General features: G+C 41.2%; 65 protein-coding genes and 10 pseudogenes. 66 read left to right on the forward strand and 9 right to left on the reverse strand.

What is annotated here, in order from left to right; genetic code table 11:
- On the reverse strand, positions 1-191 hold a 191-nt coding region (locus ASG85_RS22590), incomplete at its 3' end, for a nitroreductase family protein (RefSeq protein WP_200961698.1).
- A 281-nt stretch (positions 192-472) separates the two neighbouring features.
- Between ASG85_RS22590 and ASG85_RS22595 the strand changes: the two genes are divergently transcribed.
- The 7 genes and pseudogenes from ASG85_RS22595 (at position 473) to ASG85_RS22620 (ending at position 6,147) form a co-directional block, all read left to right on the forward strand.
- The gene (locus ASG85_RS22595) at positions 473-844 is read left to right on the forward strand and encodes an EamA family transporter (RefSeq protein WP_057304539.1); all 372 of its coding nucleotides are present in this window, start codon (positions 473-475) and stop codon (positions 842-844) included.
- Between the two features lie 151 nt (positions 845-995).
- Positions 996-1,643, forward strand: coding sequence for a peroxiredoxin-like family protein (locus ASG85_RS22600; protein ID WP_057304538.1), 648 nt, complete (start codon positions 996-998; stop codon positions 1,641-1,643).
- A 195-nt stretch (positions 1,644-1,838) separates the two neighbouring features.
- Positions 1,839-2,059: nitroreductase family protein (locus ASG85_RS39305; protein ID WP_235550202.1), on the forward strand; the 221-nt coding region annotated here is incomplete at its 3' end.
- A 1-nt stretch (position 2,060) separates the two neighbouring features.
- A pseudogene (locus ASG85_RS39310) lies at positions 2,061-2,466 on the forward strand (nitroreductase family protein); the annotation flags it as partial.
- A 656-nt stretch (positions 2,467-3,122) separates the two neighbouring features.
- On the forward strand, positions 3,123-3,842 hold the full coding sequence (locus tag ASG85_RS22610) for a DUF421 domain-containing protein (protein ID WP_060647788.1): 720 nt from the start codon (positions 3,123-3,125) through the stop codon (positions 3,840-3,842).
- An 804-nt stretch (positions 3,843-4,646) separates the two neighbouring features.
- On the forward strand, positions 4,647-5,891 hold the full coding sequence (locus tag ASG85_RS22615) for an MFS transporter (RefSeq protein ID WP_063860349.1): 1,245 nt from the start codon (positions 4,647-4,649) through the stop codon (positions 5,889-5,891).
- Between the two features lie 85 nt (positions 5,892-5,976).
- Positions 5,977-6,147, forward strand: a complete 171-nt coding sequence (locus ASG85_RS22620; protein WP_156390071.1) for a hypothetical protein — start codon at positions 5,977-5,979, stop codon at positions 6,145-6,147.
- A gap of 257 nt (positions 6,148-6,404) precedes the next feature.
- Here ASG85_RS22620 and ASG85_RS39320 read toward each other — a convergent pair.
- Positions 6,405-6,584, reverse strand: a pseudogene (locus ASG85_RS39320) (IS110 family transposase); the annotation flags it as partial.
- A 217-nt stretch (positions 6,585-6,801) separates the two neighbouring features.
- Between ASG85_RS39320 and ASG85_RS22625 the strand changes: the two are divergent.
- The 5 genes and pseudogenes from ASG85_RS22625 to ASG85_RS22635 all read left to right on the forward strand — a co-directional run bounded on the left by ASG85_RS22625 (position 6,802) and on the right by ASG85_RS22635 (position 9,667).
- The gene (locus ASG85_RS22625; protein ID WP_057304535.1) at positions 6,802-7,452 is read left to right on the forward strand and encodes a peroxiredoxin-like family protein; all 651 of its coding nucleotides are present in this window, start codon (positions 6,802-6,804) and stop codon (positions 7,450-7,452) included.
- A 310-nt stretch (positions 7,453-7,762) separates the two neighbouring features.
- On the forward strand, positions 7,763-7,983 hold a 221-nt coding region (locus tag ASG85_RS38060), incomplete at its 3' end, for a nitroreductase family protein (protein WP_235550197.1).
- Positions 7,984-8,009: 26 nt separating this feature from the next.
- Positions 8,010-8,262, forward strand: a pseudogene (locus tag ASG85_RS39325) (nitroreductase family protein); the annotation flags it as partial.
- 137 nt (positions 8,263-8,399) lie between these two features.
- Positions 8,400-8,735, forward strand: coding sequence for a nitroreductase family protein (locus tag ASG85_RS39330; protein WP_235550203.1), 336 nt, complete (start codon positions 8,400-8,402; stop codon positions 8,733-8,735).
- A gap of 293 nt (positions 8,736-9,028) precedes the next feature.
- Positions 9,029-9,667 (forward strand): FMN-dependent NADH-azoreductase, encoded by a 639-nt coding sequence (locus ASG85_RS22635; protein WP_060647791.1) that lies wholly within the window; start codon positions 9,029-9,031, stop codon positions 9,665-9,667.
- Positions 9,668-9,877: 210 nt separating this feature from the next.
- Here the strand turns inward: ASG85_RS22635 and ASG85_RS22640 are convergent, their stop codons facing one another.
- Complete coding sequence (locus ASG85_RS22640; RefSeq protein WP_235550198.1) at positions 9,878-10,357, reverse strand: GNAT family N-acetyltransferase; 480 nt, start codon at positions 10,355-10,357, stop codon at positions 9,878-9,880.
- 244 nt (positions 10,358-10,601) lie between these two features.
- Between ASG85_RS22640 and ASG85_RS22645 the strand changes: the two genes are divergently transcribed.
- The 13 genes from ASG85_RS22645 to ASG85_RS22700 all read left to right on the forward strand — a co-directional run bounded on the left by ASG85_RS22645 (position 10,602) and on the right by ASG85_RS22700 (position 21,004).
- Positions 10,602-10,955: a DsrE family protein gene (locus ASG85_RS22645; RefSeq protein WP_057304531.1), complete on the forward strand. Its 354-nt coding sequence runs from the start codon at positions 10,602-10,604 to the stop codon at positions 10,953-10,955.
- Positions 10,956-11,140: 185 nt separating this feature from the next.
- On the forward strand, positions 11,141-11,395 hold the full coding sequence (locus tag ASG85_RS22650) for a hypothetical protein (RefSeq protein WP_060647792.1): 255 nt from the start codon (positions 11,141-11,143) through the stop codon (positions 11,393-11,395).
- Positions 11,396-11,442: 47 nt separating this feature from the next.
- Positions 11,443-11,685, forward strand: coding sequence for a glutaredoxin family protein (locus ASG85_RS22655; RefSeq protein ID WP_060647793.1), 243 nt, complete (start codon positions 11,443-11,445; stop codon positions 11,683-11,685).
- A complete protein-coding gene (locus ASG85_RS22660; RefSeq protein WP_060647794.1) occupies positions 11,678-12,376 on the forward strand; it encodes a Crp/Fnr family transcriptional regulator in 699 nt (232 codons plus the stop codon). The genes ASG85_RS22655 and ASG85_RS22660 overlap by 8 nt, the downstream gene beginning before the upstream one ends.
- A gap of 1,229 nt (positions 12,377-13,605) precedes the next feature.
- The gene (trxB, locus tag ASG85_RS22665) at positions 13,606-14,535 is read left to right on the forward strand and encodes a thioredoxin-disulfide reductase (protein ID WP_060647795.1); all 930 of its coding nucleotides are present in this window, start codon (positions 13,606-13,608) and stop codon (positions 14,533-14,535) included.
- A gap of 50 nt (positions 14,536-14,585) precedes the next feature.
- Positions 14,586-14,897, forward strand: a complete 312-nt coding sequence (gene trxA / locus ASG85_RS22670) for a thioredoxin (protein WP_057304526.1) — start codon at positions 14,586-14,588, stop codon at positions 14,895-14,897.
- Between the two features lie 31 nt (positions 14,898-14,928).
- Positions 14,929-15,345, forward strand: a complete 417-nt coding sequence (locus tag ASG85_RS22675; protein ID WP_060647796.1) for a redoxin domain-containing protein — start codon at positions 14,929-14,931, stop codon at positions 15,343-15,345.
- Positions 15,346-15,536: 191 nt separating this feature from the next.
- Complete coding sequence (gene msrB / locus ASG85_RS22680; protein WP_060647797.1) at positions 15,537-16,526, forward strand: peptide-methionine (R)-S-oxide reductase MsrB; 990 nt, start codon at positions 15,537-15,539, stop codon at positions 16,524-16,526.
- A gap of 59 nt (positions 16,527-16,585) precedes the next feature.
- The coding region (locus ASG85_RS22685) for a thioredoxin family protein (RefSeq protein WP_235550199.1) at positions 16,586-17,056 on the forward strand (471 nt) is incomplete at its 3' end.
- Between the two features lie 1,259 nt (positions 17,057-18,315).
- Positions 18,316-18,552, forward strand: a complete 237-nt coding sequence (locus ASG85_RS39620) for a peptide-methionine (S)-S-oxide reductase (RefSeq protein ID WP_268796131.1) — start codon at positions 18,316-18,318, stop codon at positions 18,550-18,552.
- Positions 18,452-18,949 carry a peptide-methionine (S)-S-oxide reductase gene (locus tag ASG85_RS22690; RefSeq protein ID WP_268796132.1) on the forward strand — a complete coding sequence of 166 codons (498 nt, stop codon included), beginning with the start codon at positions 18,452-18,454 and terminating at the stop codon, positions 18,947-18,949. Before ASG85_RS39620 ends, ASG85_RS22690 begins: the two co-directional genes overlap by 101 nt.
- An 844-nt stretch (positions 18,950-19,793) precedes the next feature.
- On the forward strand, positions 19,794-20,360 hold the full coding sequence (locus ASG85_RS22695) for a CBO0543 family protein (RefSeq protein ID WP_057304523.1): 567 nt from the start codon (positions 19,794-19,796) through the stop codon (positions 20,358-20,360).
- 251 nt (positions 20,361-20,611) lie between these two features.
- Positions 20,612-21,004, forward strand: coding sequence for a hypothetical protein (locus ASG85_RS22700; RefSeq protein WP_057304522.1), 393 nt, complete (start codon positions 20,612-20,614; stop codon positions 21,002-21,004).
- A gap of 392 nt (positions 21,005-21,396) precedes the next feature.
- On the opposite strand, the gene ASG85_RS37120 is transcribed toward ASG85_RS22700, so the two are convergent.
- From ASG85_RS37120 to ASG85_RS37130, 4 genes and pseudogenes are all read right to left on the reverse strand, one after another.
- Positions 21,397-21,828, reverse strand: a complete 432-nt coding sequence (locus tag ASG85_RS37120) for a DMT family transporter (protein WP_162257283.1) — start codon at positions 21,826-21,828, stop codon at positions 21,397-21,399.
- Between the two features lie 89 nt (positions 21,829-21,917).
- Entirely contained in the window at positions 21,918-22,241 is a 324-nt protein-coding gene (locus ASG85_RS37125; RefSeq protein WP_057304520.1) for a DMT family transporter, read from the reverse strand.
- A 502-nt stretch (positions 22,242-22,743) separates the two neighbouring features.
- On the reverse strand, positions 22,744-23,251 hold a 508-nt coding region (locus ASG85_RS22715; RefSeq protein WP_156396752.1), incomplete at its 5' end, for a nitroreductase family protein.
- A gap of 1 nt (position 23,252) precedes the next feature.
- Positions 23,253-23,434 (reverse strand): annotated as a pseudogene (locus ASG85_RS37130) (nitroreductase family protein); the annotation flags it as partial.
- 243 nt (positions 23,435-23,677) lie between these two features.
- Between ASG85_RS37130 and ASG85_RS36675 the strand changes: the two are divergent.
- The 14 genes and pseudogenes from ASG85_RS36675 (at position 23,678) to ASG85_RS22785 (ending at position 35,440) form a co-directional block, all read left to right on the forward strand.
- Positions 23,678-23,983 carry an ArsR/SmtB family transcription factor gene (locus ASG85_RS36675; RefSeq protein WP_268795922.1) on the forward strand — a complete coding sequence of 102 codons (306 nt, stop codon included), beginning with the start codon at positions 23,678-23,680 and terminating at the stop codon, positions 23,981-23,983.
- Positions 23,984-24,197: 214 nt separating this feature from the next.
- On the forward strand, positions 24,198-24,728 hold the full coding sequence (locus ASG85_RS22725; RefSeq protein WP_235549342.1) for a hypothetical protein: 531 nt from the start codon (positions 24,198-24,200) through the stop codon (positions 24,726-24,728).
- Positions 24,729-26,060: 1,332 nt separating this feature from the next.
- Complete coding sequence (locus ASG85_RS22730; RefSeq protein WP_057305213.1) at positions 26,061-26,945, forward strand: DUF4846 domain-containing protein; 885 nt, start codon at positions 26,061-26,063, stop codon at positions 26,943-26,945.
- 380 nt (positions 26,946-27,325) lie between these two features.
- Positions 27,326-27,577 (forward strand): annotated as a pseudogene (locus ASG85_RS22735) (IS110 family transposase); the annotation flags it as partial.
- Positions 27,578-27,911: 334 nt separating this feature from the next.
- Positions 27,912-29,411, forward strand: coding sequence for a spore germination protein (locus tag ASG85_RS22740; protein ID WP_057305215.1), 1,500 nt, complete (start codon positions 27,912-27,914; stop codon positions 29,409-29,411).
- Between the two features lies 1 nt (position 29,412).
- Entirely contained in the window at positions 29,413-30,579 is a 1,167-nt protein-coding gene (locus ASG85_RS22745) for a Ger(x)C family spore germination protein (protein WP_057305216.1), read from the forward strand.
- Positions 30,576-30,821 carry a hypothetical protein gene (locus ASG85_RS22750; protein WP_057305217.1) on the forward strand — a complete coding sequence of 82 codons (246 nt, stop codon included), beginning with the start codon at positions 30,576-30,578 and terminating at the stop codon, positions 30,819-30,821. The genes ASG85_RS22745 and ASG85_RS22750 overlap by 4 nt, the downstream gene beginning before the upstream one ends.
- Positions 30,822-31,916 (forward strand): GerAB/ArcD/ProY family transporter, encoded by a 1,095-nt coding sequence (locus tag ASG85_RS22755; RefSeq protein WP_057305218.1) that lies wholly within the window; start codon positions 30,822-30,824, stop codon positions 31,914-31,916.
- A gap of 184 nt (positions 31,917-32,100) precedes the next feature.
- Positions 32,101-32,847, forward strand: coding sequence for an SDR family NAD(P)-dependent oxidoreductase (locus tag ASG85_RS22760; RefSeq protein WP_057305219.1), 747 nt, complete (start codon positions 32,101-32,103; stop codon positions 32,845-32,847).
- 53 nt (positions 32,848-32,900) lie between these two features.
- The gene (locus ASG85_RS22765) at positions 32,901-33,242 is read left to right on the forward strand and encodes a putative quinol monooxygenase (protein WP_057305220.1); all 342 of its coding nucleotides are present in this window, start codon (positions 32,901-32,903) and stop codon (positions 33,240-33,242) included.
- 132 nt (positions 33,243-33,374) lie between these two features.
- Positions 33,375-34,016, forward strand: coding sequence for a nitroreductase family protein (locus ASG85_RS22770; RefSeq protein ID WP_057305221.1), 642 nt, complete (start codon positions 33,375-33,377; stop codon positions 34,014-34,016).
- A 25-nt stretch (positions 34,017-34,041) separates the two neighbouring features.
- The gene (locus ASG85_RS22775; protein ID WP_057305222.1) at positions 34,042-34,641 is read left to right on the forward strand and encodes an NADPH-dependent F420 reductase; all 600 of its coding nucleotides are present in this window, start codon (positions 34,042-34,044) and stop codon (positions 34,639-34,641) included.
- Positions 34,642-34,675: 34 nt separating this feature from the next.
- Positions 34,676-35,020, forward strand: a complete 345-nt coding sequence (locus ASG85_RS22780) for a putative quinol monooxygenase (protein WP_057305223.1) — start codon at positions 34,676-34,678, stop codon at positions 35,018-35,020.
- A gap of 51 nt (positions 35,021-35,071) precedes the next feature.
- Positions 35,072-35,440, forward strand: a complete 369-nt coding sequence (locus tag ASG85_RS22785) for a nuclear transport factor 2 family protein (protein ID WP_057305224.1) — start codon at positions 35,072-35,074, stop codon at positions 35,438-35,440.
- A 67-nt stretch (positions 35,441-35,507) separates the two neighbouring features.
- Here the strand turns inward: ASG85_RS22785 and ASG85_RS22790 are convergent, their stop codons facing one another.
- Positions 35,508-36,206, reverse strand: coding sequence for a pirin family protein (locus ASG85_RS22790; RefSeq protein ID WP_057305225.1), 699 nt, complete (start codon positions 36,204-36,206; stop codon positions 35,508-35,510).
- Positions 36,207-36,357: 151 nt separating this feature from the next.
- Here ASG85_RS22790 and ASG85_RS22795 point away from each other — a divergent pair, with 151 nt between their 5' ends.
- The 14 genes and pseudogenes from ASG85_RS22795 (at position 36,358) to ASG85_RS22855 (ending at position 45,945) form a co-directional block, all read left to right on the forward strand.
- The gene (locus ASG85_RS22795; protein ID WP_056832361.1) at positions 36,358-36,705 is read left to right on the forward strand and encodes a winged helix-turn-helix transcriptional regulator; all 348 of its coding nucleotides are present in this window, start codon (positions 36,358-36,360) and stop codon (positions 36,703-36,705) included.
- A gap of 185 nt (positions 36,706-36,890) precedes the next feature.
- Positions 36,891-37,025, forward strand: a pseudogene (locus ASG85_RS37135) (winged helix-turn-helix transcriptional regulator); the annotation flags it as partial.
- A gap of 395 nt (positions 37,026-37,420) precedes the next feature.
- Positions 37,421-37,756 carry a putative quinol monooxygenase gene (locus ASG85_RS22800; RefSeq protein WP_057305226.1) on the forward strand — a complete coding sequence of 112 codons (336 nt, stop codon included), beginning with the start codon at positions 37,421-37,423 and terminating at the stop codon, positions 37,754-37,756.
- Between the two features lie 28 nt (positions 37,757-37,784).
- Positions 37,785-37,924: pseudogene (locus tag ASG85_RS39335) on the forward strand (hypothetical protein); the annotation flags it as partial.
- Positions 37,925-38,028: 104 nt separating this feature from the next.
- Positions 38,029-38,934: a pyridoxamine 5'-phosphate oxidase family protein gene (locus ASG85_RS22810; protein WP_063860352.1), complete on the forward strand. Its 906-nt coding sequence runs from the start codon at positions 38,029-38,031 to the stop codon at positions 38,932-38,934.
- 135 nt (positions 38,935-39,069) lie between these two features.
- On the forward strand, positions 39,070-39,333 hold the full coding sequence (locus ASG85_RS22815) for a hypothetical protein (protein WP_235550200.1): 264 nt from the start codon (positions 39,070-39,072) through the stop codon (positions 39,331-39,333).
- A 698-nt stretch (positions 39,334-40,031) separates the two neighbouring features.
- Positions 40,032-40,364, forward strand: coding sequence for a YolD-like family protein (locus ASG85_RS37140; protein ID WP_082562359.1), 333 nt, complete (start codon positions 40,032-40,034; stop codon positions 40,362-40,364).
- Between the two features lie 360 nt (positions 40,365-40,724).
- Positions 40,725-40,967, forward strand: a complete 243-nt coding sequence (locus tag ASG85_RS22825) for a hypothetical protein (RefSeq protein ID WP_057305230.1) — start codon at positions 40,725-40,727, stop codon at positions 40,965-40,967.
- Positions 40,968-41,135: 168 nt separating this feature from the next.
- On the forward strand, positions 41,136-41,669 hold the full coding sequence (locus ASG85_RS22830; RefSeq protein ID WP_057305231.1) for a 2'-5' RNA ligase family protein: 534 nt from the start codon (positions 41,136-41,138) through the stop codon (positions 41,667-41,669).
- A gap of 232 nt (positions 41,670-41,901) precedes the next feature.
- The gene (locus ASG85_RS22835; protein WP_060647800.1) at positions 41,902-42,261 is read left to right on the forward strand and encodes an NUDIX hydrolase; all 360 of its coding nucleotides are present in this window, start codon (positions 41,902-41,904) and stop codon (positions 42,259-42,261) included.
- Positions 42,262-42,413: 152 nt separating this feature from the next.
- Positions 42,414-42,826, forward strand: a pseudogene (locus ASG85_RS22840) (HIT family protein).
- A 246-nt stretch (positions 42,827-43,072) separates the two neighbouring features.
- Positions 43,073-43,555 (forward strand): NUDIX domain-containing protein, encoded by a 483-nt coding sequence (locus tag ASG85_RS22845; RefSeq protein WP_060647801.1) that lies wholly within the window; start codon positions 43,073-43,075, stop codon positions 43,553-43,555.
- A 173-nt stretch (positions 43,556-43,728) separates the two neighbouring features.
- The gene (locus tag ASG85_RS22850; protein WP_060647802.1) at positions 43,729-44,718 is read left to right on the forward strand and encodes a hypothetical protein; all 990 of its coding nucleotides are present in this window, start codon (positions 43,729-43,731) and stop codon (positions 44,716-44,718) included.
- A gap of 846 nt (positions 44,719-45,564) precedes the next feature.
- A complete protein-coding gene (locus tag ASG85_RS22855) occupies positions 45,565-45,945 on the forward strand; it encodes an HIT family protein (RefSeq protein ID WP_060647803.1) in 381 nt (126 codons plus the stop codon).
- 316 nt (positions 45,946-46,261) lie between these two features.
- On the opposite strand, the gene ASG85_RS22860 is transcribed toward ASG85_RS22855, so the two are convergent.
- A complete protein-coding gene (locus ASG85_RS22860; protein WP_060647804.1) occupies positions 46,262-47,326 on the reverse strand; it encodes an LLM class flavin-dependent oxidoreductase in 1,065 nt (354 codons plus the stop codon).
- Positions 47,327-47,630: 304 nt separating this feature from the next.
- Here ASG85_RS22860 and ASG85_RS22865 point away from each other — a divergent pair, with 304 nt between their 5' ends.
- From ASG85_RS22865 to ASG85_RS22930, 13 genes and pseudogenes are all read left to right on the forward strand, one after another.
- A complete protein-coding gene (locus ASG85_RS22865; protein ID WP_060647805.1) occupies positions 47,631-48,230 on the forward strand; it encodes a hypothetical protein in 600 nt (199 codons plus the stop codon).
- 142 nt (positions 48,231-48,372) lie between these two features.
- Positions 48,373-48,789, forward strand: coding sequence for an HIT family protein (locus ASG85_RS22870; RefSeq protein WP_060647806.1), 417 nt, complete (start codon positions 48,373-48,375; stop codon positions 48,787-48,789).
- Between the two features lie 159 nt (positions 48,790-48,948).
- The gene (locus ASG85_RS22875) at positions 48,949-49,425 is read left to right on the forward strand and encodes a GNAT family N-acetyltransferase (RefSeq protein ID WP_060647807.1); all 477 of its coding nucleotides are present in this window, start codon (positions 48,949-48,951) and stop codon (positions 49,423-49,425) included.
- Positions 49,426-50,113: 688 nt separating this feature from the next.
- A complete protein-coding gene (locus ASG85_RS22880; RefSeq protein ID WP_060647808.1) occupies positions 50,114-50,428 on the forward strand; it encodes a hypothetical protein in 315 nt (104 codons plus the stop codon).
- 78 nt (positions 50,429-50,506) lie between these two features.
- A pseudogene (locus tag ASG85_RS22885) lies at positions 50,507-51,705 on the forward strand (DHH family phosphoesterase).
- Between the two features lie 553 nt (positions 51,706-52,258).
- A pseudogene (locus ASG85_RS22890) lies at positions 52,259-52,785 on the forward strand (GrpB family protein).
- 187 nt (positions 52,786-52,972) lie between these two features.
- The gene (locus ASG85_RS22895; protein ID WP_060647809.1) at positions 52,973-53,434 is read left to right on the forward strand and encodes a hypothetical protein; all 462 of its coding nucleotides are present in this window, start codon (positions 52,973-52,975) and stop codon (positions 53,432-53,434) included.
- A 345-nt stretch (positions 53,435-53,779) separates the two neighbouring features.
- The gene (locus ASG85_RS22900) at positions 53,780-54,025 is read left to right on the forward strand and encodes a hypothetical protein (RefSeq protein ID WP_060647810.1); all 246 of its coding nucleotides are present in this window, start codon (positions 53,780-53,782) and stop codon (positions 54,023-54,025) included.
- 1,028 nt (positions 54,026-55,053) lie between these two features.
- Positions 55,054-55,533, forward strand: coding sequence for a GNAT family N-acetyltransferase (locus ASG85_RS22910; protein ID WP_082588190.1), 480 nt, complete (start codon positions 55,054-55,056; stop codon positions 55,531-55,533).
- Between the two features lie 86 nt (positions 55,534-55,619).
- Positions 55,620-56,105 carry a DinB family protein gene (locus tag ASG85_RS22915; protein WP_060647812.1) on the forward strand — a complete coding sequence of 162 codons (486 nt, stop codon included), beginning with the start codon at positions 55,620-55,622 and terminating at the stop codon, positions 56,103-56,105.
- Between the two features lie 182 nt (positions 56,106-56,287).
- Complete coding sequence (locus tag ASG85_RS22920; RefSeq protein WP_060647813.1) at positions 56,288-56,536, forward strand: hypothetical protein; 249 nt, start codon at positions 56,288-56,290, stop codon at positions 56,534-56,536.
- 89 nt (positions 56,537-56,625) lie between these two features.
- Positions 56,626-57,051 carry a MarR family winged helix-turn-helix transcriptional regulator gene (locus ASG85_RS22925; RefSeq protein WP_060647814.1) on the forward strand — a complete coding sequence of 142 codons (426 nt, stop codon included), beginning with the start codon at positions 56,626-56,628 and terminating at the stop codon, positions 57,049-57,051.
- Positions 57,052-57,209: 158 nt separating this feature from the next.
- A complete protein-coding gene (locus ASG85_RS22930) occupies positions 57,210-57,551 on the forward strand; it encodes a DoxX family protein (RefSeq protein ID WP_060647815.1) in 342 nt (113 codons plus the stop codon).
- Positions 57,552-57,671: the final 120 nt, after the last annotated feature.

A 57,671-nucleotide genomic window follows, 5' to 3' on the forward strand; every position in this document is an offset into this window, starting at 1 on the left:
TTGTCATGTTGTTCACCCAAGAGCAGAACAACGCGGGTAGTTTGATTGTTAAACGCCGATGGTGTATGTTTAACGGTTTCCTCGATTATTTCTTGGATAGTTTGATCCGAAATTGGTGATTCTTTGCTAATTCCATAAATGGAGCGCCGTTCGCGTAGTGCAGTGAATAAATCTTTCTCCAAGTTTTCCATGATACCTCTCCTTATCATATTTTTCGATTTTCAATCTTCCAAATTCCTGTGTCCACGGGAGACAAATTTATTATAACCATTACAAAAAAAAAGTTATGTGAAGTAAATTACATACTTGAATCGATCTTAGTGTGTAAGGGAAATTTAGTTTAATTTAATCAGGGAACAGGAGCGATTTAAGACAATACGTCACATGGTTTTTCGCCGTCAAGGGCTACACGACTGCGCCGGATCATCGAGCTAAGCATCTCAAGGTGCTGCTCGAGGCGAACGTCGTCACGATGGAGAAGCAGGCGAAGCATCGCATCTATCGACTGAATCCGGTGGCGATTTCCAAAGTGGAAGAGTGGACCAGAAAGTATCGATTGATGTGGAGCCGCAAGTTTGAAAAGTTGGACATTTTGCCCCAGGAGCGCATGAAGAAGCTGAACCGCAAACCAAATGAAGTGAACGAAGAACGCGCGAGCAAGGCCGGCATAACGATGAATCTGATTCCTGTCTTTACAGCAATTACTTCGGTTATCTTGGGGCATGCTTTGGAGATGTCACAGATGCTCGGGGGACTCATGACGATTGCCGGTATGTTATTGATTGCAATAAAACGGAAACAGGTATCACAGATTAACGCTCCGTCACTCAACAATAAGACCTAAAGGTATGCCGAAATAATCAGATAAAACACTACAGTCTTCTGTAAAGTAAATTACATACGGGATTCGATCCATATGTTAATTTATAAGAGGAGAATCACCTGATATAGGCATGAAAATGAAATTGTTAAAATGATAAGGGAGCGATGGAATTATGTCACAATATCAAAGCTTAAAAGATGAACTTGAATCATTACAAAATCAGGTCAATGGAAATAACCCTAATGCTGCGGTGGCATTTGAGAAATATATTCAGTATCTTCGAGATCAAGGTGTCGGGAATGGATTGAAAACCGGAGATAAAGCTCCCGATTTTAGACTAGAAGATGCTTCGGGAAAGTTAATTACTCTATCTGAAGAATTGGTCAAAAGCGCTGTCATTCTTATATTCTACCGGGGCGAATGGTGTCCATTTTGCAATTTGCAATTAAAGGCATATGAGCGCATCATGAAAGATATTAAAGCTGCCGGTGCTCAATTGATTGCCATTAGCCCACAAACACCGGATCATTCGCTCTCGACGAAAGAAAAAAATGAACTGAGTTTCTTCGTTCTTAGCGATACGAATAACGAAACAGCGGAGAAATACAACCTTAAATTCAAGATGCCTGATTTTATGCATGCCAATCTCACTATGCTCGCCCAATATAATGGTGACCATTCCTTTGAACTTCCGATTCCAGCCACCTATGTCATCGATAAAGAGGGATTCATTATCGGATCATCCTCGGATATAAATCACAGAACGCGAATGGAACCGTCCGAAGTATTAGAACTAGTTCGATTCTTGAATCAAGGTTGACTATATCGTAAATCCTTATTTATGCAAAGTAACGACTTGTGGAAGTTGTGTAGTCAAATCATTTTCTCGTATAAGTCGTAAAGTCATTAGGAGGATTGATAATTCTGATGAACAAGCTATGGTATTTATCGCAAATAAGCATTTTTGAAGAAATGACACATCAAATTGAGTAAATAGAAGGAAGGTTGATTTAACATGATAGGAACGGAGAGTAAAAAACAAGAAATTTTAAAAGCTTACCAGTTGAGACGTGCTTGCAAGGCATTTGATACCAACAAAAAGATTTCGGATGAAGATTTTCACTTTATTTTGGAGACTGGAAGATTGTCTCCAAGTTCATTTGGCTTCGAGCCGTGGAAGTTTGTCGTGATCCAGAATGCAGCTCTTCGCGAAAAATTAAAACCTGTATCTGGCGGNGGCCAGAAGAGAAGAAGGCTTACGGCCTGACTCGGTTCACGTGAACAAAATGTGGAAAGACATTCATCATATGCCTGAAGAAGTTGTGCAAGATTGGTACGATTTCTACAAATTTTTCGTCGAAACAGAACTCGAAGATAATGACCGTCTCATTTTTGAATGGTCAATCAGACAAACCTATATAGCATTGGGAAACATGATGACAGCCGCGGCTCAAATCGGTATTGATTCCTGTCCGATAGAAGGTTTTGATAAAAAGCAGGTGACCGTTATTTTACAAAATGAGGGTATCATTAACGGCGACGATTTCGGTGTAGCCTGTATGGTCGCTTTCGGATATCGCCAAAAGGATCCTAAACGTCCACAAACAAGACAACATCTCGATGAGATTGTTGAGTGGCGATAAACTTAAGATGATATTTCTCAGCATCAGGGGACATGTTTCACTAACAGGTACTTGAGTTTAAGAATGGGGGTTGCTGCGGGTGCGGCAACTCCCTTTTTATGGTGCTAACTATGATGAAAAAACATTTTAGTACAAGAATGAAACGGAGGCGGAAATGTAGAACTTCTTAGGGTTTCATTTGAACAGAAAATAATAAGGAAGAGCGTGATAATGATGTTAATGAACATGTTCTTTCCGATTATAAATATTTAGTCCACTACTGGACAGTAGAAGGGCGACATCCCTTCTTTGTTATGGTATCCGGGAAGCTGGCTGGGTTTGTTTTAGTGAGGGAAATCAAAGTTGATCCTGAAATATTCATAGCCACGGAGGACCGAGTTAATGCCCGATAAGGGCTCAGACGCGACGAAATCATGCGAATTAGTGGTATATGTCAGATAGACCGTTAAAACCGAGGGACGGGCAGTAGAACGTAACTGAACACTGTTTTCTGTTACATACATTTCTATCCAAGTGGGTAAATTACAAAAGGGGTGAAAGCTCCAATTGCCCCGAAAAACACGATGAGGTTAAGAAGCTGATCGCTGACCTACACGAATAATCTGGAACATTCAGATTACAATAATTGCTGGACATAACAAGCAAATATCAAAGAGGTGAGGAACATCGAATGGTGGTGGACGGCCGTATCGGCGGTTGGGGCTTATCTTTATCTGCATCTGATTTGCCGAATCCTTGGTCGCAAGGTATTATCGCAGTTCAATTTCTTTGATTTCGCTTCGGCCATTACCATTGGCGCACTGACTACCCTAGTAGCGATTCCAACGAATGAGTGGAAAAAGGCTGCCGTCGCACTCGGCATTTTCACCGTTCTTACCTTAACGCTGGATTACTTCATCCAGAAGTCCCCTGGTTTCCGTAGTTTCGTAAATTCCAAGCCCAAAATGGTCATATACAAGGGGCAAATCGATTCCCAACAGCTACGCAAAGCAAGGTTGACCCTTGATGAGCTGCTAACAATTCTTCGCCAAAAAAATGTATTTCATCCAGGCGATGTCTACTGTGCCATACTTGAGACCGATGGACAGCTATCCGTCCTGCCTAAATCCGACAAGATGCCACTCACTCTGGGCGATCTGAATCGTAAGCCTCCGGAGAAGGGGATGATGAATGATGTGATCAAGGACGGTAACATCATTACTGAAAACCTCTGCCATGCCGGATATGACGATAAGTGGCTTCAAAAGAAGCTCCGTGAGCAAGGAATTCAGAGCATCGAGGAAGTGTTCTATGCAGGAGTCGACGGCCAAGGAGCATTGTACGTTTCGATTCGAGATAGGGCCGGCATTGAGAGTGGTAATATTTATATTCAATAAAAGTCGGCCTTACGATAAAAACGTAGGGCCACACCCACACCCTCCAAGTTGTTAGACACATTCTAACAACTTGGAGGGTGAAGTTTTTTTAGGATAGGGGCCCGAAAGGATATAAGTTCTTGTCTTTTATCGATATATGTTCTTGTCCTCCGACAATCAGCAATTTAAAAATTAGATGTTACTGCCAGCGTAAATAATACATACGTACATAATGGCAATTTACAACATATGTCCTTAAAGTAAAAGCAAAGACCACCGGAAATCCGGTGGTCTTTGCATATCAATGTGTAGAGTTTCGAGGAATGCTCGAGGTTAAAATATATCGCTTAACGCGGTCGCCAAACGCTTCCACGGCGATTTTGGCGTCTTGGGGATTAAAGCAGATTTGATCGTAGCGATATCATAATGACAGTTGGAAATTAGACGAGTCAACGGGTCGAAATATTGTCAGTAATCTACTTTATCTACCGTTTTACACAACTTCTAAAAATATAAAATGGAGAATTGTAAACTACATTACATAACTCCAATTTTTTTATAATTATAATCAAGCTATCATTCGATATTGGAGGTTTCAGAACGATGAGCAACTAAAATTTAACCGAACAGCTGGAAGCGGCCACACAGCAGTTTTTGAGGCAGACGCAGGCGGTTATCGACAGCGTAATGGCCGTGATTTACTCCGGAGAGATTGCCCCTTATTGGGCAAAGTAAGGATAGAGGACCGGTACGGCGAATGCCATCCGGTCCTCAGTAAAAAGAGAGCAATAAAATCATCATCCAATAAAAGGGAGGTCGTTCTCTATGAAAAAAATGTTATGGGTCATCCTCATGATGTCCACCGGAACTTCCTTTACGTCGCCTTTATTTCCGCTATTTCAGGAGCAGTACCGATTAAGCAGTCTGCAAATCACCATTTTATTCGCTGTGTATGCGGTCTTCCTATTGCCCTCTTTGCTCATTGTCGGCTCCAGAGGAAGCGGTTGGGGGCTGAAGCGGGTTCTTCGCATCAGCATCCTGTTGTCGATCCTGGCCACCCTTCTCTTTATGGCAAGCCAGCAGGCCTGGCTCGTTTACGGGGCGAGAATACTGGAAGGAATCGCTTATGGAAGCTTTACGGCCACCGCAGTTGGGTTTTTGCTGAAGCAAACGTCCGAAGAGAAAGCGGGCAAAACGATTCTGTTATCGGGTATGGCCGTTTCATTTGGTTTCGGTCTAGGACCTGCCTTTGCCGGTTTGATCATCCAGTATCTGCATCTGATGCCGCTGCGCGCGCCGTTTTGGCTTTTGACCGTTCTGTTGCTGAGCGCTTGGGTCGGCCTGGAAACGTTGCAGGACGAGGATTTTCAAGCCCGGAAGGAACACCGTCGAGCGGCGTCAGCATCGATCTCGCTCGGGGTGTCTACTGACATTAAGCCTCATTTCTGGTCGTTCAGTGCGCTGCCCGTTTTCACGCTTTTTACCTTGAACGGAACCGTTCTCTCCTTGATTCCTTCGTTCGTGAAAAACGTGATTCACACTTCCAACCTTGCCGTTTCCGGTCTCCTGATTCTGCTGCTTATGGGAGGCGGCACGATGATGCAAATGCTGCCTTGGTTCAAACAGCCGGTCGTACGCCTTCGGATCGGTATCGCTTTATTGGCTTGCGGAGCCTGGCTTGTCGTTCTCTCTGGGACGTCGGAAAGCATAAGCCTAATGTGGATCGGGGTGCTCGTTCAGGCGCTAGGCAGCGGTTGGACGTTCCAGATCAGCCTGCGACTGGCCGGCGAGCTTCCGAATGCATCGGAGCGGCCGAAGGTGATCACGACTTTCTACTTTGCGGGTTACATCGGATTTATTGTTCCCATCGTGGGAGTCGGTCTCCTAAGCTACTTATTTGACTTGTACGTGTCTCTGATCGTCCTGAATGTTCTCGCTTCCCTGGTGGTTCTCTACATGTTGTGTTATTCCGTAAGGTTTGCCCGGTACTATGCCGCCAGAAACGGAACGCAAGAAGCTCAGGCGGAAAGTCTTTCATCCAAGGCGGGTTCGCAGGCCTTGCAATCCTGACGGATGAGGGGGCGGTTTAATTGCCATGCCGATGGGAGAAGGCCATTCGAACGGCCGGATCAACACCTTGAATGGGAGATCGGACATGAAACAAGTTATTCAACATTTGCTGAGTTTCACACCGACGAGGATCGTGCTGGCGCTTGCTCTTTTTGTCCCGTTCCTGTTTACCGTGATCTGGATGACCGGTTACCATAACGCGACACAGCGCCTCGGCGTGCTGCAGATCGCCGTCGTCAATAAGGGGAGGGGTTGACGGAGAATCCTCCCCATAGAGTACAGCCGGCTATACGCCTCGGCCGCTCCGGTAGAGCAACAGATACAATTTGGATTCAGCCGATCTTCCCGGTTTGCGCAGCCAATTGTAATCTGGTTTACAGATAATAAAAGAATTGGGTCGTAAAATAAAATAGGAATGAACGAAATTTGTATTAAGGGAGATGCTCGAAAATGAGTTATTTAGCCTTATCTGGAAAAACAGCACCGGTCACTGGAGGATTTTCCCTATAAACGTTCTGAAAGCCACCTTGAAACATTGAGCCAGTAGTGTCCGGTCGGTTCCATTCCCACAATTGCTGCGGTTAAGTTATGGGTGCTCTGTAACCGCTGGATCCATTGCTGAAGGTTGTGAAAGCCATCTTCATCGTTTGAAAAGGATAAGGGATTACCGATCACAATACCGCGAAAGTTGACTTTCAGGCACCAAACAACGGCTCAACCAAAATTTAACCAAACAGCTGAAAGCGGCCACACGCCAGTTTAAGCCCAATTCACCGATTAAATCGCAGATCTAGATCGGTCAAATGTTCGTATTTGAAAATATATGGAGAACTGTAATCTACTTCACAGAACTCCGCTTTAATTTAGAATTATAATCAAGCTATCAATCGACATTGGAGGTTTCAGAACGATGAGCAACCAAAATTTAACCGAACAGCTGGAAGTGGCCACACAGCAGTTTAAGGCAAATGCGCCGATTGAAGCGCAGATCAAGATCGGTCAAATGATTGAGGAACTTCAGAAATCGGGGATCGCTTCCGGGAAGCAACCAGGCGAAAAGGCGGTGGACTTTAAATTAACAAACGCGCTAGGCCGGGATGTAATTTTATTTGAAGAGCTCGCGAAAGGACCGGTTGTGCTGGTCTTCTATCGCGGCGGATGGTGTCCTTTTTGCAATATGCAATTAAAGGCTTACCAGCAGATATTGCCGGAAATCCAGGCGGTAGGAGCGCAGCTTATAGCGATTAGCCCGCAAAAGCCGGATCATTCGTTGTCCCTTCAGGAAAAGGAAAAATTGGAATTTCAAGTCCTTAGCGATCCGAACGGCTTGGTAACGGCCAAGTACAATCTGCTCTTCGAAGTTCCGCCGGGAGTAAGGGAAGTCACGGAAGGTATCGGACTTGATCTTGCGGAGTACAACAATACCTCGAAATGGATTTTGCCGGTTCCTGCTACTTTCATGATCGATGAGAGCGCCATTATCCGCTCCGCTTATGTCAATCCGAATTTTATGCAGCGTCAAAGCCCGGAGGAAATTTTGCGAGAGCTAAAAAAGCTGTAACGATTTTTGCATCATTCATATGTGAGCAGAATAATCGATTATGGGTAGAACAAGTCTGAAGAAGCGAGGCTTTATTATCACATGTATAATTATCTTGCCGTAGGATAAGACCTGACATAACCATGTATGCTAGTGATACGGGAGAAGCTTATATGGCTGGCTCCGTACGGAGAAGGAAAAGCTGGAGATCACATCAAATGCTTACCTATTGCTACTTTAGTATAGCTTTAATTGACATCAATCCTCAAAGTGGTTGTGATTACAAGATCGGTTATCAAAGAGAGTAAAATAGAAGGAAGGTTGATTCCACATGATAGGAACAGAGAGTAAAAAACAAGAAATTTTAAAAGCTTACCAGTTCAGACGTGCTTGCAAGGCATTTGATACCAACAAAAAGATTACGGATGAAGATTTTCACTTTATTTTGGAGACAGGAAGATTGTCTCCAAGTTCATTTGGCTTCGAGCCGTGGAAGTTTGTCGTGATCCAGAATGCAGCTCTTCGCGAAAAATTAAAACCTGTATCTGGCGGNGTGAGGATATGGTGGAATTTAAAGGATTTTGGAGACAGGAAGATTGTCTCCAAGTTCATTTGGCTTCGAGCCGTGGAAGTTTGTCGTGATCCAGAATGCAGCTCTTCGCGAAAAATTAAAACCTGTATCTGGCGGTGCCACGGGACAACTGCCCACTGCCAGCCATTTTGTAGTTATATTGGCCAGAAGAGAAGAAGGCTTACGGCCTGACTCGGTTCACGTGAACAAAATGTGGAAAGACATTCATCATATGCCTGAAGAAGTTGTGCAAGATTGGTNAATTAAAACCTGTATCTGGCGGTGCCACGGACAACTGCCCACTGCCAGCCATTTTGTAGTTATATTGGCCAGAAGAGAAGAAGGCTTACGGCCTGACTCGGTTCACGTGAACAAAATGTGGAAAGACATTCATCATATGCCTGAAGAAGTTGTGCAAGATTGGTCCGATTTCTACAAATTTTTCGTCGAAACAGAACTCGAAGATAATGACCGTCTCATCTTTGAATGGTCAATCAGACAAACCTATATAGCATTAGGAAACATGATGACAGCCGCGGCTCAAATCGGTATTGATTCCTGTCCGATCGAAGGTTTTGATAAAAAGCAGGTGACCGCTATTTTACAAAATGAGGGTATCATTAACGGCGACGATTTCGGTGTAGCCTGTATGGTCGCTTTCGGATATCGYCAAAAGGATCCCTATCGTCCACAAACAAGACAACATCTAGATGAGATTGTTGAGTGGCGATAAACTTAAGATGATATTTCTCAGCATCAGGGGACATGTTTCGCTAACAGGTGCTCGAGTTTAAGAATGGGGTTGCTGCGGGTGCGGCAACTCCTTTTTTATGGTGCTAACGGGTAGGATTCTTTGGGTGACTGAAACAATGGAGTCATCCCAATTCTACCCATGGCGACAAAAATACCTGACACAATAAAGAAGCTGCTTTAAGATTGGCTGCAAAATATAACAACGCTAAAAGAAAGAATATGTCATTTATTTGGGATTTCATCAATTTAAGAAAAGGGAGCGTTTGATTTAACATGGCACAAGTTCTATACATTACTGCTAATCCAAAATCAATTGAAAACTCAGTTGGTCATCGAGTAGGACAAGCTTTTCTTAAAGCATATTGCGAAACTCATGCAAATGATAAGATTCAGGAAATAAATTTATATGAAGAGGAATTTCCAATCGTGGATCTCGATATCCTTACCAGTTGGGAGAAAATGCGTCGAGGGGGAATGCCATTTTCAGAGTTGAGTCAAGTCGAACAGCAAAAAATCAATGCTTTAAATCAATTTATAGATCGAGTAACGAGCGCTGATAAATACGTATTTGTATCTCCTATGTGGAACTGGAGTATTCCACCACGATTAAAAGAATTTATCGATTCCATTGTGGTGGCCGGAAAAACATTTCATTACACCGAAAATGGTCCTGTCGGACATTTAATAGGTAAAAAAGCCATTCATATTCAAGTTAGCGGCGGTATTTACTCGCAAGGACCTTTGACGAAAATGGATCATAGTCACCCGTATTTAAAACAAGTGCTTAACATCATAGGTATAGATAATGTAGAAGTATTATATGTAGAAGGACATGATTTTGACCGAGAGCGAGCAGATGAAATTATTCGCAAAGGTATATCGGATGCAGAAAAGCATGCGATGACTTTTTAATCACGATGTCGATTTCGCCCCCAGCTCGTGGCGCTGTTTCCGAGTGCGGAGCACTGCTCGTCGTCGTCGACCAGAAGGGATTTTTCGAACGGGAAATGGTAAATGCCCCTGCTTTGCACGACGGAGCCGGTCCCGCTGCCATTAGATGATCCAGTCCGGATGCTCGTCATGGTGCTTGGCTTGTTCATGGATAATTGACGACAACTGAGATTACAAAGTAGTGGTTTTACTCAAGCGGATAATCATAGCGAATGAAACCTTGTAATTGGCAACCTTGTCATAGAGCAAACGAGCTGTGGTATTGTCTTGACGAGTATGCCAGTAGAATCGAGAAGCGTTATTTTCTCGCGCCGATTGCGCTAGCCGTTCAATGAGTGCCCGAGCCACCCCATGCCCACGGGAAGCCTCGTCGACGAATAGATCTTGCAGATAGCAGGCATCTTCCATCCAGATAGTGCGATGGAACTGGTAGTGGGCTATACCGACTAAATTTCCTTGTAAGTGCGCGCCAAAACCGTATATACCATCAGCATTCAACAAACGGTGCCACACCTCATCATATATTGAGTCGTGGAGATCAGTCTCGTAAAAGGTTTTATAACCTCGAGCCATGATGTTCCAGCTGTTACGATCCTCTGCTCTCAGTGGTACAATGTCAATCGAGATTTGTTTGTTCGATATTCCTGCCATTTTGGCTCATCCTTTCAATTATAGTAAGAGTAGCAAAGGGTAGTATTTATAAATTTATTTTAGCTTATTGGGATAATATATAAAATACTAATATCTTGAATTCAGCGCACGAGTCTGCATCAATAAATAAGGCACAACTCGAAAAATAACACTCGTAATGTGAAATATTTCGCAGAAGGATTCGTCTCATTCGGTTAAGATAAGCTCATGAAACATACATCACAACAATAAGGAGTGTTCAAGCATGAAAAAAGTAGCTATTATCGTACATGCCACGGAGAATGAAGGGGGAAGAGTGTCTCATGCCCTGCTGTATGGCCAAGAGCTGCACGAGGCTAACTTCGATGTCAAAATTTATTTCGACGGCCAAGGTACGACCTGGGTCAAAACGCTGGAGGATCCATCCCACATGTTCAATCCTCTTTACAAAGCTGCTAAAGGGCTGGGCCTCATCGCCGGAGTTTGCAATTTCTGCGCGAACGTATTCGGAGTGACCGAGGATGCCAAATCCGCCGGCCTCCCGACATTCGCGGATGTGGAAGGACACCTCAGCATTTCGAAATTGATTGCGGACGATTACCAAATCATCACCCTTTAATTTCGAAGCGGAGTAAACACCGTTTGACAACAGGAGATGGGCTGGTCAAGACACCTTGATCAGCCCGTTTTCGCTTTCGCTTGACTCTCTCCCGTTTCGGCCATCATACCGCAGGAGTTGTTTAAAATTTACTCCTTACTAAGTAAATAGTTAGAATACAGTCATGGAGAGCAGAAAAAATCAAAATGCAAGCGGATTTCGAATCGATGCCTGAGGCGCTGCAGCACAAAGTAAAAGAAGTGAGCGAAAAGGAACTTTTTATCCTGATCCAAATTCTTAAAGCGATTCAGGAAGAAGGCGGCATCGACTCTGCAGCGGAAATCGAACCGCTTGCGATCATGATATTGGCAGGCGGTAAAGGGATTTTACAATATCACTGGGTATTCGGAAGGAAATTATCCCATGTTTTTTTCAAACAAATCAATCGGCTTATTCAATAACCCGGCCGTAACTGGGTTCTTATGACTTCAGCGGGAGCAAGGGGGAGATGGAAATAAAGAATGTCTTATTGTATGGAGCCCATCATTGCGCCGCATGCGCCGAAGCCATAAAGTTCTTTCAACAGGAAGGAATTCCTTACCAATACAAGGACGTCGGAACCGACAAGGAGGCTTTCGCCGAAATGCTTCGTCTCGGCGGTATCGCGACGCCGTTGATCGTAGCCGGTACGCACGTATTTCATTCGTTTGACCGCCAGAAATTGAAGGAGGCATTGAAACCGCATGGATAAGCTTTGGTATTTATCGAGAATCAGCATTTTTGACTCTCTCTCTCCGGAGGATTTTAAGGAAATCGATATGATGGCTCCGATAAGCCATTTTAATGCAGTTCCCAAAGGCACGCTTATCCAAACTCCTGAACATCATCGCGACGGCTTGTTTTTCGTAAAAACAGGCACACTCCGGATGTACAAAGTGAACGCCGAAGGCAAGCAGTTTACCGCTGCGATCCTGGGGAGCGGCAATATGTTCGGCGAAATCGACTCCTTATCCTTAGGAACGCACGAAATGTACATCGAAACGATCGAAGAGACCTTGATCTGCTCCGTTCTGCGCGAGCATTTCGAAAAGTTCCTCCTGAAAAGACCGGAGCTGGCCATGCGATTTCTGAAGGTTTTAAGCAATCAGCTGAAGGAGAAAGAGGAGCTACTTGAAAAGCTGGCCATCGGTAATATCGAAGATCGCGTGCTGCATTTGCTGCTTAAATTATCCGAGCAGTTCGGCACGGAAAATGACGGCTTCGTCAAAATCGATTTTCCTTTGACCCACCAAGAAATTGCCAATATGATCGGCGTAACGCGCGAATCGGTGACCACGATTTTGAAGGACTTGTCCCAAAAAGGCATCCTCCGAACCGGTCGAATGCAGATCTCGGTTCATTCGCAAAAATTCAGAGCATACTTGAATCATGCTGAGTTTTAACAATAACGAGCGATTACATGCAAAACGAAACGGCCTAAATCCCATGGAATTCAGGACAAAACGTCCTGGTGTACCTTATACGGAATCAGCTTTGAACGTTCATCTTCAAGTTTCACATTTAGAAGTGAAGAATTGGAGTTGCCCTGGTTGACTTGTGGAATATGGCATGTGTGAACAGCATTTGCCCAATCCTCCTAATCATCTGATTTTAAATTTACACAAGCCGGTCGTCGGCTCTTTCATCACGTAGATGCTGCCTTCTTATGCAGCTCGCTTGCCAGCTTGATGCGCTGGCATTCCCTGCCCAAGAGCGTGCTGAGCGGTTGACCGAGTGTGATATAATTCAGCCCGACATCGCTCATCGCCTGGAGTTTGCCCACAACAGAATTAGTTCGTGACAGGCAAAATCAAAATGAATTCGGAAGTTGGACTCTCTAATACTTATCTTTCATTTTCAAGACGTATTACCCATACAAACACAGATACACTAAACGGCCAAATTAACTATTCGGCTGAGAGTGAGAGCCCTCAAGGCTCATTTTCTGCATGCCACAAGGCACGCATCTTTAGCCGGTGAAAGTCGGTCGCGGGAGGGGTCAAGCCCCGCGTTGCTAGGAGGCCTGCGTATGTCGAAATCCATGCGTATGAAGTGCATCGACGAAAGTACCGATCGGAGACTGAGAGTGCGACAAACCAAGCGTAACAGCTAAAGCTTCTTCATGATAAAAACGAGTTTACAATCACTTCAATATTCATCAGATTTTTTAAACCGCTAGTTAAGGCGTTTCTAACATAATGAACGCGACTCGTCATCGAAGCGTTTTCAATGACTGGATATTTGACAGTAAGTTTTGAATAGCCGCGATAGTGTTGGCCAATTGTAATCTGGTTTACAGATAATAAAAGAATTGGGTGGTAGAATAAAATAGGAATGAACGAAATTTGTTTTAAGATATTCGGCTATTTCACACATGGTAGAAGGCGGTGGATAATGGTGGATAATTAATATAGGACGAATGTTTGATGAACACCAGGTGAGTTGTGGAAGTGAGGGAAAGTCTAGACAACGACGCACACAGCTGCAATTATTTAACTTGTATGCAATATAGTTGTTGGCGAAGTAAATTGATGATCTTGGTATGATTCCCTCGTGAGTTTTGCTTAAAATTTATTTGTAAATAATTTAAATGCTCCGTGATATGGATGAAAACAGAAGAGGAGGCCTTCCTATGCATTATAAAGCGATTATTATCGGTACAGGTCCGGCCGGTCTAACGGCGGCGATCTATCTGGCAAGAGCGAATGTTGCTCCACTTGTTATTGAAGGAATTCAACCTGGCGGCCAATTGACTACAACAACCGAGGTCGATAACTTCCCGGGGTTCCCGGACGGGATTATGGGTCCTGAGCTGATGGATAACATGCACAAGCAAGCGCTGCGCTTCGGCGCTACGATTCAGCCGGGACGGGTGACGGAAGTGGACATGTCCAAGCGGCCGTTCACGCTGTTCTTGGAGGACGGCGGTCAATTGACGGCTGATTCGTTGATTATTTCGACAGGGGCATCGGCCAAGAAGCTGGGCATCCCCGGCGAAACCGAGAATATCGGCAGAGGTGTCAGTACCTGTGCGACCTGCGACGGCTTCTTCTTCCGCAACAAGAGAATCATCGTGATTGGCGGCGGAGATACCGCGATGGAGGAGGCGCAATTCCTGACCCGGTTCGCGTCCGAAGTTCGGGTCGTGCATCGCCGCAATGAACTGAAGGCTTCGAAGATCATGCAGGATCACGCGCGCGGCAATGAGAAGATCGCTTGGAGCCTGAACCGGACACCGCTCGAAGTAACGACGGGGCCGATGGGCGTAAGCGGACTGAAAGTGCGTAACAACGAAACGGGCGAGGATGAGCTGCTGGAAGCCGACGGGATTTTCCTGGCGATCGGCCACACGCCGAATACGGGTTTCTTGGGCGGGCAGCTGCCAACAGATGAGCTCGGTTACCTGCAAGTCATTCCGGGCACATCCCAAACCGCCATACCTGGCGTTTTCGCCTGCGGCGACGTGCAGGACCGCATTTACCGCCAAGCCATTACGTCGGCAGGCAGCGGCTGTATGGCCGCACTGGATGCGGAACGGTTCTTGTCCGAGCAGCACGCTTAATATTTTCGCATAACGAATCAACCAATCATTCCTAAGGGAGGACATATGCCATGTCAGTTCAACCGATAACAGATGCTACTTTCCAAAATGAGACCGCAGCGGGCACTGTGCTCGTCGATTTCTGGGCGCCTTGGTGCGGACCTTGTAAAATGATCGCTCCGGTACTGGACGAACTGTCCGCCGAGATCGGCGATAAAGCCAAAATCGTAAAAATCAATGTGGACGATAATCCGGAATCCGCGGCCAAATACAACGTCATGAGTATCCCCACCCTGTTAATATTCAAAGACGGGCAAGTCGTGAACCAACTCGTCGGGGTGCAACCGAAAGATCGATTGAAGGCGGCTATCGAGCAGGCCTGAGTCTGAACAATCCTTTAGGTGAACCTATTACTTGTCTGAAGAGTTAGCTAAAGGCCCGGTCATTCTTATTTTTTATCATGATGAATGGTACCCGTATTGTAACATGCGGTTAAGGGCATATGAACGTATCATGGGAGATCGAGCATTTGACGCCAGTTTGATTAGTCCGCAAACTCCCGATCATTCTCTTTCCATGAAAGAAAAACATGAATTATGCTTTCATGTCTTGAGTGATCCAGGTAATAAAAAGGCAGAGCACTTTAATTTGAAATATAAGTTGCCAGATTACATGCATGAATTTCTTCGTAACGTGGGTATGATACTTGAAGAATTTAATAGTGACGATTCGTTTGAGCTGCCTTCTATGGCAACTTATATAATAAATCAAAACGGCGTAATCACAGCCGGCTATGCGGATGTTTTACGATTATGGCTCCCGGGGCGATAATCGGAGCGGGGCTTCCGGAAAACGGATAGGCGAAGGATCTAAAATCAGGGGAATTGAGGATACTATATAAATAGTTACCTAGGTAGAGACTCAGTAAATTTAATTTGTCCGGCCAGCTGTGGATCATTATAATGAAGCATGTTTTTTCTTAAATCTTCGTCATCTTGAATATTGAAGTATGGGGTGTGGAAATGAACGGCATAAACGATAAACATAATGAATTGGCAACTTTCGCTGGAGGGTGCTTCTGGTGTATGGTATCGCCGTTTGAGGAAATGCCGGGCATCATCAAGGTCGTTTCCGGCTATACAGGCGGTCACAAGAATAATCCTACGTATGAGGAGGTTTGCTCCGAGACTACGGGACATAGGGAAGCGGTGCAAATAACGTTTGATCCGGAGGTTTTTCCTTATGACAAGCTGCTGGACATTTATTGGCCACAAATCGACCCGACCGATCCGGGCGGGCAATTTCACGACAGAGGCGAATCCTACCGGACAGCTATTTATTACCATAATGAGGAACAAAAGAACAAGGCGGAAGCATCGAAGCGAAAAATTGCCGAGAGCGGCCGATTCAATAAACCGATTGTGACGGATATTTTACCGGCACAATCGTTCTATCCTGCAGAAGATTATCATCAGAACTATCATAAAACCAATACGCTCCGCTATAAAATGTACCGCAGTGGATCCGGCAGGGATCAATTTATTGAACAGCATTGGAAGCTCAGGAAGGATCTGGATCAATTAAAGCAGAAGCTTACGCCGATGCAATATGAAGTGACCCAAAATAACGGTACAGAGCCGGCATTTAATAACGAATATTGGGATCATAAACAAGAAGGGATATATGTGGACGTTGTTTCGGGAGAGCCCCTCTTCATTTCGCTGGATAAATTTGATTCGGGCTGTGGATGGCCCAGCTTTACCAAATCGATCGGAGATTCTCACTTGACGGAAAAGCTGGATCAAAGCCATGGCATGATTCGTACCGAGGTGAGGAGCCAGGAAGGTAATTCCCATTTGGGCCATGTCTTTGCCGATGGACCACAGGATAAAGGTGGGTTGCGTTATTGCATTAACTCGGCAGCGCTTCGCTTTATTCCGAAGGAGGATCTGAAGAAGGAAGGATACGGGGAATACCCTCACTTGTTTGAAAATGATTCTTTGAAGAACTAAGTTTTATGAGATCCGCAGTCCGCAGTATCCCAAAAATAATGAAAAGGGTGCGTGAAGAAATGGAATCACGATTGAACTTAACACACAAAATTGGTCAAGGGATTTCACCTCAACAGTTCATGGATGACATGCAGATTCGGGCGATAGAAAACAGTAATATCCCGAATACCAAAGAGCAGTTTATCTCCGTTTACGAGAATTTCACATGGAAGCAAGAAGACCAGAAAGCATTCTTTACCGCTTTAAACAATCGCTCCAACCTGCACTGTTTGATTCTATGCACGGATTGGTGCCCGGACGTCATCTGGAACGTCCCCATACTATTTCGAGTGATGGAGCAGAGCCGCATTTCGACTGAAGTGTTGCTCATGGAAAAGCATATGGAAACCATGGATCTCTTTCTCACGGATGGCGGGCGAGCGCAGCCGATCGCGGTTTTCTTGAATGGGACCGGAGATGTTCTAGGCAGATGGGGAGCGCGTCCAGCCTATATTCAGGCCGTGATGGATCGGTTTAAAAAGAACAATCCANCCGGAGATGTTCTAGGCAGATGGGGAGCGCGTCCAGCCTATATTCAGGCCGTGATGGATCGGTTTAAAAAGAACAATCCAGATAAACAGGAAGCCGGTTATAAGGAGAAATTGAACCAAACATATCGGGAGATCGGCGAGCTCTATCATGCTAGCAACGAATATCAGGAAGTTATGCTTCATGAATTAAGAGATCTGTTTACTACCTTTCCTTCGTGAATTTTCACTCTATCTCGAAACAGGGATGACCGGACAGCAGTCATTTCACAATTATTGATTGTTGTCCGCATCAAACCTGAAGAGCATCATCGGCACAGCACCATACATTGATGTTTCGGGGGCTTTTTGCGATCATCCTAGTGTTAATGCAAACATTAGGTATAAACATGAGCAGATCGCCGAGACTGATATGCTCCCCTTAAGGTAAACAGGTGAAATAATAAAAACCTGCTACTGAAAGGGGAGCTTTATTTGTCCAGACGACAGCATTGGATAAACTTACTATACTTGGAAGTGATTTCATTGATCTGCTGCTTGAGAAGGCTCATGTCTTTGGTGGGGAGGTCGGTTTTAATGCTGTAGGCCTCTGACTCGAAGTTTTTCTGTGAAGTGATTCGCTTGGTGTATCGTTCTAAGAAGGAATCACAAACTGATACTAAACTTAATGATCAGGAGAAGGCTATTGCCACAAATGCATATCGGCTACTTAATGATTGGAAAACCCCAAGGTAATGAAGAAAGATGGAAGTTTCTCGGAAGAAGAACCAAATGCAGAAAACTGTTGCGGAGGACCTGCACCTTCTGGAACGAACGCGTGCTGCTTAGCTGACGCAGATGCAAAGGCAGTTGGGCATGAAGGTTGTGGCTGTGATACTAATTCAAATGCTACAAAATCTGTATCAAATTCCTGTTGTTAATAATAGTTTGGAACAAATGGCCGTGAATAAACTTCACGGTCATTTGTTTAGATGTTGTTTTAAATACCAGATGCTTCGATAAAATTAAATTACTTATAACACAACAACTTCTACAATTAATCCTTGCTCAAAATTTCTTATTAATTTCTGTTTCACTACACGCATTAAACAGATGGTCGGTATACAGTTCCACCTGAGGCAAGAGCTTCAATTAATGTTCACTTCTCATGAACAAACCTCTAAAATTGATAATTAATTATTCGGGAGGAAATGCTACAAATAATCGACCCGAAAATATTTATGAGCTGCAAAATGATACACTGAAATAAGGAGATGACAGAGATGAGTAATAGCAACATCCAAACCTTAACATTAGGTATGGGTTGCTTCTGGAGCACTGACGCTTTATTCGGACAAATTACAGGCATTATCAGAACGTGTGTAGGCTTTGCAGGAGGAACTAAAGATAATCCGACCTATGAACAACTCGGAGACCAGACCGAAACGGTCGAAATGGATTTCGATTTCTGGTATCGTGAGTTTAGAAACCATATTGGATGTGTTCTGGAGCAACCATAATCCTGTAAATATAAACGAATATAAAGGTCAACAGTATAGATCCTTGATATTGTTTCGTAATCCGTTACAGCATAGTGTAATCCTAGAGGTCCTGAGAACCATTGAAGAACAAAAAGGAATACTTGAAACCGCGGTTGCTCCGTATACCGGTTTTTTCTCTGCGGAAGATAGACATCAGAAATATTACTTGAAACGATATCCAGATGCAATAAAAAAACTGCGAACCTTCTTTCCAACTGATGACGAACTAACGTATTCAACCTTGGCTGCACGTTTAAACGGCATGGCTAGAGGTTATACCAATATAGAGAAAATTATAGACGAAATCCGGACTTGGCAGATTAGCAGGAAGGAACAGGAAGAAATAATCCATCTAATCAAGCGGAAAAAATGGTAAGCATCAGAAATAATCTCTAAGAATGATATTATTTCTGATGCTCTTCCGCATAGGCGGTGGGATCAGTTCCTGATGTCCCTCGTCCCATTAACCGGAGTTACGGATCTAAATTAGGAGCCGCATCGCTTACGACAAGCAGCTCAGCTTTTACATGGTACATCATTCGTATTATGAGATGGAAGCGATAGACGCCTTGTGCAATTACAAGGTGAACAGCAGCATTCTTGAAGATTTGTTTCTGTACTTCCATAATGATGCAAATATTTACTCATATCGCAGATCAACGAATGTGCATATTGCATTCGGAGATTTGTACCACTAAGGTCAAGATAGAGCCTACCTAAAAGGTAGCCTCTTTCTTTTGGCTGTTTCCCTAAAGGGAAGAAATGATGGTTAGTTAAGCCATCACAATAATATATTACCCCAATCTGTTTAATTTACACATAAAAAGCACATTCAAATAAATGTATGTTATGTCATGTTACTCTCACTCTCCTAAGGTTTAGTACGTTTTCATGGACGTTTTCCATCCCGCGATCACATAGGTAGGTTCTAATTTCATCGGCGGGGAGAAGGAACAGCCGAAGAGTTCCAATGCACCTTTGTTTTATAAACTGTCTAAGTTCAGGGAATACAATGTCGACACAGCGGTGGATTTGATTCAACAGCATTCGTATTTATTTGTTTTTGTGCCGTCGACTATACGATTCCATTCTTAACATGTTGGCAATAAACAGAACATCTCTGAAGAAATAATTAGTTGAGTTTCTTAATTCACGAATAAACATCCTTTTTTATAAGAATATTATAATAGGAATATTAAATTAAAAGGGGATTATTATCGATGGAAAAGTTTCTATTGAAATCATTGTTCGTAATTTCGTTGTCTGCCGCTCCATTCATTTTGAAACGTAAGAACTTACTTCTTTATTTAGTTGTTTTCTTTTCAAAATGTGTGTTATCAACATCCCTTGATTCTTATTTCATAAAAAAAGGGAAAATATCATATCCCGTCCGACCGCTACCAAAAATATTCGATACAAATATTTTATATGATTTAATGTTCTTTCCTCTTTTAAGTGTAGTATGGGTAAGATGGTCTTACCAAAGTAAACCACTTGAACTCGTGATCAAAAGTTTAATTTTTACTGTACCTCTCGCTTTCGGTCAATATATTCTTGAGAAGAAAACGAAATTGTTCAATTGGAAATCATGGACTATTTTCCACACATTCCTGTGCTGCAATATTACATTGTTTACAGTTAGGGGCCTTGTAGGTTTACTCAAACAAGTTCTACCTGAAAATCAATTAACAGAAGTTAATATCAAGAAAAATAATAGAAGCAACTTACCTGAGATGATTAAAATTAATACTGCTACACAACCACTTAAAATCAAGACTAGAATATGAACAAACCAATATTATCGAAAAATATTATATGGAGCATAGCACTTCCACGAGTGTTCAGTTTTTAAATGGAGAAATATGTAAAAGCTCCTGACATAGATTTTATGTGAATTTATAGTAAAATTTAAAATAACTTGCTTTTTGGCCTGCGACTCGGGTCCACAACCCGACGTGTTATCCTTTTCACCACGATCTCCATGGTGGTCAAAAGCGGGCTCGAACCGCTATGCAGATGGAGGCAAGATGCACCTTTCTTGCCTCGAAATCCTGGTTTATTAATTCAGGGATTTGAAACCACTCGAACCGCAAGGTTAGCGAACAAGCTCTTGATTAACATCGAGCCTATTTGCGTGGCATGTATGTTCGCCAGATTCGCACTAGATATCATTACATCCTCTGGTGCGAGAATGAATGAACTGCTGCAGATCAGTTATGATAAAGACTGCTGTGTGGTGACAGTTGATAAGAGCGTTAGTCCACCGAGAAAAAACTACATCTTCCGTTTTAAAGGAAGGGAAGAACCTGAGAACTATTATATGCCGGAAGAAGTTTTCAAGTTTATGAACGAAATTTTGAAGATGCTAAAAGAGTCGATTTTCAATGTTCCAAGCTGCAAGGGACACCATCTACTGCAAGGGGCTTCATAATGTCTAGATTCTAGAACTCTCAGACATTGATGGATTTTTAGTTCAACAATTGGCGCTGGTTTTTTCTAAATATGATTGCGATTTTGTTTGGTTAATTAGTCCTCCTTAAGTACATGAATTAATTATAACCATTGCATCAAGAATGACAGTACCCTTGGCAAATTCTTCAGATAAAGTAATCAACTTTCCCGAATCATCTTTCAGTGTAAAATCGGAAGCCTTTTCATCAGTGTTCAATCCATTCCCAACACCTTGATCTATCGCAGAATCCTAATGCCAGACTGTTGCAAACCGGAATTGAAGACGGTCACGAATTTTAAATTGTTTCCTTTAGGCCTCGCTGTTGATTGACGGGACGCTAATCTGTGATACCTGTTTCCGTTTTATTGCGATCAATAACATACCGGCAATCGTAAGGAGTCCCCCGAGCATCTGCGACATCTCCAAAGCATGCCTGAAATAATTGCTGTAAAGACAGGAATCAGATTCATCGTTATGCCGGCCTTGCTCGCGCCTAGTATCTTAACGCCTTGATTCCAAAAGATAAACGAACCGACTGACGGGAACACTCCCATGTATATAACCCCTATGATCCCCAAAGAAGTGATTTTGTCGGAGTGAATCGGCTGGAAAAATAAAAAAGGAATCATCAGAATAGCAGCGACCATCGCAATCATCGCAACCAGTGTCACAGGCGGAATGCCTTTTGCTTTCTTTAAAAGCAATGAATAAGCAGCCCAACATAAAACGGCCAACAGCATGATCGCATCGCCCTCGTTATACTGAGTATGAAACAACTGCAGCAGGTTGCCTTTCGTCAACACAATCAGAACACCAATAAACGAGGTGATTAATCCAATGAACTGAAAGGCACTTACTTTTTCTCTCAGGAAAATCAAAGAAAAGAGCATAATCAAACCAGGCGCAAGGGTAGTAATAGAGCGCTGTTCGTTGCAGATGTGAACTGCAATGAAGCATATGAGAGATAGGTGTAGAGCACAATGGATAAAGTAGCTAGCAAAATGATTAACACCCAGTTATTCCTCCATATTTGATCCCCTGAAGGCTTCTCAATAAATTGGGCAATGGGAATAAGGAGAATCAGTCCGACGACCCACCTTAGAAAGACTGTCCATTCAGCAGGTAATTCAGCTACAATCAATTTTCCAAAAATGATATTACCGGCCCAAAACAGATTAGCGCCGATCAGAAATGTCCATGCCTTATATTTCACCATATTTTTCACCTTCACTTTTTTTGTTTTGCAGATTAACTTGTCKTTAGCTACAATAGCTCTAAAATCGCTAGATCAGAACGAATGGAATCGTGAACTTCGAGAAGTGGAACGTATACGAATCAATGGGCTATAGCTATTGCCCATCGAATTCTTTAAAAGGGGTTTTTGGGTTTCTGTGTTGAAGCTCTCACCCGAGATGACTTTGTTATCAGTAATCACAGTGGACGATTCGGGTTCGCCTAGGGAAAAGGGAAAACTTCAAGGTCAGTTCCAGAGGCCTTCAGGCTACAACTATCTCAGTATCTGGAGTCCCGAACGAACAATGACTCTGCACTATTTACTTCGAACTATAAGTGAAGAGTGTCAGTATACTCAATATAACGATTATTGACGAATTGACGTTCACAGCTTCATCATGTCGATTTTCGGGAATTGGCCGAAGCTAGCGCGGATATCCTTAGTTATATAAAATGGGATATCATGTTATTAAACAAAGAGACTGTCATTGAGACAGCCTCAAGGTTAAATTAAATTTCTTTTCACCTGCTGCGGCAGACGGTTTACCGAACGGCATTTGGGCAATCAGTTTCCAGCTTTCCGGCAACTTCCATTCTGCTTTTACCCGTTCATCAATCAATGGATTGTAATGCTGTAGGTTTACACCCAGCCCTTCAGCCTCCAGTGCCATCCAGATCACCAATTGGTGCATTCCGTTTGTATGCTGTGACCAAATCGGGAAGTGTTCTTGGTAAGATGGATATTGTTCCATAAAACTATCAATAATTGACTGATCTTCAAAGAAAAGCACTGTACCGTATCCGTTCCGAAATCCGTTCATTTTTTCCTGAGTAGAAGAAAATTGTTCGGCAGGAACGGCTGCTTTGAGAACTTCGGTCGTAATATCCCATAACTTGTCATGTTGTTCACCCAAGAGCAGAACAACGCGGGTAGTTTGATTGTTAAACGCCGATGGTGTATGTTTAACGGTTTCCTCGATTATTTCTTGGATANTTGTCATGTTGTTCACCCAAGAGCAGAACAACGCGGGTAGTTTGATTGTTAAACGCCGATGGTGTATGTTTAACGGTTTCCTCGATTATTTCTTGGATASTTTGATCCGAAATTGGTGATTCTTTGCTAATTCCATAAATRGAGCGCCGTTCGCGTAGTGCAGTGAATAAATCTTTCTCCAAGGTTTCCATGATAAATCTCCTTACCATATTTTTCGATTTTCAATCTTCCAAGTTCCTGTGTCCAGGGGAGACAAATTTATTATAACCATTACGAAAAAAAAGTTATGTGAAGTAAATTACATACTTGAATCGATCTTGTGTTTAAGGGAAACTTAGTTTTAATTTAATTAGGGAACAGGAGCGATTTAAGACAATACGTCACATGGTTTTTCGCCGTCAAGGGCTGCACGACGGCGCCGGATCATCAAGCTATTAGCAACTCACGCTACGGAAATTTGCGGACATATTCAGATCAGCTCTCCTGCGGTGTCGCAGCATCTCAAGGTGCTGCTCGAGGCGAACGTCGTCACGATGGAGAGGCAGGCGAAGCAGCGCATCTATCGACTGAATCCGGTGGCGATTTCCAAAGTGGAAGAGTGGACCAGAAATTATCGATTGATGTGGAGCCGCAAGTTTGAAAAGTTGGACATTTTGCTCCAGGAGCGCATGAAGAAGCTGAACCCCAAACCGGAGAACACGATCATATATTTGAATTATTTGAAACGCTAGACAACCAGTTCTATAACGGACTCAGTGAAGACCTGGAATTGAAATTAGAAACTGTTGTAAAACGAATTAATCAAAATTGACCATTGAACTAACGGGTAACGATAATTGAATAAAACACAAAAGGCTGCCGCATGCAGCCTTTGTGCTAACTGGCAGTATACTTCTACATTTTCACCCATAAGAACAAAAAAAATTATAATGGAGTTCAAATGACATGAAAGAGATAATTCTCTGGTCGTTACTGATATTACCTTGGGCGTCCTTGTTGTTTTTGAAAATGGATACTGTACGCAGATATATGCCTGTCGCTTTGTTTATGACCATCATCCATACATTGGCTTATCAAGCAGCTTACCATTACGGATGGTGGGAAGAGTCAGGTTCCAGTCTGTTCGGGTGGGATAGAGTCATCCCGGTTCCTTGGGTGTATGGAGCATATTTGGCTATTGTTATTTGGGTATTCCGCTTTACTTTCGGGAAAATATGGCTATATTTGGTTGTCAATGTCCTTTTGGATGGGCTATTTATGTACATCGTTTATCCGATATGGCAACGGATGGGGCTTGTTTCGAGTGAATCGACTTTGCCTACAATAGCTGTTGTTGCTATGATGGTCGGTTTTGCTTTGATCATTTATCTGTATCAAATGTGGCAAGATAAAGTGTTTAAGGAGCAGAAAGCAAAGCACACAAATGACCAAAAGTTGAATTGGCGTCCCCTACATTGGAGGAAGAAAGCGAGGTAATCGAAAACATGAAGTTTTAGATTTCCTTTTGAGCAGAAAATATACATCAAAATATAAAGACAAAGCCACTCCCCATAATGGAGTGGCCTATTTATTTAGGAAAAATAATGTATTATAAGCTAACAGATAACGATAGTTCAAAGGGGGAACTTGCTATAAAACAGCGTTTTTCTATTGAAAAGTCGGAATGATCTAATACACGTGAAGAAGGTTATAAGAAACAGAGTTATGACATCGTAATTATCGGTTTTGGGGCAAAATTTAATTGAAAATAATAGAGTCTATGTAATAATGGATGGCGAAACGATTGAAGTTGTGGAACCACAGAGAAATAAATCGTTCTGGTATGAAGCGTATTTAGGAATAAGGCTTTTGCAAAAATTCTATTTGAAGGTTTTCAAGGATGGTAGAGTTGAATCGCAAGAAATCAATGTCTAACAATATATATCTTGGTATAATGCTGATCTCAACAAATGAAGGGGATATAAATGAACAAAGAAGATGTTAAGCAACGTATTAAGGATTACCAGCAGGCAGAAGGAGTGCATTAAACACGAGAAATTATACCCTAAGGTGCTTGAACAAGGGTTGGTACTTCTTTGCCCAAATTGCAATTACACTCAAACATACATCCCGGATCTTTTTTTAGATGATGGTTTTTATGAGTGGCTGCGAGGCATGAAGAGCTTAATTTAAGTCGAAGGCGGTAAATAATTTTGAAAAGGATACTTACAGTAGCGTCAGCAATCTAATTCTCAAACAGCCTGGCTGTGTTGTAAAACACGGCAGGCTGTTTTTATGTTAGAATTCCTGATCTTGGCAAGATCCACGGACTGGTTCGGAGCTTGATCAAAAGCGCTGCAGCATCATTTTGGATTATTTTGTTTAAAAAGGATAGTACTAAAGTGCAGCGTTAAACTAAAGGGCAGTAGTGCGTGGCGGAATGGCTATTTATTATCGCTAACTATTAGTGATACGGGTCACTGTAGTGTAACTAAACACAAAGTTCTGTTTGACCATAAGAGTTACATTAGTATATAGAGATAAAGCCACTCCTGACAACGGAGTGGTTTCTTTAATAGAACTTCTCTTTTATTTTAAGCATAATAGCCACCTTCGGAAGGATAAATTTATTCTCCAAATAGTTTTATATATCTTGCTGAACGCTCGATTTGCCAATGATTGATTATACAGGCACCTTAGGTTTCTTCATTTAAGTGTTGTTCATTGCGGCGGCTATGGGGTTAAGTGTATGATATCGCTTGGTGATATAAACTATTATAAGGCCCGTATCGTCTAATTAATGACTTCCAAATGAACGGAGTGCTGCTATTGTTGAACAAAAGAGGTATGCTTATATTCATATCCTTTGCATTCATGCTTGTTTCCTGTCAAGGAAATCCGGGTCAAGGACCGGAGGGCGGCGATTCTCCTGTGTCTGCCGTTAAGCCGTTGAAGGCCGATCTGATTCAACCAAATGGGACAAATGTGGCAGAACGCATTGCTGTGCCCAAAGGTTTCGAACGTATGCCTGTTGAGACAGGATCATATGAAGAATATTTACGTCAGATTCCGCTTAAGCCTCATGGCTCCAAGGTTCATTTATTTAACGGTGCGTTAAAGGCGAAAGAGGTTTACGAGGCGGTATTGGATGTGGATGTGGGGGAGCGGGATCTCCAGCAATGTGCCGATTCGGTGATGAGACTGAGGGCGGAATATTTATACGGTAAGGGATGGTATGACAAGATACATTTTGACTTTACCAATGGCTTCAAAGCTGATTATGCTACGTGGACGAAAGGAAATCGGATTGAGGTTTCAGGGAATAAGGTTTCCTGGGTGAAACGTGGAGCCAGCTCCAATAGCTATGAGGGCTTCCGCAGCTATCTGAACATGGTGTTTGCGTATGCAGGTACTCTATCCTTGGCAAAGGAGATGGAGCATATAACTCTATCGGAAATGCGACCCGGAGATGTTTTCCTCGAAGGCGGATCACCAGGACATGCGATTGTAGTAATGGATATGGCCCAAAATCCAAAAAGCGGCGAGAAGCTCTTTCTCCTGGCTCAGGGATATACGCCTGCACAAGAGATCCACATTCTGGAGAACCCTGCTAATGGTAAGGGAAATCCCTGGTACAATATCTCCTTTGGTGATAAATTGCAAACACCGGAGTGGAAATTTACGAATGAGCAGCTGTTCCGATTCTATAATTGAGGCCTAAAGGGAGAATGACGTACATATTAAACGGAATAAGAGGGCATCTTGCAGCCAAGGGATAGACTGAAAGTGGAACTTACAAGATGGAAAAGAGGCGGCCAGCGCCGCCCCTTGCGTATGTCGGGTTCCCGTTTCTATCCTAGAACCGAGTCGATATATCGATAGTGCTTCTTTCTGTTAAATCCTACTGTTGATTTTAACATTGAACTAACGGAAACAATAGTAAAGGAGCTTGCTTCGTGGCAACTCCTTTTTTGTCCATTAAAGTAAACATAACTGTTAGTGCTAAGAATTGGACTTTGAAAGAAAAGGAGCACCTCGGTATGATGGGTTTGTCAACTGGTTTAACCTAATACCATCAAGGAGGCGCTCGCATTATGAAGTTTAAGCAATCTGACGGTCAAAATCAACGGATCGAACGAATTTCCACGACTCACCTCATTGTGGGAATCGATATAGCGAAAGAAACACATGTCGCACAAGCAACAAATTTTCGAGGAATCATACTTACTAAGAGGCATCTTTCTTTCTCAAAAAAGAACGTCATAATCGGTATGGAACCAACGGGACACTATGGATATAACCTTGCTAATTGGCTTGCTGACAAGGGCAAAGATGTTGTCATGGTGAAAAAATGATTTCGAGTATAAATGGTCAAATGGAAGAAGAAGATGCAAAGGTTATATTTGAAAGCATTGCAGGTGCTGGAGTAGATTATTTACACGTAACTGATTTATAATTCAATAGATCTTTAATGGAGTTAAATTCACGATTTTGCATAGAAACTAAAGCAAGTAGGGGGCAGGCTCGTAGATAAAGCGGGTCTGTTTTTTTATGAGCTTTTGAAGGTTTTCGAACTAACGTAAGTCATGCATACTCCTGACCATCAAGGTAAATATTACTTCTATCATAAAAACTTGGGTCTTTATCCATTGAGCAAAAGTACGCAGGGGAATGGGGGAAATGGAATTGGCGCAGGAACCAATAAGTACTTCTGCGGTTTTGAACCTGGAAAGAATTAAAGAACGTTATACCGAGAATGAACTGCTCATTATCAGAGACCTGTGCCATACGGATTCGAACTGTGGTGCCTTCATCGTCTATTTAACGATACTCGTGGATGAAAAAAGATTAAATCAACAAATCATCCGAAAAATTAACGTGGATTTATTGCAGTACAGCGGGCCGGTAGAAAAAACGATATTAACATCGCTGTACTCTCTAGGCGACGTAAAAGTACTGTTGGATATGGACGAAGTCGTAAGTCATATTGCCGATGCAAATTTTGTTATTTTCATAGAAGGAAATGCTGAAGTATATGCAATGAATTTGCCAGGCTACGAGACGAGGGCAATAGAAGAACCGCAGCTTGAACTTAACGTGCGCGGACCACGCGAAGGGTTCACTGAAGACTTGCAAAAAAACTTGGGCATGGTTTTTCGGCGGATGAAATCATCGAATTTAAAAGCGAAAATGTACAATCTTGGACAAGAAAGTCAAACGAAAGTGATGATTCTATATCTTGCGAACCGTGCTGACACTGAAGTGTTAAAAGAGATCAGTAGAAGAATAGAGTCTATCCATCTAAATGCTCTTGTAGATAGCACACAAATCGAAGAATTGATCCAGGATAGCAATTTTTCGCCATTCCCTCAGATCCTGAATACAGAAAGACCTGATCGTGTTATTACAGCGGTGAATAGAGGGAAAATCGTCATTATGACAGACGGGACGCCAAACGCCTTAATTGCCCCTAGCACATTCTTTGAAATGCTTCATCCCAGTGAAGATCTGTATGAACGGTTTTATTTCGCTAATTTTATGCGTTTTATACGAATAATCACATTGTTAATTTCTTTGTTTGGTCCTTCGTTATATATCGCGTTGACTACGTTTCATCTGGAAATGATTCCCACACCTTTGATGATGACCTTTCTCTCTGCGAAAGCGGGGATACCATTTCCGACCTTCATTGAAGCGCTGATCATGGAGGTGTCTTTCGAGGCGCTGCGAGAAGCGAGCTTGCGTCTACCTCGCGTTGTGGGACAATCGGTCAGCATCGTTGGAGCTCTCATCATAGGAGAAGCGGCCGTACAATCAGGTATTGTGTCACGTCCGATGGTCATTGTTGTAGCGATGACAGGAATAGCTTCTTTTACGGTTCCGTCTTTTAGCACAGCTATATCTCTACGCATATTACGATTCCCGTTAATGTTTCTGGCGGCCCTTAGCGGCATGTTTGGACTATCAGTGGGCATGTTTCTGATCATTTTTCACTTGTGTTCCCTAAGATCATGTGGGGTTCTGTTTCTTGATCCACTTGGATCAAAAGGATGGAAGTATATTTTGAAAAAAGTTTTCCTTCTTCCGGTTAATTACAGAAACGCCTCGCAGCATGCGGTAGTACTGGTGGACTCATCTAAGAGCCAGTCTGATTATTTTCCTAGGAAAGAATGGGATTAGCATGAACAAGGCTGCTCGGTTTCTACTATTGTGTATATTTGCGGCTATGATGGAGGGCTGCTCGCCGGACGTTAATGAAATCAGTGATATTGCTTTAGTCACGGCCGCTGCGATCGATTACGATATGAAAACAAAAAAATATACATTTACTTCCTACTGCGTCATGCCATCAAACACAAGTAAGGAACAATCCGGATCTCTTACTCAATGGGTGTCAAGTGCATCAGGGAATACCCTATTTGAAGCAGTCAGAAAAATGCGATCCCATGCCGGTAAAAATTTAATATTTCAGCATAACAAATTTTTCATTGTTAGCGAAAACGCAGCGCGTCACTCCTTGTACGAGGTGGTGGATTTCTTATCCAGGAAACGTGAAATCCGCGTTACTGCCTACCCGATTATTACGAAAGGTCAAGCTTCGGATAAACTAAAACTCGGTGCTGAGTCCGGAGATCTGGTCTCGAATGACTTATTGGGTCAAATCCGGAATAATAAGCTTTTGGGTCAGAGTGCTACTTTAACAATAAAAGATTTTGCAAACTTATATTCGAATCCTGACCGCGGCTTTGTGTCCGGGCAATTGATATTGAAATCATCATTAAAAAACGCCGATAAAGTTCTTCTAATGAACGGAGGCGCTGTGGTATACAAGGAGAAATTTGTGGGTTGGTTGAAGGGAAATGATGTTTTGGTTGTTAACTTATTATCTAACAGAAAAAGTTGGGGAAATCTCCAATTTCCTGAAAGTATTAAATCAAAATCGGACCTAAGATTTTCTGCTATATTTCATGTAACGGGCTCAGAGATCCACAGCGGCTTTAATAACGGAAGTCCCAAGTTAAACATTAACCTAACATTAACTGCATCCGTGGAAGATGTGAACCATGCAACGGAGGTTACCAATTCGGGAACCATTGTGAAGATGGAGTATGCAGCTGCTAAGCAAATAGAGAAAAAGATAAGGGCTAGCTTAGATCATTTTCAAAAAGTACTGAAAGTAGATATTATTGGGTTTTCGGATTATTTTTATGAGCATCATCCGAAAGAATGGAAAACCATTCAAAGGGATTGGGAGAATATTTACCCTTCAATTCCAATACAAGTCCATGTCTCAGTCAAAATTGAAAAATCGGGTATGATTACGTCCGTAAAGGAGAAAATCGAATGATAAGTATAGCTATACTGATCAGTTCTCTATGTTATGGAGTCTTGTTTTTTTGTCGCTTACGCAAACAATCCTCGGTATCTGATGCCATTTTGATGTTGTTATTATGCGGATTTATTGCGGGTTATTTCGTGCCTCGTGTCGGAGAGAAGTGGCCCACAGTTGAATCTCTGAACAACTATTTATTTACACCGGTATCCGATTACATCTTTCACCTATTGGAATTGAGAACGGGGGAAGGTTAAATGGCAAGGCTAGAAAAAATATCGCATATTCAGCTCGGCTGTTTATTATTTGGATTTATCTCTGGATTCGAAGGTTTATTTTTGACGGAAGCCAAAATATTAAAACAGGATGTTTGGATCGCATATCTCATTAATATCTTATTAGGCCTTGGAATTTTGTGGATCATTTACTACGTTCAACGCCAGTACCCTCAACTAAATATGGCTGATATCTGTGAAAAACTGCTTGGGAAGTGGGTGGGCAAAGCCATGCTCATCGTTTATCTTCTTAATAATCTTGAGTCGACGGCAGGAGGTTTCCGGGCGTTAACTATGTTCTACACGACAATTATTTTGCCAAATACACAATCGGATGTACTGATGTTAATTTGTGCAATTTGTTCTACTTATGCCGTATATGTCGGCTTGGGTGCTTTAGTGCGAACTACGGTAGTTGTTATTCCGTTTTTTTTATTCGCTTTTCTTTTTACTGGTCTTTATATTTTTCCTGAAATTCAAACCAACCCCTTCCTTCCTCAACTTCAAAGTAAATTTCCCGATGTGGTTCTCGCAGTCGTACACATATTTACCTTTACTTTTAAGCAAATGATTACATTTGGATTTCTAATGTCACGGGTAGAACATACAAAGAAAATATACTCAAGCTGCTCGATAGCTGTAATAATGGCTGGGATTTATATCACCATAAGTTCTTATTTGACTCTTGGCTCACTAGGGCTGAATTATATTGAGACGTCAACATATCCTTTTTTTGCAACGATTCAATTGGTAAAATTCGGAGAATATTTGGAAAGAATCGAGACCATCCTTATCGGGATATGGACGGTTTTTACCTTGATCTATATCATTGTCATGCAATATGTGTTTACGCTTGTGGTCGGACATGTCTTTAAAATAACAAAGATGAGACCCTTTGTCTTTGCTATCGGTCTTCTATTTTTTGCGCATTCATGTAGAAGCTTTATCCGAACTGCGGATCACTTCACATATGGAACTAGAATTTATCCCATTTCCTCGCTGCTCCCATGCATCGGCTTGCCTATCCTTTTAGCGGTTGTGACAATGATCAAGAAGCGGCGTAAGGCATCCTTATGAAGATTCATAACTTTAACACAATTATTACTTTTTGGTTACTATATAACAAAAAAGTGTGTACTTTTCTTTTTGTTACTTTTGATCCATACTATCATTTATACGATGTTCTTAAATTTATTTGATGATAAATGACAGTTAGAACATCTATACCAAACTAAAATTTACCTTAAGGGGGAATCATAATATGGGGAAGTTTGATGGTAAAGTAGCGGTTGTAACAGGAGGTACTAGCGGTATTGGTCTTGCAACAGCGCAACAGTTTGCAAAAGAAGGCGCGCATGTTTTTATTACAGGACGCAGACAGAGTGAACTGGATACAGCGGTGAAGCTGATTGGGAAGAATGTAACTGGTATCCAAGGCGATATTTCAAAGTTAGAAGATTTGGACAAACTGTACGAAGCAGTGAAGCAAGAGAAGGGAAAATTGGACATCCTCTACGCAAATGCTGGGCTTGGTACCCTGCTTCCACTAGGTGAAATTACGGAAGAGCATTATTACAAAACATTCGACGTTAACGTAAAAGGAACGATATTCACGGTTCAAAAAGCATTACCTTTGTTTCCGAACAAAGTAGGTTCAATTATCCTGACCGGGTCCACGGCCGGTTCGATTGGGGATCCAGCGTTCAGTATCTATGGCGCATCAAAAGCAGCAATAAGGCAGCTAGTTCGCAACTGGATACTTGATCTAAAAGGTACTGAAATTCGTGTAAACGTCGTTAGTCCTGGATTCGTTCATACACCGGCTTATGATGACTTATTTGGAGCTGGGGTCGAAAATGTCCTTGAGCACGCCAAGTCCGTAACTCCACTGGGCAGAGTAGGAACCGTTGAAGAAATCGCAAATGCTGTCATGTTCCTTGCTTCTAATGAAAGCAGCTATGTAAATGGAATTGAATTGTTCGTGGATGGCGGAGTTGCACAAATTTAGTTCGGAAATTTACCACTAGGATTTCATAAAATAAAACTAAGGGGTGTACGACAATGTCGACAAATTCAAATCAAGTTATTCTAAACATCCGTTTCAAAATAAAACCGGGTATGAAAGAGACTTTCCGCGACAGTCTCTTTGCAATGATAAACAATTTCAGAAACGAGCCTACCTTCGTAACTGCCATTGTCTCTGATGATATCGATAGTCCGAATGATCTTGTCATTTATGAAATCTGGCAAGGTACTAGAGATAGTTGGGTACAGGAAGAGTTTCCAAAGCCTTATCGCAAAGAATATGAGGACACACTTACAAGCTTAATTGATGACAGAATTGTAAGCTGGCTTGAACCAGTCGGAGAATGGGGAAGCCAACTGACGAATGTACCTCGCTAATTAAATGATGTGGGTAAAAAGTTCGTTTAAAAGCTAAGCCAGCATGATACACCCTCGTATCATGCTGGCTTTATTAATACCGTTCTAGAGGCTCAAAGATAAATATAACCACTTGAAAGAGGTTGATGAAAGATGAGCACAAAAACATTAAATGAAGCTAATTTTTTCGAAATTGTAAAAGGAAGGCGTTCTGTCCGTGAATATGATCCCTCCTTTCAATTGACAAAAGAAGAAGTAGAGGAACTCATTCAAGAAGCTGCGTTGGCACCATCTGCGGGAAATCTCCAACCCACACGTTATTTCGTCATACATGACAAAGAATCAAAAAATCAATTATATCCGATTGCAAATAACCAAACACAAGTCTCGACAGCTTCAGTTGTGATTGCAATTCTTGGCGATCTCGAAGGACATAAGAAGGCTGAAGAAATTTATGGTAAAGCCGCAGAGTTAGGGTACATGACAGAAGCAATTAAAGAGCAGTTTGTTAAAAACTTTGCAGCTCTTTTTCCTCGATTCAGTAATCAGGATATGAGGGAACTTGTAACATTTGATGCGGGGCTCGCCGCAATGCAGTTGATGTTAGCAGCCAAAGCAAAAGGATATGAGACTAATCCAATGAGCGGGTTTGACAAAGCTAGATTCAGTAAGGAGTTTGGAATCGAAGATCGTTATGTAGTGATGGCGTTAGTCACCATTGGCAAAGGCGTTAAAGAAGGACATCCTACAACTCGTTTACCGGTTGAAAAGGTTACTTTTTGGCACAATAAATAAAGCTAATAAGAAAGGAAGAAGTACATTGACAATCGGAATTATTGGAGCGGGAAGAGTTGGACGTGCATTTGCAACTAAGCTTGTACAAGCAGGCTATGATGTTGTAATTAGTAATAAAAGCGGGCCAGAAGCGTTAGAACCCTTTGTGAATAAATTAGGTAAAGGAATTAAAGCGGGAACTATTGAAGAGGCTGCAAGGGCCAAAATTGTCATGGTTGCCATTCCGTGGATTAAACTTGAAGAATTGTTATCTAAACTTCCCAACTGGGAAGGACGGATTGTTATAGACGCCAATAATGCCTTTTTAACGTATGCACCAGATTACCAGGTTGCTGATCTTGGAAGAAGAACATCAAGTGAGATCTTCGCGGAGTGGGCACCGGGTGCACGTATCGTAAAAGCGTTTAATACTCTTTTTGCTGACTATATCGAGGAAAATCCAATGGTGGGCCCAGGAAGACGTGTACTCTTTTACTCAGGCAACGATAAAGATGCCAAGCAGGAGCTTGGACAACTATTTGAAGAACTAGGTTTTGCTCCAATCGATCTAGGAGATCTTGCAACAGGTGGGAGAATGCAGCAGCTCGGTTCTCCTCTAGCAGGACTTAATTTGCTAAGACTATAATAGGTGTTTGCACCAAAACTAAAGGGAGACCAATATGACAACAACTACGGATCAAATTGTAATTTTAGTACGATTTAAATTAAAACCAAATTCAAAAGAAGCTTTTTTTGGAATTTTAAAACCCCTATTTGATACAATGTCTCAAGAGCCTACTTTTGTGAATTCAATTGTGCATGAGGATCTGGACAACCCTGATGATGTTGTGTTTTATGAAATTTGGAACTGCTCAAGAGAGACTTGGTTGGCAGAAGAAGCAACAAAGCCCTACCGCAATGCGCCATTTGAACAAGCGGGGCCGATGGTAATTGAAAGAACGTTGAACTGGCTAGTCTCTGCTGGTGAATGGGGAAGCCGTCTGACCTCAGGCAAGCATCATTAAACTTTATAGATCAGAAAGACTAGTAAGATTTGATGTTCGGAGGATTAAAGAATGGGCACAGCTAATGAGCTAATGCAAAAACATTTCAAGATTTGGAGTGAAACTGATTTCGAAAGTAGAAGAAAGGCAATCGATGAGGCTTACTCGGAAAACTGCCGTGTGTATGATCCTTTCTATGCAGATGTATTTGTTGGTCGCGATGCGCTCATGACTTTGATCGATGAAGTACAAGGTAAGTTTCCAGGGTTTGTTTTCACTATTATTCCTGGTTCTTTAGATGAGCACCATGGCCATGTAAGGGTTAGTTGGTATTACGGACCGTCTGACAAGCTTCAAACGATAACCGGGCAGGATTTCATGCTCATTGAAAATGGTTTGATCCATTCCGTGTCCGTCTTTATTGACACACCTTCAGAATAAAATCGTTCTTTAATAGAAAAAGTTAAAAAGCTGGCGCCTGTTTTCACAGAGCGCCAGCTTTCAGTTATTAAGGAAGATCAATTAGGATAAATCTTGTATGATCTACTGCGGTAAGTTGAAGAGATGAGATATTTGTTATTCGAGCTGTGTCTCTTTTATTAAGAAGCTCCGCTTCATTAAATTGTAACGAACCTTCTACGATGAATACAAAGATGCGACGGCCTTCCGGTTGTTCAAACTTCAAAGATCTTCCTGCTTCCAGATCGGATAAATAAATCGTGAGATCCTGATGGATATGTGAAACATTAACCGATGAATTTTTTGAAACAACAGGCAATAATGCGTTTTTCATGAGTAGAGGATCATATTGAGTGGTCTGATATGAAGGTTCTAAGTCTTGTTCCTCTGGATCAAACCATAGTTGAAGGAAATTTACTGTATCTTCGCCTGGATTCATCTCAGAATGTACAATTCCAGTTCCAGCTGTCATGCGCTGCACGCCGCCAAATGTGGTCTCCGCAGTATGTCCGGTACTGTCTTTGTGCTGTAATTGACCCTCCAGAACAATAGACACGATTTCCATATTCCGGTGAGGGTGCATACCAAAACCACGTTGACCTAATACAAAGTCATCATTTAAAACCCGCATGGGTCCGAAACTCGTCGTTTTCGGATCATAGTAATCTGCAAAAGAGAAACTCAGGTTACTGACTAACCAGCCAAAATCTGCATGGTGCCGAGATGATGCCGGAAATAGTTGAATCATTGTCACACCCACTTCAGTTTATTATTAATGCTTTTACTGTCTGCCATTAAATGATATTATGAATCAAAAGTAACAATAATAAAAGTACACACTTTTTTGTTACATAGTGACCAATAAGTAACAATTGTAATCGGGAGATGTTATAAACAATATGAAAACTTACTACTGCGACCTAGAAGTTACTATGGAGGTTATCGGAGGGAAATGGAAGGGGCTTATCTTGTACTATTTGATTAAAGGCCCGAAACGGACGAGCGAGTTAAAGCGACTTGTGCATAGTATTACTCAAAAAATGCTTATTCAAACGCTCAGAGAATTGGAAACTGACGGACTAATTAGTAGGAAAATGTACAATCAAGTACCTCCAAAAGTCGAATATTCAACAACAGAACTTGGTCAATCGCTTGAACCTATTTTGAGAGCACTTTGCGGTTGGGGTGTAAATTATGCAGAGAAATCATTCGCTGAGGGTGAAGTTCAAATTTTGCATTTAAATTAAAAATATCATAAAACGATGTACTGATGTCTCCAAGCTCCTGTCATTCAATGATGACATGCTTGGGGACATTCTTTTTTATTAGGATCAGGAGCAATTTATGAACTCATTCAAAGCTCAATAGGGGATACTTTGTTAGAAACGAGTATGATCTAAAGCTAACAATTATATTCAGGGAAATTGGAACTCCGAAAGTCGAGTATTCAACTACTGAACTTGGTCAATCGCTTGAACCTATTTTGAAAGAACTTTGCAATTGGGGTGGTAATTATGCAGAAAAATCATTCGCTGAGGATGAGTTCGAAATTTTGTATCTGGATTAATAGTAAAATTGAACGATGTACTGATGTCCCCAAGCATGTCATTCAACAAATGATATGCTTGGGGACATTCTTATTCTTTTATCTGAAGAAAATGGTCATAAATTCCAAGCGTAGTCCAGGATACAATGACCAATAATAATATAGTTAGGATTTCCGGAGTGGATGAAGTTAATGGCGAATGGGTCACCAGTCCCAGAAATATAAATTTTTATCTCATTAAAAATCGAAATATTCGGTAAGACCACCCCAGTCAAAACACAATTATCACTATTTTGTTACTATATAACTAAAAAGTATGTACTTTTCAATTCGTCACTTTTGATCCATAATGACTCTTGTGTGATGCACGGAAGAAAGTAATGATGATTCAAAAAAAAGTTAAGGGGTGTGTGACTATGTCCACAAATCAAGTTATTCTAAATATTCGTTTCAAAATAAAACCAGGTATGAAAGAATCTTTTCGCGACAGTCTCTTTGCTATGATTAACAATTTCAGAAATGAGCCCACTTTTGTAACGGCTATCGTCTCCGATGATATCGATAATCCGAATGATCTTGTCATTTATGAAATCTGGCAAGGTACTAGAGATAGTTGGGTACAGGAAGAATTTCCAAAGCCATATCGCAAAGACTACGAGGAGACTCTTACAAGTTTAATTGATGACAGAATTGTAAGCTGGCTTGAACCAATCGGAGAATGGGGAAGCCAACTAACGAATGTGCCTCGCTAAATAAATGACGATTTCTCCGGAAATCCTCGCCGGCTTGACGCTGGAGTTTTCCGATCGGGAAGACGGGTATCGAGGCATCGAGAAGTTGTATGGACTTCATTTTGCCAATCTTAAGCGAAGTTGCGTTACGCTGCAATCCGATCTGGAGACATTAATCTCGTCGATGCGTAGCACGCTTTCCAAAGGAGTACTTCCAACCAGCGCAACTTGGTGTAAAACCAACCATCTGCGCAAGTATCCGAGATTCCAGATCTAATTTGGAGGGAAGCAACATGCAAGAGGTATATCATGAGGGCGAACTGATAGTTCAAAATCGTACGGGAGAAAGTTCGATTGCTGCTCAGAATGCAAAGATGGTCGGTAACCGGTTTTCGAATGGGATCATTAATTTCCTCATAACTCAACAGTTTGCGGTTTTATCATCCACGGATGGTAAAGGAAACGTATGGGTAACATTTTTGACTGGAGAACCAGGTTTTGTCGAGGAGCTTGATGAACAGAGAATGGTGATACGGGCTGGATTGATTACAGGTGACCCTCTTGCTTCGGAGTCTAAAGAACAGAAACAAATTGGGCTGCTTGTTATCGATACGAAACGCCGAATCAGACTGCGTGTTAACGGAACAGCTATTATGGAAATGGGACAATTCATTGTGACCGCGCATCAGATTTACGGGAATTGTCCGAAGTATATTCAGAAAAGATCGCTTTGTTCAGAGAAAGACGCCTATAGAATGTTAAAGTCGGAACAGCGAAGTAAGGAACTGAGTCAGCAGCATGTGGAGTGGATTACGCAAGCAGACACGTTCTATATCGGCAGTACTAATGATCGGGGAGAAATGGATGCCTCACATCGAGGAGGGAATCCGGGTTTTGTTCACGTAGTCAATGCAGAAACGTTAATGTTTCCCGACTATTTCGGCAACTCCATGTTTAACACATTGGGAAACATCCAATCGAATCCCTCATCGGGTCTGTTATTTATCGACTATGATCATGGTCATTCGCTACAGCTGACTGGTTTGGCTGAAATCATTTGGGATGAGGCGGCGATTGCGTCCTTTCCTGGTGCGGGACGAGTAGTGAGATTTGAAATTAGGGACGTCGTTCAATTGAATAATGCCACTGAACTATGGTGGGAAGATACAGAGATGTCGCCATTTAATCCGAAAGGCTGATTGTATTACTATTATATTTAGGAGGAATTAAACATGAGTACTAATAAATATTTGATCATTGTTCAAGCCAATCAGCAAGATATGGGGAGAGCGATGCACGGACTGCTCTATGGATAAGAACTGCACGAGGCTGGGATGGAGGTTGAACTCTATTTTGACGGTGCGGGAACGCAGTGGCCAAATGAATTCAGCAAACCAGATCACATGCTTAATCCATTATACAAGCAAGTGATGAAGACTGGTATTATTAAAGGCGGCTGTGGAGCGTGCGCCGGATTCTTTGAAGTCGCTGAAGAAGTGCAACAAGCAGGAGTTAAACTGGTCGGAAACGACTCCAGCAGCGGCCATTTAGCGTTTGCTCAATTTATGAAGGATGGATTTGTGCCTATCGTTTTGTAAATAAATTGCTTCATTTAACCCCGCTTTTAAGGGAGGCCACAGAAAAGTTCCTTAACTACATCAAAGGGTACAGCCACTCAAAAAAATTGAGGATGCTGTACCTTTTTTTCGGTATGATTATGAGAATTTTTGATAATCCAACAGATGACAATAAAGCACTTAGTAAATACGTTGATCAATATGTAAGCAGGTTGACTATATAAATTCTAGTTTCTAATAAAAGGCGGTGTGTTTTTTTGATGCTGCGCCTCGGGAATGAGATAAAGTTCTTGTCATTTATGGGATAAAGTTCTTGTCATCCGACAAAAATCTAGTCGTGATAGGCTAAATGTGTCATAGATATCTGGTATAATAAAGAATTCATTCAAAGGAGTGATGGTCATCAAAGGAAACCTCTTTACTTCATATTACAGCCAATTCGAAAACCAGCTTACCGAAGCATTTCTAAAAGTACTTATGCACGGCACTGCAGAGCTAACCGATGCCTTTTTAGACTTTGTCGGTGTTCAGGGGGAGTATGTCGGTTACAAATACGATTTTCAGTTTGGAAGAGCAGTACAAATGAGTATTGATCGTGCCGTTTTAATTGGCATTGCTGAAACTGAGATTGTGCATCCAGGTACTGCAACTCCTCAAGATGAGGAAGACGAGGAACAGGAGGGGATCCCGGACGGATATTTGTACGCATCTCATGGTTCATGCTGCCTCAACATAAAGAGTCCGCAATCAGAGGTCAGAAAGAAAAACAATGCAAGCAGCGGCAAGGACTCGATGAACAAGAAATTCATTTCATTTCTGCTACACTTAGCAAATCACAAATTTACAAAAGAATTGTACAACTCACGATATATGACAAATACCAGTCAAGAACTGTTTCGGGTGTAGTAACGCGCAGCAAGCATGGAGAATTTCGTTTGGACACCGTTGATCCGTTCACCGGGGTAGAGGATTGGGATTGGATCAGATTTCAAGATGTACTGAAGGCGGAGCTAAGTAAAGAATGGACAGAAGATGAGATGATTGATCTGTAGAATATTCATTAAATAATTCTCACTTCAACCAAATTGCAAAGCGCTTGGGAATATGCAACCACATCCATAGGAATTAGAGAAACTAATTATCTACAACTAATGGATAATTGTGTTAATTTATCCTTAAATCCAGAAACGCTGGTGAACAAGCCCGAGGGAAAGCATCCCTTGGGCTTGTTTTTGTTTTAATTTCGCATTTGCGCTGGAAAACATTCGATTCGCATCATTAAGTAGTTAATGTGTTAGACATAAAAAGTTGTAGACTGGGGGTGGCGTTAAACTAAACCGAGGGACGGGCAGAATCGTTTAATTTAATGATAGAATATTGTATAGAACTAATAAGGGGGTATTGAAGTGCGAATGTATGCCCTACTTGAAGAGCGTGTGGAGAACGTTAAAAAAATTATGGTTTACGAATCTGAGAGTGGAGTGTATGTCTTTTTGTATGATACACAAGAAGATAAGAGTTGTGTTGCTGACTTATGGTTTGAAACGCTCGATGAAGCTGTCGATCATTGCATTCAAGAATTTAATGTTATACAGGCACAGTGGCTGGTAATCAATGACCCTAAAGAAGGGGAATATCACGATATTATTCATTAAATCAAAAATGGAGTTAAGCTAAACCGAGGGAAGGTGAACTATAGTTGAATGATGAAGCTGCCGGCACGGTCGGCAGTTTCATTATGTTTAACAAGCAGGATAATGGAAATTGTTTGAAGAACTAAGAGGATTAAGTAGTAAATTACATCGTTTATTGTGAGGTATGATATGCAATATTTCATAGGTATTGTCCCTCCCGACGAATATAAAGAGCAAATTGCAGCATTTCGTAATCGCTGGGTTAGTAATCGTTTAAAAGATGTTGTGGAGCCCCACATTACAGTAAAAGCACAGGGTGGACTTACGGAAGATACGCGTTGGCTAGATAATGTTAGGGAAATTTGCACATCAATTAAAAGCTTTCGCTTATCAATGTCAGGGCCAGCAACATTTGGGAGTGCAGTAATATTCCTTGGTGTTGAATCTGAGGAAATATATGTATTACACAAGCTACTGGTGGATAAAGTATCCCCTTCACCAGAGCTGATCGATCGTTATTTTGAATTGGGTCGCTTTCATCCTCATTTAACCTTAGGGCAAACCTATTGGGGTATGAACGAAAATGAGATTGCAGAAATGAAGTTAGCAGCAATTCACGACCTAGCTCCTTTTCCGACCTTTCAGGTCAATTACGTACGGATATATAAAGAAATTGAGCAAAACAAGTACGAACCATTTGAAGATATCCAATTTGTTCGCTAACCAAATCCAGACCCTCACCAGATTGGTGTCAAATGGTACCGCAATTATACTGAGGAAAATGAAATTCAACTGAGCAAGTCGTTGCACTAAATGGATACGCTTGTTAAGTGATGAAATGGCTGCCGGCGTGGTGGCCCTTCGCTCAACTATCTGGCAGGATACTGGAATAATATGTAGAATAATTAAGTTAAATTATCGTTTGAATATCGGGTTTTAAAGGTGGATACAAAAGGTGATTGCTCAGGCTATAATTATAAAAAATCAATATGTGCTTATGGTTAAGCAATATGTTGAGCGGGGAGATATTGTTTGGAATTTCCCTGGGGGCAGCATTGAACAATATGAAAGTCCAGAACAAGCCTGCATTAGAGAAGTAAAAGAACAAACAGGTTATGACATTTGTATCAATGCTTTGTTACATGAGAAAAACCAGAAATTCAGTTTTACGGCTGAAATTAATGGAGGAGAATTGTTCCTTGATGTCAATAATAAGGATAATGACGACATCATTGATATAGCATGGATTTCATTACATGACCTCGAAAAGTTTGATCATATTACATTGCCAATACTTGAACTTGCCCGAAAGTAACACTGCCTTTAATATACTAAACCGCATGAAGCTGCCGCAAACCAAACGGCAGCTTCTTTAAGCTATCTGGCAGGATAGTTGGGAAATAATACCGAATAAAGATATAAATATGGACATTAAAGGGGGAGAAAAGGTTGCCTGAGAGTTCTTGTTTGGGGTGTCAATTAGCAAATAAAGAAATTGAAACAAATACAATTTATGAGAATGATTTAATGACTTGTATTCTAGATATAGCACCACTGAATGAAGGACACATACTAATACTACCTAAACTACATTACCATGATGTCGATGACTTAGATGAATTACTGCAAATGAAATTATGAAGACATCCAGATTGCTCGCAAGGTTACTAAAATCCCATTTCCAACCCGATGGGGTAACCATTCTTCAAAACAATGCGAAATTTAATGATTTAACGCACTATCATATGCATATCTTTCCGCGCTATGATTCCGATGGTTTTGCTTGGGTAGAACCATTAGACTCCACAAATGCAAAGGGACGTCTAAAAGAAACCACCGCGAAGTTCGTTGATTTGATTAATCAGCAGTCTCTACACTAACGGATACAAGAGTTAAGTAAATGTAACATAATTGAAATCTTATTTTCATGTGGCATTAATTAATCAAGCCTATAATAAAAGTCGACCCCCCTTTAAAATATAAAACTTAGACCCTCAGCCCGTTGCTGTGGGTCCTTTTTTTGCTATTCAACTAAAGGACACTTTGATGCAATGAATCTCCTAAACGGAAAACAAAGATGGTATAATATTCCACGCCGGTACAATATGAGAACGGAAGTGAAATGGATGGAAAAAATACGACTTCGTGCGTGCGCAATGATTATTAAGGATGGATCAATTTTACTTATCGAGTACGAGAATGATAATGGTGACGGTGTCCATTACAACCTTCCCGCAGGTGGTGTTGAGCCAGGTGAAACCTTTGTTGAAGCTGTGAAAAGGGAAGCAAAAGAAGAGGCGTGTGTCGACGTGGAAGTCGGTCCTGTTGCTTTTGTTTACGAATATCAACCAACTAAAAGCAATTATATTTATGGCGATACCCATTCTGTGGGTATTACATTTGAATGTGAATTAAAATCAGGGTCATATCCTAAACTTCCACAAAAGCCAGATCCTAAACAAACAGATGTTAAATGGATCCCGATTTCGGAGTTGCATTTGATTCAACTGTACCCAGAAATTAACCAAGACATTGTTGATTATTACAACGGTAATAAGTATCGCAATTATGTTGAAGAACAAGAGATACAACAAAAGCAGTTACGCTAACGGATACGTTTGTTCAATAAGAAACCAAGATGAGGCTGCTGGCATAAATCGGCAGCCTCGTTGAAGTAACGGGCAGTTATCCGCGATTACAAAAGCAGGAAAATAGATCATCTTTATCGAAAATTATTTGAATTATAATTAGAATTATTTCTCTGAACCGGAGGCAATTTAAGTTGACTAAATATATTCAATTACTTTTCGTTGTTATTCTTCTCTTCATCTCAGGCTGCAACAGTAGCACTACATCTTCCGAGGCAACCCCGACCAACGTATCGTCTGCCGATTCGACAGTATCACCTGAGGTCAAAAGTGTGCCTCCATCCTCGTCTCCACCCACAGAACTTGCAGCACCAACTTCGACTTTATCGTCAGCCAGCCCTTCAAAGATGACTCCTTCTGTCCCCCAAAAAATAGACTCTATTATAGGGGAACCACTGAAAGATCAGTCATTTCAAGTCAATTTTGAAAATTTTGGGGAATCTGAGTTTATAACCACTAAAGAAAACGTAAAAGGCAAGAACCGGCCGCATCTTTACTTCAAAAGTGGGGAGTCGGTTGCCGAGTTGAAGCATGAGCTTGAATCGCCGGAGTCATTCTATACCGTTTCTGCGGTCTCCTTTCGAGATGTAAGTGGTGACGGAAAAAAGGACATAATCGTGATCGCGGACTATACAACAGGATTTGGGTATATGGGCGCAATCCCTATTTCGCAATTAATAATCTTCAAGCAGACCGAATCTGGGTTTAATGAGGATCACTCTATTGAAGACAAGGCTCGCTCCGGAGTTCCATACCGAATCTTGACAGTCCCGGATGTGATGATCGGCTTAAAAACTGACCCTAAAGAAAGCATACCTAATGCTTGGCAACGCCTGCACCCTGGAACCTATAAATTGGAGGGCTCCGGTGAACTAGGTGGCTCCACGCTGACCATAAGAAGAACTTCTGGTGATGGTCTATTATTTAATCTCGATGCTTTTTATGCTGCAAATAAAGAGGCATTAAAGCAAGGAGGAGTTAATGTCGGGACCATTGACTCGGCTAAAGCTACCCCCTCATCTGGAGAAATGATTTTCAAGGATAGTAATTATGAATTATCCTTCTACATGATATCCAGCGGATCTTTATGTCCGGGACAATGGCCAGCCATACTTTGGACTTAACGTGTACGTAAATGGAATCTACACTCCCAAATGATCCGAAATGATAATAAGTACATAAAGCAAGTTGTACAACTACGCTAACGGAAACTATAGCTAAATATCAGAAGGGGCTGCCGTGTGGCAGCCTTTTGCTCAACGCGAATAATTCAAGTGCGGATATTATATTTTAGTGAGGTAAATCATGGGCTATTATTATCGAGGTATTCTTACTTCAATATGAGTCTTTAGATTGTATTAGAAATAGGTTTAGGAATCTCTAAGCGATTCAATTATACAAAAACTTAATAACCATACCAATTACAGATGAACTATACGATGAAATAAATATGAACAAAGCAGTTCCTTTAAGAATTATGAATATTTGACTGATTTAATCGGTATATTCTGCTTGGAAATTTCCAAAGTCAGTAGAACTGCTTATATTGAGGCAGAATATTTTGGTGGAATTGGCACACAGAGCGGGATTGTTTGGGATTCAGAAGTCGTTATTTAGAGGAAACTTTAAGTGATAACGCAATTAATAAAGCACTTGAGCATTTAGGAATTACAAAGACTGATGGTAAGGATGAATTCGATACTGTGAATCTAAGAAGACATCGATTCATTGATGATTGGATAAACAAAGAATCATTTATAGATCCCCTCAAAGGTCTTTGCCATCCTAATTGACGCTCAGGTTCAGCCTTTGGCCATTAACCTAACGGAAAACTATAGTTGAATGAGGAAGCTGACGGCACAATCGGCAGCTTCACTACGTTAATTGGTAGATTAATGCAAAAAAGGTAAATATAATTGATGTAAAGAATTAAGAATCAGGATCAGCATTTAATCTGTGAGGTGTAGAGTTTGCTTAATTGTCCATATTGCAATATTTTCGATGATAACAGCCATGAAGTAATAATGAGCAATGAAAGGTGCATTTATACTTTGCTTAAAGAACAAGAGATTAAAGGGGCTGGTATTATTGTCCCGAAAGAACATAGGGAAACTGTTTTTGACTTAACTCAAGATGAATGGAATGAAACATATAAGTTACTGCAAGAAGTTAAGCTGTATTTGGATCGGAATTACAAATCAGATGGCTACAATGTTGGATGGAATTGTGGTCATGTGGGAGGACAACATGTCTTTCATTCACACTTACATATAATTCCTCGATATGCTGACGAACCAATGGCTGGAAAAGGGATTCGGTACTTGTTTAAAAGTAATCAGAAAGTCGATTAAGCTCTAACGAAGAACTATAGTTGAGGGGCTTGCTTCGCGGCAACTACTCTTTTTTTATTAAAGTAATGGGCCTGACCATTTGTAGTCTGCAAAGGAAGCATTCGTCTTCAAGGATGTTCTGCGCAATACAATCAGAGGGACGCCGATCAAGTTCTCTACGGCTAAGAAAAAGTGACGGTTGGGGTAAAAAAAGTGCCCGAGCCAAGGTTTTGTACCTTGGTTCGGATCAATTGCTGTGTGATGGACCGTATTGCCGGCTCCCACGCGCTGTGAACGCTTCGTGAATGCCGATAAAAATCGGCATCCACAGCCAAACTCATCCTTGTGAGGCCCCGCGAGCAAGTTCCTTGTGGACGATCGGAGCGACCTTAGTGCCGAGTAGTTCGATGGTGCGTAGCAATTCGCGGTGTGGCATCGTGCTGACGTCCACGTGTAAGAGGAAGCGCGTTAGGCCCAGGTTCTTGCGCAGCAGCACGATCTTCTCCGCGACATACTCGGGATCGCCGACGTAGAGCGCTCCGCGAAGGCTGCGGGCGGCGTCGAACGAGTCACGGGTGTATGGCGGCCAGCCGCGCTCGCGCCCGATGGTGTTCATCTGGGCTGCCGTCGACGGGTAGAACAAATCGGCGGCCTTCTCGGTCGTATCCGAAATGAAGCCGTGTGAATGCGTCGCGATCTGCAGCTTGCTTACGTCGTGTCCGGCCTTCGCGGCCGCTTCCTTATAGATGTTGACTAGAGGAGCGAACCTCTCAGGCATGCCTCCGATGATCGCAAAGACGACCGGCAACCCTAGCATTCCGGCGCGAATCGCGGACTCCGGATTGCCACCGGTTCCGATCCATACGGGCAACGGCTCCTGTACGGATCGCGGATAGATGCCCAGGTTGTCGATGGCGGGGCGATGGCCGCCGCGCCAGCTTACTTTCTCCGATTCGCGGATCGCGAGCAGAAGCTCCAGCTTCTCCTCGAATAGACTGTCGTAGTGATTCAATTCGTATCCGAACAACGGGAAAGATTCGATAAAGGAGCCGCGGCCCGCCATAATCTCCGCCCGTCCATTGGACAGGCCGTCCAAGGTAGAGAAAGCTTGGTACACGCGAACTGGATCGTCCGAAGACAACACGGTCACGGCGCTAGAGAGCCGGATTCGTTTGGTCGTGGAAGCGGCAGCGGCGAGAATAACAGCTGGCGCCGAACTCGCGTAATCCGCGCGATGATGTTCACCGATCGCATAGACGTCCAGACCGACTTGCTCGGCCAAATTAATCTCCTCTACCGCGTGTCGGAGTCGTTCGGCGTGCGTGACGCCGCCGGCTCTCGGAGCAGCCTCGAGAAATGTGCTTAGTCCTATTTCAATTGAAGAAGTCGTAAGATCGGACATAATGATTCTCTCCCTTCTAGATATCCTTATTATACTTTATATTTTAATGTAACTCAATAAAAGTAAGTGAATAAAAAGCAGCCCACTGCGCAGCTGCATTGCTGGTAAATCAAGCCATCGTCTCAGCTAACAGGTGAAATTTACATTCAATATTTTATTTCACGATTATCTCGACTCTGCTGCGCTTTACGGCAGCTCCTCTATTTGTTCATTCAAGTAACGGGTAGTATAACGGGACAATAACAACCTAAATTATGGTAGAATGGAGCACAAGACTGTGAAATGAAAAGAGGGGCGTGGCAGGGTGAATGATCAGGTTGTTCAGAAAGCTGGAGCTTTTGTAATAACCAATAAAAGAATGGCGTTTATGATGGGACCGACTGCGGATCAATCGGAACTTGCTATTGTTAGACTTGGCGGGCATAGAGAGGGGGCTGAAACGGCTTGGGAATGTGCCCAACGTGAAGTTCTTGAAGAGTCTCAGATGCGAATAACTCCTTTAACGCCTTCAATGACTTTTTATTGTCCCAATACTAGGTTTGACATTGATATAGAGTTGGAACCTATTGATAAATTTCAAAATGCAAGCATTGAACCACGTCCATTGATTGTGGGACATCAGAATTCAGTACAAAGCACAACTCCTATTTTCCTGGCATCATCAGACGACGAACCAGTACCCAGTATGGAGACTAAAGCATTAATGCTCTTAACTCGTAAAGAAGTTATTCGTCTATGCTCCGAAACAATAACTTTAGATGAATTCCAAATTTTGGGTGGAAAGGTCATACTTGCACAACATATTGATGGGAATTTACCATTCAAACCATTTGGACATCTACGTATGCTTTCAATTATTCTAGAGCACTATCCCAATGTAATTTCAGCCTCAATATTTTGTTAAAAGCTAAACTAACGAAAACGTTTGTTCAATAGACACGAAAAGACGGCAGCCATTAATGACTCCCGTTTTCTATATAATTTAAGAATTGTTGAAATATGGTAACATAATGAAATAATTAAAATTGGACTGGAGTGGGATATTTATGAATTGCCTCGGTTGTAGAATCTCTAACGGAATTGAGCCTAACTTAAATATTATTTTCGAAACCGAACTTATAACCTGTGTTCTTGATATCGCTCCATTTAATGAAGGACACATTCTTATAGTTCCGAAAAAACATTATTGGGATATTGAAGAAATGGATGTTGAAACTGCACATACTATCATGGATGCATCAATAAAAATATCAAAAGTATTAAAGGAATTGTATACTCCAGATGGGATTTCAATATGCCAGAATGGCGGGGTCTTTAATGACTTAACGCATTATCATATGCATATCATTCCAAGATTTAAAGGGGATGGATTCTCTTGGAGTGAACCGCTACTCCCTCACGGGGCGGAAAAACGCTTATCTGAAACCAAACATAAAATCGTGAACGCACTCAGGACATCTTAAGCTAACCAGAAACTATAGCTCCACGACAACAGGCTACCGAGATTATCGGTGCCTGTTCAACTAAAGGGCAGGATAATGACAAAAGAGATTGAAAACTAAAGTAAATGGTTATATAAATAAATTAGTTGATAAAAAAAGTAAAACGTGGGGGAAGAGATAATGACAATATGGAGAGAGAAGGCTTATACGATTTCCACAGTGAAAGAAGACTTAGATATAGAAACGATATTTAATTTTCTTAATCAAGATTCGTATTGGGCAAAAGGGGTGCCAAGAGAAGTAGTAGAAAAATCGATAGAAAATTCTCCATTATGTTTTGGGATTTATAAAGAGGACGTAGAAGGAACCTGTAAACAAGTGGGCTTTGCAAGAATCATTACTGACTTAGCGACATTTGCATACCTTTGTGATGTATTTGTCCTTCCAAATTATCGTGGTTTAGGATTATCCAAATGGTTAATCGATGTCATTACGAATCACTCTCAACTTAAAGGGGTTCGAAGAATGATGTTAGCCACCAACGATGCCCATTCTTTATATACCAAATATGGTTTTGAACAGATAGATAAACCTGAACTTTTCATGCAAATTACCCGTAAAAATGTTTATAAGCAATCCATTGGAACAGACAATTAAAATAGGGAAACCATTTATTTTTCATTATATTTAATAGTTTTTGTTTAACTAACGAGAAACGATAGTTGAGGAGTTTGCCACGGCAGCTCCTTTTTTCGTTTGTTGAACGGGAAGCATAGTTGATTAACACATCAATTAATAACCAGCTGAAGATCGCTTAATTACTCTGGTAAAAATAATAGTACCACTACGTCCTACATTTATTTTAAAGTATTTGATGTAAATATTCCTTTGGATGAAACGTCTAAATTATCCTGCTGGACGTTTCCTGAGCAAAACTTGGCACGTTATTGTGGCTGTCGATCTCGTATGCACTGACGGCACATACCTACGAGATAGCGGGGCTGTTGACAACCCAGGTGCTCTATTTGGTGGTGTAGAAACGGGGAAAACGCAACCGACATGGACGAATACGAGCTAACTTAAATTCGTCCGTATATTGATTAAATGTTTGTCCTTTTTTAGCAATAGAAAATCCCTTCCATGTTGCACTCGTTTCCTTATGGTACCATAAGGTTTTTTTGAGTGTCTACTTAAATGGGATATTACAAAATCGTAGGACTTTTACTTTTGACCGGGCTTATCTGAAATTGAATCGATTTCAGAAAACTGGATAAACTATCCTCGGTACCTGAATTTTTAAGTATATCGATTATCCTATTATAACGAGTACGTGGAGGCATAAAGCATGTTAAATTTATCAGAGCTCGAGAATGTCCATGCAGATATTGAATCCGTTAACGAGGTCGTCCAATTTTTAAAAGCAAGAATAGATGGCATATATATTGGAATTCACATTCTTAAGAATGGGGAGGGAAGTTACTTTTATGAGCTCAGTCATTTTTACAGAGGCGCAGATAATGCCGGACCTCTTGCCGCAATGGAAAACCATTATAATACGTTAGAGGAAGCGGCAAAGGGGGCACTCCAGGCTGCAACGATGTGTTACCGAAGCACAGATGAAGGTGGGTCTTGGCTTAGAAACGATTCCTTTCTTCAATAAGAGATCAACTTTGGGATGTGGCCTTTTCATTAATGCAAGGGTATTTTAATGGAAAATTATTAATAGGAGAGTGTGCCCTTGTATCATTTGTATACTCATAATGATCTGGATGGGGTAGGTTGCGGTATAATAGCTCGATTAGCATTTGGTGAAAAGGTAGAAATTCGTTATAACTCTGTCGGAGGGTTGAATCTACAAGTAAAACGCTTTTTAGAAAAATCAAGAAAAAAGAGCCATTTGTTTATCACCGACTTATCCGTGGATGAAACGAATGAACATGGACTTAACGAGTTTGTAAAGTCGGGTGGAAAATTTAACTCATTGACCATCATAAAACCTCTCTCCATTTAAACAAATATCCATGGGGAATGATTCAGATCGCGTATGAAAATGGAAAACTTGCATCTGCAACTTCTCTATTTTATGAGTATCTGATCCAGAACGGATTGATGAAGCCAATGGAGGGATTAGGTAAATTCGTCGAATTGGTCCGTCAGTATGATACATGGGAATGGGAACAGAATAAAAACATGGTGGCCAAACGATTAAACGATCTCTTTTATCTAATTTCCATCGAAGAATTCGAGGAAAAAATGGTGTCGCGCATTCAGCAAAGCGAGCACTTTGCGTTCGATCCCTTTGAAGAAAAAATTTTGGATATGGAAGAAGAAAAAATCGAACGCTATGTGCACCGAAAAAAGAGAGAAATCATCCACTCTCGCATAGATGAGCATCATGTAGGCATCGTTCATGCGGAATCTTACCATTCTGAACTAGGAAACGATTTGGGCAAAGAAAACCCTCATTTGGATTACATCGCAATCTTGAATTTGGGCAGTAAAAAGATGAGCTTTCGAACGATTCACGAACACATTGACGTCTCGGAAATTGCGGGTCTTTATGGAGGAGGAGGCCATGCTAAAGCTTCCGGTTGCTCTATGACAGACGAAGCCTATCAATGTTATGTCGCGAAGACATTTCAGATGGAACCGATTCGCGCAGATGCGAATAAAAATACATTTAACATGAAAAATTCCGTTTATGGATCACTTTACGAAAATAGAAATGAACAACAAGTGTTTATTTTTCCATCGGAAGGCAGATGGGTAGTCGATGTGGACGGGGTCGAATCCAATCAGCTTTTTTCTACATTCGAAGAGGCAGAGCGTTACGTCAAAAGGGATTATGCAGCATGGTTAGTTCGAGATGAAACGTATGTTTCATTTCTTATGGAACATATGGCCGCACGAAAAGCAAATACCCTTGAGAATTCGTAAGTAAGCTTTCGTAACTTGTAAACGCGGACAAAAAGAGCAGAAGGATCCTGTTGATTCAACAATACAGGCTTCTTCTGCCTTTTTTAATAATACTATTAATGATTTGAATAAATAGAATGGGATATATAAAGTAGATTGTAGAAGTAGTTTTTCAATTTCCGCTCCCTATTCAATGCGAAATTGAATCAATATGAAGTTTTTCGATCAGCTCACGCAAATACTGAGTGGAGCAGGCAACATACTCGATCATCGAGCGTAACGGATTAATTCCTGAGGGTGCCAGAGCTCGAGGGAAAGCCACCCCTCGTAACCAATTTCTTTCACGGCGGTATTAAATCCTGGAAGTTGATACTGCCGGGGCTAACACCCCTAGGTCTGCCCGAGGAATTTCGGTATTTTTACCCGATTACGCTAACGGGGAACGATAGCTCAATCACGACATGACGGCAGCCGCACACGATCGGATGCCGATGCCGTTGTCCGTTGAAGTAACGGGCAGTTTTCTTCAATAGCCCGTGTTAAAATATGGATATATGGTGCGCAGGAGGGATAAATGGAAAAGCCAGTGGTGATTGAAGAATACAACGAAGAATGGTCTTTCAAATACCAGCAGGAGGAAAGGGGAATAAAGGAGATATTGGGTGATATAGCAATTGCTATTGAACATATAGGTAGCACTTCTGTTCAGGGACTAGGGGCTAAACCGATTATTGACTTCATGGTCGGAATAAATGATTTAAAAGAAGTTGAAAAATTTATCGAACCTTTAGCGAAGATAGGTTATGAACATGTCTATCATAAAGAATTCCTAATAGAAGATTCTTTAGAAAAGGTCAATGGAGAGCAGGAACGCATCATTTACATATATACAATTATGGAAGCGAAGAGTGGAAAAACAATATTTTATTCAGAGATTATTTAAGAACCCATCCAGATGTACTAAAGCAATACAATCAATTGAAGAAAGAACTTGCTGAAAAATATCGTAATGATATGGTTGCTTGTACCAATGCCAAACATCCATTCATCATTGATGTGATTCAAAATGCCAAATTGAGTGAAAAAAATAAACTCGATTGATTACGGAATACGATAGCTCAATAAACTGCAACATGAGGCTGCCGCGGGATCGACCGCGCAGCCTCGTTAAGCTATCGGGCAGGATAGTTCAATAACGTAAAGGGATTAGGTTGCTGTATCTCGAATGAAATATCATCAAATAAATTGATTCATGCATTTACAAATATGATTTGAGGTGTGCTGCGTCTTGATCAAACATAGTAGCATAGTTAACGGAGAAATCCTAAAAGAGTTTAAAGACATAATGGGTATTAACTTAATGAATAATGCGGCTAATACATGCACAATTGAGCAGCACTTGTCTGTTGCGAGTGTTTTTTGGCCAGAAATAATTGAAATAGGCGACTATATTTTTATATCTAACTTTTTCAATGGTGAAGAAAGTCTAAAAGAAATCAAGGAGAGATTCAATAACGATAGAAGACAAATTGAGAAATGGGTAAACAGTTGGTCTATCGGAGATTTTTTCTTAATGTCTTCGGATGAATCGGTTCGAAACGAAATTGTTTTCATGGAGTTTGCTAGGGTTCTCAAGTCTTTATGGGAAATCAGGCTTAAACATTTATTTCCTGAACGTAAAATAGTTGTTGAACTAGATTATGGATTAATGGGCGAGTTAGGTCTAACAATTGTGGTTTACCAAGAATAATTGTATGTATTCTCCCAATACCTTTAATGACATGGGCAATTATATTTATTACTTCATTCAACTAACGGAAACGAGAGTTGAATAAATAACACGTAACGAGGCTGCCGGATTAAATTAGGCAGCTTGTTCAGTTAACGGACAATTTAGCACAATAAACGAAGTTAACGGACAATTTAGCACAATAAACGATTGTTTGGGAACATGCATAACTAAGTCTTTAACCAAAAGTGGTAATATAAGGATGTGATACATAGATTAAATGGTCGGATTGATTGTTAATTCAATCGGTTAAGGTAGGCATAGTGTCTTGAATAGAGATGTCTATTTAGGGAGGCGATGATTAATATGGGGAATATCGAGCAACTCATTATGAATATCATCATGTTTCTTTTTTCCAAGCATAGGCGTTTAGTGTTTACTGCATTCAATCAATCGAAATATTATGATGCGGTAAATAAATTAAAAAGTCATGACATTTCCTATCGCAGCCGAATAACAAGTCATGACACGGGTACAGTGGGTTCAGGCAGAAATGATAACAGCCAATACGACATCTATGTCAAAAAGGATGTCTCGCGGAGAAGGCTATAAATAGCTAGCGGTTTAATAATAAAAAATGCTGTTGTACGGCAGCATCTCGTTGAGCTAACGAGAAACGAGAGCTCAATAAGGGAATTCCATGGTGAAATCTAACTTCATTATAAGTTTTCTGTTTTTAATACTAATTTCTTTTTGTAGCGGATGCTCAAACAACGAATCTATTCCAATCAATGAGAAAATCAGTTCAATCACTATTACTGATACTCAATTGCAAAAGGTTTATAAGAAATTGGCGCAAAGAGAGATTTTGAAAGTTTACTCATAGAAGCATAGGAGGTTACTCATATCCCAAATAGTAGAGTAAAGACCAGAGTATTAAATCACAAATTAAATATTGGCGTATCATCCGTATCATTGATTGTAGCATTATACTTGATTTTTTTTATTGTGCCATATGCAGATAAGAATGGTTTTTTTAATGAGAACAATGTGCCGAATTATGAAGAAGTTAAGAAGTATATCTTCTTATGTATCCCTGTCGTTATTGGTTATATTCTGTTTTCAAGTATTTATATACGTAAGACCTCTTTTTTGAAAAGCCTTATTTATCCATTATTTATTGCAAATATTTATCTTGGTTTTTGGTTAAGCCTACTAGCAATGGGAGGCGCAATATTATGGTTAATGATTCCGACAATAATTTTCCCAATTATTGCGCTGCCAATAAGCTTTCATAAAGGCAGAATGAAGGACATTCAATATAAATTTAAAGATGAATGATAAATAGATTGTTTGATAATTCAAAGGAGACGCCAACATCTTATAAAACCATATTCACGCTGCGTCGACTGACGGCTCCTTGGTCTGCCCGAGGAATTTCGAGGAAGTGGATTCGGGCAGACAACCCTGCACCACCTAACTGCATATCATCATTAAGCTAACGGATACTTTAGTTAAATATTCAAGGAGCTGCCAAGTGGCAGCTTTTATTCAAGTAAAGGGCAGAAATCGATAAAATCATTCTTTCTATTGACCGCATACACGATTGAATTTAGATTTAGTTACAAAGGGGTGATTCTATGGTAATTGTAAGATTATTGGAACAGCAGGAATACGATTTTTTCATGGATATGCACTATGAGTCAATTTATATATTAGAGGGCAAGCCCTCCAAGCATGAACTTCTAAATGCTCCTAATATCAAGAAATACAGTGAGGAATGGGGAAGAAAGGGAGATAGGGCTTTAGTTGCTCTCATTGACGAAAAACCAATAGGAGCTGCTTGGTATAGATTATTTGACGAGACAAATAAAGGATATGGATACGTTGATCATAAAACTCCTGAATTAGGCATTGCTATATTACCTGATTTTAAACGAAAGGGAATAGGTACGATTCTTATGAAAGAAATCATTCAACACGCTAGAAACGATGGTTATAAATCACTTTCTTTAAGTGTGGATCCAGATAATCATACAGCGGTTCGGTTATACGAAAAACTCGGATTTGAGTATTTTGGCATGTCAGGAACTTCCTGGATTATGAAGGTAACCTTCTAAGACAAATTGTTAAACTAACGCAGAACGTTTGTTCAACATGAACATTAACAGGCCGCCGCATATCAATAAGAAGGAGTGTGGAAAGTATGTTTCATGTAAAAGATATTTTATCCGATCAGTTATTAGCAAATGCTAATGACCCTAGTTGGTACCTACCATTTTCAGACGCAGTTGAAAATTTGTCAGAGGAAGTAGCGTTTTGGAAACCTAGTGAAGATAGTAATAGTATCGCTGAAATTGTGCAGCATTTACTTTATTGGAATGAAACTTGGCAAACTAGATACCAGAAATCTCATGTCAATGCTGTGCCTTCCATAGGAAATAATAATAAAAGTTTTATAGTTCCCAAAGATCAAAATTTCACTGACTTAAAAGAACGATTATTAGAGGTGCTTTTAAAATGGCAAGATCTACTTACTGAAGAAAAAGTCGAAAGTGATGTGAATGGTTTCCCAATGGCTGCCAAGTGGTGGGAGATACTCGGAAATGTGTCAACTCATAATGCATATCACATTGGTCAAATCTGTTACATTCGGAAGCTACAAAAGAGCTGGAGAGTAGATGCAAACTAAGAAAAATTACCTAGAATAATTAGTGAAGGAGCTTGCAACGCGGCGGCTCCTCTTTTTGTTCATTCAAGTAACGGGCAGTAGAGCGTGGTGTCATCGGAATGCTTTTGTGGAATTATTAGGAAAAATAACGCAACGATATAGAATGTTTATACGTCTAATATGTGTAGAAACGGGGTGTATGCATGATACGAACAAAGATAACGATTGGAGTGCTTATTGGAATCATCGGGGTGTTGGTAATGATCATAGTTATTAATTTAACGACTGACAACAAAAATGCACTTGAAAGAAACGATATTATCCTTCACCATTTCAATAAGGTGGATGTAGACCGTTTAAATGAGATGGTTCAGCGTAGTAGTCCACAGTCCAGTAATGTCGCTGGTTTTATGATTATTTTCCCAGTTCCAGCAGGCATTACTGAAATGTGAGTGAGCCGTCCCATTTGACAAACAAGAGTTTTTAAGATATTTTATATGCTATAGCATGTATTGATCTTATAGAGAGGAGAGCATATATTATGGAGCTAAATAATCTCACTGGTTTTCTTGTTCATCGAACAGATGTAAAAATGACTAATTTTTTCACGAAATTACTTAAACAATATGAAGTAACTCCTGAACAATGGGGGATTATCAATATACTTGACGCGGAAAGAGCAACGAGCCAGAAAGAGCTTGCTGAAGCCATTGATAGAGATCAAACCACTGTTGTGAGGATGATTTATTCACTTGAAAAAAAAGAAATAGTAATGAGAATACAGAATGATTTTGATAAACGATCCCACAACTTGTTCCTTAGCGACAAAGGAATGAGTCTCAAAACAAAACTTTTGCCAATTGTAACGGCTGCTCACGATTATGTTACCAAAAATTTGAGTAAAGATGAACTGCAACAGTTACATGAGCTACTTAGCAAACTGTATTCAAGCGTAAAAGATGAGTAGTGCCTAGGCATCTTGAAGTGCGTGTTGCAATTCGAGATGCAGACACAACGAATTGAAGAGACCCAACTCAATTATCCATGTACTCATATGAGTCCACCATTTATATGCTATAGCATATAAAATGTGAAAATTAAAACTAGAAAGAGCGTGATTACGGTATGTTAGTTATTATTTTCCAAGTTATATTGGGCATTTTCTTCATGATAACAGGAACGAGAATAATCTCAGGTAAAATGGCAAATGAATTTAGTCGATTTGGTCTTCCGTCCATATTTAATTTCTTAACAGGGTTTATTGAAATAATATGCTCCATTGGAATGATAGTAGGGATATGGTATCCTATCGTAGCTTTGTTATCTGGATTACTTCTAGGAGCGACAATGCTGGTTGCAGTCTTTACTCTGCTTGTGATCGCACGTGATCCATTTAAAAAAGCGATCCCAGCAATAATACTGTGTCTGCTGTCTTTTACGATTGCCCTTTATCATTTAGATCTCTGAAATTGAAACGGGAGCTTGTACGGGAAACTATTGCTCAAACAGAACGAGACGAGGCTGCTGGTACAAACGGCAGCCTCCATTACCTAGCCATTATTCTTGGGTAATTTGATGATACCAGCT

It is taken from the genome of Paenibacillus sp. Soil724D2 (assembly GCF_001427935.1).
Lineage (GTDB): Bacteria > Bacillota > Bacilli > Paenibacillales > NBRC-103111 > Paenibacillus_E.

Coding starts and splice junctions, on each gene's coding strand:
- ASG85_RS22595 (WP_057304539.1), top strand. CDS start 473: ATGGAGAAGCAGGCGAAGCATCGCATCTATCGACTGAATCCGGTGGCG.
- ASG85_RS22600 (WP_057304538.1), top strand. CDS start 996: ATGTCACAATATCAAAGCTTAAAAGATGAACTTGAATCATTACAAAAT.
- ASG85_RS22615 (WP_063860349.1), top strand. CDS start 4,647: ATGAAAAAAATGTTATGGGTCATCCTCATGATGTCCACCGGAACTTCC.
- ASG85_RS22620 (WP_156390071.1), top strand. CDS start 5,977: ATGAAACAAGTTATTCAACATTTGCTGAGTTTCACACCGACGAGGATC.
- ASG85_RS22625 (WP_057304535.1), top strand. CDS start 6,802: ATGAGCAACCAAAATTTAACCGAACAGCTGGAAGTGGCCACACAGCAG.
- ASG85_RS22635 (WP_060647791.1), top strand. CDS start 9,029: ATGGCACAAGTTCTATACATTACTGCTAATCCAAAATCAATTGAAAAC.
- ASG85_RS22640 (WP_235550198.1), bottom strand. CDS start 10,357: ATGGCAGGAATATCGAACAAACAAATCTCGATTGACATTGTACCACTG.
- ASG85_RS22645 (WP_057304531.1), top strand. CDS start 10,602: ATGAAAAAAGTAGCTATTATCGTACATGCCACGGAGAATGAAGGGGGA.
- ASG85_RS22650 (WP_060647792.1), top strand. CDS start 11,141: ATGCAAGCGGATTTCGAATCGATGCCTGAGGCGCTGCAGCACAAAGTA.
- ASG85_RS22655 (WP_060647793.1), top strand. CDS start 11,443: ATGGAAATAAAGAATGTCTTATTGTATGGAGCCCATCATTGCGCCGCA.
- ASG85_RS22660 (WP_060647794.1), top strand. CDS start 11,678: ATGGATAAGCTTTGGTATTTATCGAGAATCAGCATTTTTGACTCTCTC.
- trxB (WP_060647795.1), top strand. CDS start 13,606: ATGCATTATAAAGCGATTATTATCGGTACAGGTCCGGCCGGTCTAACG.
- trxA (WP_057304526.1), top strand. CDS start 14,586: ATGTCAGTTCAACCGATAACAGATGCTACTTTCCAAAATGAGACCGCA.
- msrB (WP_060647797.1), top strand. CDS start 15,537: ATGAACGGCATAAACGATAAACATAATGAATTGGCAACTTTCGCTGGA.
- ASG85_RS39620 (WP_268796131.1), top strand. CDS start 18,316: ATGAGTAATAGCAACATCCAAACCTTAACATTAGGTATGGGTTGCTTC.
- ASG85_RS22690 (WP_268796132.1), top strand. CDS start 18,452: ATGAACAACTCGGAGACCAGACCGAAACGGTCGAAATGGATTTCGATT.
- ASG85_RS22695 (WP_057304523.1), top strand. CDS start 19,794: ATGGAAAAGTTTCTATTGAAATCATTGTTCGTAATTTCGTTGTCTGCC.
- ASG85_RS37125 (WP_057304520.1), bottom strand. CDS start 22,241: ATGGTGAAATATAAGGCATGGACATTTCTGATCGGCGCTAATCTGTTT.
- ASG85_RS22725 (WP_235549342.1), top strand. CDS start 24,198: ATGAAAGAGATAATTCTCTGGTCGTTACTGATATTACCTTGGGCGTCC.
- ASG85_RS22740 (WP_057305215.1), top strand. CDS start 27,912: ATGGAATTGGCGCAGGAACCAATAAGTACTTCTGCGGTTTTGAACCTG.
- ASG85_RS22745 (WP_057305216.1), top strand. CDS start 29,413: ATGAACAAGGCTGCTCGGTTTCTACTATTGTGTATATTTGCGGCTATG.
- ASG85_RS22750 (WP_057305217.1), top strand. CDS start 30,576: ATGATAAGTATAGCTATACTGATCAGTTCTCTATGTTATGGAGTCTTG.
- ASG85_RS22755 (WP_057305218.1), top strand. CDS start 30,822: ATGGCAAGGCTAGAAAAAATATCGCATATTCAGCTCGGCTGTTTATTA.
- ASG85_RS22760 (WP_057305219.1), top strand. CDS start 32,101: ATGGGGAAGTTTGATGGTAAAGTAGCGGTTGTAACAGGAGGTACTAGC.
- ASG85_RS22765 (WP_057305220.1), top strand. CDS start 32,901: ATGTCGACAAATTCAAATCAAGTTATTCTAAACATCCGTTTCAAAATA.
- ASG85_RS22770 (WP_057305221.1), top strand. CDS start 33,375: ATGAGCACAAAAACATTAAATGAAGCTAATTTTTTCGAAATTGTAAAA.
- ASG85_RS22780 (WP_057305223.1), top strand. CDS start 34,676: ATGACAACAACTACGGATCAAATTGTAATTTTAGTACGATTTAAATTA.
- ASG85_RS22785 (WP_057305224.1), top strand. CDS start 35,072: ATGGGCACAGCTAATGAGCTAATGCAAAAACATTTCAAGATTTGGAGT.
- ASG85_RS22790 (WP_057305225.1), bottom strand. CDS start 36,206: ATGATTCAACTATTTCCGGCATCATCTCGGCACCATGCAGATTTTGGC.
- ASG85_RS22795 (WP_056832361.1), top strand. CDS start 36,358: ATGAAAACTTACTACTGCGACCTAGAAGTTACTATGGAGGTTATCGGA.
- ASG85_RS22800 (WP_057305226.1), top strand. CDS start 37,421: ATGTCCACAAATCAAGTTATTCTAAATATTCGTTTCAAAATAAAACCA.
- ASG85_RS22810 (WP_063860352.1), top strand. CDS start 38,029: ATGCAAGAGGTATATCATGAGGGCGAACTGATAGTTCAAAATCGTACG.
- ASG85_RS22815 (WP_235550200.1), top strand. CDS start 39,070: ATGGAGGTTGAACTCTATTTTGACGGTGCGGGAACGCAGTGGCCAAAT.
- ASG85_RS37140 (WP_082562359.1), top strand. CDS start 40,032: ATGCTGCCTCAACATAAAGAGTCCGCAATCAGAGGTCAGAAAGAAAAA.
- ASG85_RS22825 (WP_057305230.1), top strand. CDS start 40,725: ATGTATGCCCTACTTGAAGAGCGTGTGGAGAACGTTAAAAAAATTATG.
- ASG85_RS22830 (WP_057305231.1), top strand. CDS start 41,136: ATGCAATATTTCATAGGTATTGTCCCTCCCGACGAATATAAAGAGCAA.
- ASG85_RS22845 (WP_060647801.1), top strand. CDS start 43,073: ATGGAAAAAATACGACTTCGTGCGTGCGCAATGATTATTAAGGATGGA.
- ASG85_RS22860 (WP_060647804.1), bottom strand. CDS start 47,326: ATGTCCGATCTTACGACTTCTTCAATTGAAATAGGACTAAGCACATTT.
- ASG85_RS22870 (WP_060647806.1), top strand. CDS start 48,373: ATGAATTGCCTCGGTTGTAGAATCTCTAACGGAATTGAGCCTAACTTA.
- ASG85_RS22875 (WP_060647807.1), top strand. CDS start 48,949: ATGACAATATGGAGAGAGAAGGCTTATACGATTTCCACAGTGAAAGAA.
- ASG85_RS22880 (WP_060647808.1), top strand. CDS start 50,114: ATGTTAAATTTATCAGAGCTCGAGAATGTCCATGCAGATATTGAATCC.
- ASG85_RS22900 (WP_060647810.1), top strand. CDS start 53,780: ATGGGGAATATCGAGCAACTCATTATGAATATCATCATGTTTCTTTTT.
- ASG85_RS22910 (WP_082588190.1), top strand. CDS start 55,054: ATGGTAATTGTAAGATTATTGGAACAGCAGGAATACGATTTTTTCATG.
- ASG85_RS22915 (WP_060647812.1), top strand. CDS start 55,620: ATGTTTCATGTAAAAGATATTTTATCCGATCAGTTATTAGCAAATGCT.
- ASG85_RS22920 (WP_060647813.1), top strand. CDS start 56,288: ATGATACGAACAAAGATAACGATTGGAGTGCTTATTGGAATCATCGGG.
- ASG85_RS22925 (WP_060647814.1), top strand. CDS start 56,626: ATGGAGCTAAATAATCTCACTGGTTTTCTTGTTCATCGAACAGATGTA.
- ASG85_RS22930 (WP_060647815.1), top strand. CDS start 57,210: ATGTTAGTTATTATTTTCCAAGTTATATTGGGCATTTTCTTCATGATA.